The organism is Streptomyces sp. AV19 (assembly GCF_015999245.1).
In the GTDB taxonomy this organism is placed as follows: domain Bacteria; phylum Actinomycetota; class Actinomycetes; order Streptomycetales; family Streptomycetaceae; genus Streptomyces.
This window is the reverse complement of sequence record NZ_JAEAMR010000016.1, coordinates 113589-170074: the sequence shown is the minus strand read 5'-3', so window position 1 is coordinate 170074 and position 56486 is coordinate 113589. Positions and strand designations below refer to the sequence as shown.

The 56486-nt window shown below is 72.8% G+C and carries 50 protein-coding genes (1 of these 50 only partly in view); 35 read left to right on the top strand and 15 right to left on the bottom strand.

Translation table 11 applies throughout. The features are described from left to right. The first annotated feature begins 72 nt into the window (after nucleotides 1-72). Together I5Q34_RS25245 and I5Q34_RS25240 are read left to right on the top strand one after the other, a co-directional pair. The gene (locus tag I5Q34_RS25245; protein WP_199894704.1) at nucleotides 73-528 is read left to right on the top strand and encodes a hypothetical protein; all 456 of its coding nucleotides are present in this window, start codon (nucleotides 73-75) and stop codon (nucleotides 526-528) included. A 2-nt stretch (nucleotides 529-530) separates the two neighbouring features. Next, nucleotides 531-1850, top strand: a complete 1320-nt coding sequence (locus I5Q34_RS25240; protein WP_277965447.1) for a HAMP domain-containing sensor histidine kinase — start codon at nucleotides 531-533, stop codon at nucleotides 1848-1850. Between the two features lie 62 nt (nucleotides 1851-1912). On the opposite strand, the gene I5Q34_RS25235 is transcribed toward I5Q34_RS25240, so the two are convergent. Beyond that, nucleotides 1913-3118 (bottom strand): NAD(P)/FAD-dependent oxidoreductase, encoded by a 1206-nt coding sequence (locus tag I5Q34_RS25235; RefSeq protein WP_199894703.1) that lies wholly within the window; start codon nucleotides 3116-3118, stop codon nucleotides 1913-1915. A gap of 186 nt (nucleotides 3119-3304) precedes the next feature. Here I5Q34_RS25235 and I5Q34_RS25230 point away from each other — a divergent pair, with 186 nt between their 5' ends. The 4 genes from I5Q34_RS25230 to I5Q34_RS25215 all read left to right on the top strand — a co-directional run bounded on the left by I5Q34_RS25230 (nucleotide 3305) and on the right by I5Q34_RS25215 (nucleotide 9642). Continuing rightward, nucleotides 3305-3910 (top strand): TetR/AcrR family transcriptional regulator, encoded by a 606-nt coding sequence (locus I5Q34_RS25230; RefSeq protein ID WP_199894702.1) that lies wholly within the window; start codon nucleotides 3305-3307, stop codon nucleotides 3908-3910. 439 nt (nucleotides 3911-4349) lie between these two features. Beyond that, a complete protein-coding gene (locus tag I5Q34_RS25225) occupies nucleotides 4350-5885 on the top strand; it encodes an alpha/beta hydrolase (RefSeq protein ID WP_199894701.1) in 1536 nt (511 codons plus the stop codon). A 326-nt stretch (nucleotides 5886-6211) separates the two neighbouring features. Next, entirely contained in the window at nucleotides 6212-7843 is a 1632-nt protein-coding gene (locus I5Q34_RS25220; protein WP_199894700.1) for a carboxylesterase/lipase family protein, read from the top strand. Between the two features lie 113 nt (nucleotides 7844-7956). Then, entirely contained in the window at nucleotides 7957-9642 is a 1686-nt protein-coding gene (locus I5Q34_RS25215) for a GAF domain-containing protein (RefSeq protein WP_199894699.1), read from the top strand. Between the two features lie 7 nt (nucleotides 9643-9649). Here the strand turns inward: I5Q34_RS25215 and I5Q34_RS25210 are convergent, their stop codons facing one another. Beyond that, a complete protein-coding gene (locus I5Q34_RS25210) occupies nucleotides 9650-10039 on the bottom strand; it encodes a DUF5955 family protein (protein WP_199894698.1) in 390 nt (129 codons plus the stop codon). Nucleotides 10040-10080: 41 nt separating this feature from the next. Further along, nucleotides 10081-11946: a hypothetical protein gene (locus tag I5Q34_RS25205; protein ID WP_199894697.1), complete on the bottom strand. Its 1866-nt coding sequence runs from the start codon at nucleotides 11944-11946 to the stop codon at nucleotides 10081-10083. Nucleotides 11947-12149: 203 nt separating this feature from the next. On the opposite strand from I5Q34_RS25205, the gene I5Q34_RS25200 reads away from it, so the two are divergent. Then, nucleotides 12150-13073, top strand: a complete 924-nt coding sequence (locus I5Q34_RS25200) for an oxidoreductase (RefSeq protein ID WP_199894696.1) — start codon at nucleotides 12150-12152, stop codon at nucleotides 13071-13073. Here I5Q34_RS25200 and I5Q34_RS25195 read toward each other — a convergent pair. Beyond that, a complete protein-coding gene (locus tag I5Q34_RS25195) occupies nucleotides 13058-14524 on the bottom strand; it encodes a bifunctional phosphatase PAP2/diacylglycerol kinase family protein (RefSeq protein WP_199894695.1) in 1467 nt (488 codons plus the stop codon). The two genes, I5Q34_RS25200 and I5Q34_RS25195, sit on opposite strands and share 16 nt — an antisense overlap. Before the next feature lie 100 nt (nucleotides 14525-14624). On the opposite strand from I5Q34_RS25195, the gene I5Q34_RS25190 reads away from it, so the two are divergent. Further along, nucleotides 14625-16988 (top strand): phosphoketolase, encoded by a 2364-nt coding sequence (locus tag I5Q34_RS25190; protein ID WP_199894694.1) that lies wholly within the window; start codon nucleotides 14625-14627, stop codon nucleotides 16986-16988. A 10-nt stretch (nucleotides 16989-16998) separates the two neighbouring features. Here I5Q34_RS25190 and I5Q34_RS25185 read toward each other — a convergent pair whose 3' ends face one another. Next, a complete protein-coding gene (locus I5Q34_RS25185) occupies nucleotides 16999-17679 on the bottom strand; it encodes a response regulator transcription factor (RefSeq protein ID WP_199894693.1) in 681 nt (226 codons plus the stop codon). Between the two features lie 603 nt (nucleotides 17680-18282). Between I5Q34_RS25185 and I5Q34_RS25180 the strand changes: the two genes are divergently transcribed. Next, nucleotides 18283-18663, top strand: coding sequence for a VOC family protein (locus tag I5Q34_RS25180; RefSeq protein ID WP_199894717.1), 381 nt, complete (start codon nucleotides 18283-18285; stop codon nucleotides 18661-18663). Nucleotides 18664-18890: 227 nt separating this feature from the next. Here I5Q34_RS25180 and I5Q34_RS25175 read toward each other — a convergent pair whose 3' ends face one another. After that, nucleotides 18891-20468 (bottom strand): GMC oxidoreductase, encoded by a 1578-nt coding sequence (locus I5Q34_RS25175; protein WP_199894692.1) that lies wholly within the window; start codon nucleotides 20466-20468, stop codon nucleotides 18891-18893. A gap of 216 nt (nucleotides 20469-20684) precedes the next feature. Here I5Q34_RS25175 and I5Q34_RS25170 point away from each other — a divergent pair, with 216 nt between their 5' ends. After that, nucleotides 20685-21662, top strand: coding sequence for an NAD(P)H-binding protein (locus I5Q34_RS25170; RefSeq protein WP_199894691.1), 978 nt, complete (start codon nucleotides 20685-20687; stop codon nucleotides 21660-21662). Between the two features lie 17 nt (nucleotides 21663-21679). On the opposite strand, the gene I5Q34_RS25165 is transcribed toward I5Q34_RS25170, so the two are convergent. Continuing rightward, nucleotides 21680-22054, bottom strand: a complete 375-nt coding sequence (locus I5Q34_RS25165) for a hypothetical protein (protein ID WP_199894690.1) — start codon at nucleotides 22052-22054, stop codon at nucleotides 21680-21682. Between the two features lie 179 nt (nucleotides 22055-22233). On the opposite strand from I5Q34_RS25165, the gene I5Q34_RS25160 reads away from it, so the two are divergent. Further along, nucleotides 22234-22455 (top strand): hypothetical protein, encoded by a 222-nt coding sequence (locus tag I5Q34_RS25160; RefSeq protein WP_199894689.1) that lies wholly within the window; start codon nucleotides 22234-22236, stop codon nucleotides 22453-22455. A 15-nt stretch (nucleotides 22456-22470) separates the two neighbouring features. On the opposite strand, the gene I5Q34_RS25155 is transcribed toward I5Q34_RS25160, so the two are convergent. Both I5Q34_RS25155 and I5Q34_RS25150 read right to left on the bottom strand, forming a co-directional pair. Further along, entirely contained in the window at nucleotides 22471-23763 is a 1293-nt protein-coding gene (locus I5Q34_RS25155; protein WP_199894688.1) for a phosphoribosyltransferase family protein, read from the bottom strand. Nucleotides 23764-23864: 101 nt separating this feature from the next. Continuing rightward, on the bottom strand, nucleotides 23865-24287 hold the full coding sequence (locus tag I5Q34_RS25150; protein WP_374193056.1) for an HIT family protein: 423 nt from the start codon (nucleotides 24285-24287) through the stop codon (nucleotides 23865-23867). Between the two features lie 45 nt (nucleotides 24288-24332). Here I5Q34_RS25150 and I5Q34_RS25145 point away from each other — a divergent pair, with 45 nt between their 5' ends. Together I5Q34_RS25145 and I5Q34_RS25140 are read left to right on the top strand one after the other, a co-directional pair. After that, the gene (locus tag I5Q34_RS25145; protein ID WP_199894686.1) at nucleotides 24333-25091 is read left to right on the top strand and encodes a DUF72 domain-containing protein; all 759 of its coding nucleotides are present in this window, start codon (nucleotides 24333-24335) and stop codon (nucleotides 25089-25091) included. Between the two features lie 66 nt (nucleotides 25092-25157). Next, entirely contained in the window at nucleotides 25158-25391 is a 234-nt protein-coding gene (locus I5Q34_RS25140; protein ID WP_199894685.1) for a hypothetical protein, read from the top strand. A gap of 5 nt (nucleotides 25392-25396) precedes the next feature. On the opposite strand, the gene I5Q34_RS25135 is transcribed toward I5Q34_RS25140, so the two are convergent. Continuing rightward, nucleotides 25397-25891 carry a hypothetical protein gene (locus tag I5Q34_RS25135; RefSeq protein ID WP_199894684.1) on the bottom strand — a complete coding sequence of 165 codons (495 nt, stop codon included), beginning with the start codon at nucleotides 25889-25891 and terminating at the stop codon, nucleotides 25397-25399. A gap of 17 nt (nucleotides 25892-25908) precedes the next feature. Continuing rightward, nucleotides 25909-26952, bottom strand: a complete 1044-nt coding sequence (locus I5Q34_RS25130; protein ID WP_234429509.1) for a MerR family transcriptional regulator — start codon at nucleotides 26950-26952, stop codon at nucleotides 25909-25911. Nucleotides 26953-27148: 196 nt separating this feature from the next. Here I5Q34_RS25130 and I5Q34_RS25125 point away from each other — a divergent pair, with 196 nt between their 5' ends. From I5Q34_RS25125 to I5Q34_RS25110, 4 genes are all read left to right on the top strand, one after another. Then, nucleotides 27149-28612, top strand: coding sequence for a trans-aconitate 2-methyltransferase (locus I5Q34_RS25125; RefSeq protein WP_234429508.1), 1464 nt, complete (start codon nucleotides 27149-27151; stop codon nucleotides 28610-28612). Further along, nucleotides 28609-30090: a peptide ligase PGM1-related protein gene (locus I5Q34_RS35855; RefSeq protein WP_199894682.1), complete on the top strand. Its 1482-nt coding sequence runs from the start codon at nucleotides 28609-28611 to the stop codon at nucleotides 30088-30090. Before I5Q34_RS25125 ends, I5Q34_RS35855 begins: the two co-directional genes overlap by 4 nt. Before the next feature lie 136 nt (nucleotides 30091-30226). After that, entirely contained in the window at nucleotides 30227-30868 is a 642-nt protein-coding gene (locus I5Q34_RS25115) for a CatB-related O-acetyltransferase (RefSeq protein ID WP_199894681.1), read from the top strand. A 145-nt stretch (nucleotides 30869-31013) separates the two neighbouring features. Continuing rightward, nucleotides 31014-31769, top strand: a complete 756-nt coding sequence (locus I5Q34_RS25110; protein ID WP_199894680.1) for a hypothetical protein — start codon at nucleotides 31014-31016, stop codon at nucleotides 31767-31769. A 54-nt stretch (nucleotides 31770-31823) separates the two neighbouring features. On the opposite strand, the gene I5Q34_RS25105 is transcribed toward I5Q34_RS25110, so the two are convergent. After that, the gene (locus I5Q34_RS25105; protein ID WP_199894679.1) at nucleotides 31824-32207 is read right to left on the bottom strand and encodes a VOC family protein; all 384 of its coding nucleotides are present in this window, start codon (nucleotides 32205-32207) and stop codon (nucleotides 31824-31826) included. Between the two features lie 276 nt (nucleotides 32208-32483). Between I5Q34_RS25105 and I5Q34_RS25100 the strand changes: the two genes are divergently transcribed. The 13 genes from I5Q34_RS25100 to I5Q34_RS25040 all read left to right on the top strand — a co-directional run bounded on the left by I5Q34_RS25100 (nucleotide 32484) and on the right by I5Q34_RS25040 (nucleotide 48217). Next, nucleotides 32484-33059: a hypothetical protein gene (locus I5Q34_RS25100; protein ID WP_199894678.1), complete on the top strand. Its 576-nt coding sequence runs from the start codon at nucleotides 32484-32486 to the stop codon at nucleotides 33057-33059. Between the two features lie 935 nt (nucleotides 33060-33994). Next, nucleotides 33995-35398 (top strand): MFS transporter, encoded by a 1404-nt coding sequence (locus I5Q34_RS25095; RefSeq protein WP_199894677.1) that lies wholly within the window; start codon nucleotides 33995-33997, stop codon nucleotides 35396-35398. 71 nt (nucleotides 35399-35469) lie between these two features. Then, entirely contained in the window at nucleotides 35470-36558 is a 1089-nt protein-coding gene (locus I5Q34_RS25090) for a beta-ketoacyl-ACP synthase III (RefSeq protein ID WP_199894715.1), read from the top strand. Then, nucleotides 36555-36791 (top strand): acyl carrier protein, encoded by a 237-nt coding sequence (locus tag I5Q34_RS25085; RefSeq protein ID WP_199894676.1) that lies wholly within the window; start codon nucleotides 36555-36557, stop codon nucleotides 36789-36791. Before I5Q34_RS25090 ends, I5Q34_RS25085 begins: the two co-directional genes overlap by 4 nt. Before the next feature lie 29 nt (nucleotides 36792-36820). Continuing rightward, entirely contained in the window at nucleotides 36821-37708 is an 888-nt protein-coding gene (locus I5Q34_RS25080; protein ID WP_199894675.1) for a TauD/TfdA family dioxygenase, read from the top strand. Next, the gene (locus tag I5Q34_RS25075; RefSeq protein ID WP_199894674.1) at nucleotides 37705-38232 is read left to right on the top strand and encodes an FcoT family thioesterase; all 528 of its coding nucleotides are present in this window, start codon (nucleotides 37705-37707) and stop codon (nucleotides 38230-38232) included. Before I5Q34_RS25080 ends, I5Q34_RS25075 begins: the two co-directional genes overlap by 4 nt. Before the next feature lie 79 nt (nucleotides 38233-38311). Then, nucleotides 38312-39904, top strand: coding sequence for a long-chain-fatty-acid--CoA ligase (locus I5Q34_RS25070; protein WP_199894673.1), 1593 nt, complete (start codon nucleotides 38312-38314; stop codon nucleotides 39902-39904). A 41-nt stretch (nucleotides 39905-39945) separates the two neighbouring features. Next, the gene (locus I5Q34_RS25065; RefSeq protein WP_199894672.1) at nucleotides 39946-40203 is read left to right on the top strand and encodes a phosphopantetheine-binding protein; all 258 of its coding nucleotides are present in this window, start codon (nucleotides 39946-39948) and stop codon (nucleotides 40201-40203) included. Beyond that, complete coding sequence (locus tag I5Q34_RS25060) at nucleotides 40190-44545, top strand: non-ribosomal peptide synthetase (protein ID WP_199894671.1); 4356 nt, start codon at nucleotides 40190-40192, stop codon at nucleotides 44543-44545. Before I5Q34_RS25065 ends, I5Q34_RS25060 begins: the two co-directional genes overlap by 14 nt. 32 nt (nucleotides 44546-44577) lie before the next feature. Next, on the top strand, nucleotides 44578-45609 hold the full coding sequence (locus I5Q34_RS25055) for an ABC transporter substrate-binding protein (protein WP_199894670.1): 1032 nt from the start codon (nucleotides 44578-44580) through the stop codon (nucleotides 45607-45609). A gap of 47 nt (nucleotides 45610-45656) precedes the next feature. Then, nucleotides 45657-46622 carry an iron ABC transporter permease gene (locus I5Q34_RS25050; protein WP_199894669.1) on the top strand — a complete coding sequence of 322 codons (966 nt, stop codon included), beginning with the start codon at nucleotides 45657-45659 and terminating at the stop codon, nucleotides 46620-46622. Further along, entirely contained in the window at nucleotides 46619-47419 is an 801-nt protein-coding gene (locus I5Q34_RS25045; RefSeq protein WP_199894668.1) for an ABC transporter ATP-binding protein, read from the top strand. The genes I5Q34_RS25050 and I5Q34_RS25045 overlap by 4 nt, the downstream gene beginning before the upstream one ends. Before the next feature lie 36 nt (nucleotides 47420-47455). After that, complete coding sequence (locus I5Q34_RS25040; protein ID WP_199894667.1) at nucleotides 47456-48217, top strand: aspartyl/asparaginyl beta-hydroxylase domain-containing protein; 762 nt, start codon at nucleotides 47456-47458, stop codon at nucleotides 48215-48217. 5 nt (nucleotides 48218-48222) lie between these two features. On the opposite strand, the gene I5Q34_RS25035 is transcribed toward I5Q34_RS25040, so the two are convergent. After that, nucleotides 48223-48969 carry a DJ-1/PfpI family protein gene (locus I5Q34_RS25035; protein WP_199894666.1) on the bottom strand — a complete coding sequence of 249 codons (747 nt, stop codon included), beginning with the start codon at nucleotides 48967-48969 and terminating at the stop codon, nucleotides 48223-48225. A 155-nt stretch (nucleotides 48970-49124) separates the two neighbouring features. Then, nucleotides 49125-50537 carry a hypothetical protein gene (locus tag I5Q34_RS25030; RefSeq protein ID WP_199894665.1) on the bottom strand — a complete coding sequence of 471 codons (1413 nt, stop codon included), beginning with the start codon at nucleotides 50535-50537 and terminating at the stop codon, nucleotides 49125-49127. Between the two features lie 1008 nt (nucleotides 50538-51545). On the opposite strand from I5Q34_RS25030, the gene I5Q34_RS25025 reads away from it, so the two are divergent. The 3 genes from I5Q34_RS25025 to I5Q34_RS25015 are packed head-to-tail and all read left to right on the top strand — an operon-like array spanning nucleotide 51546 to nucleotide 54459. After that, the gene (locus I5Q34_RS25025) at nucleotides 51546-52982 is read left to right on the top strand and encodes a condensation domain-containing protein (protein WP_199894664.1); all 1437 of its coding nucleotides are present in this window, start codon (nucleotides 51546-51548) and stop codon (nucleotides 52980-52982) included. After that, nucleotides 52979-53236 (top strand): acyl carrier protein, encoded by a 258-nt coding sequence (locus I5Q34_RS25020; RefSeq protein WP_199894663.1) that lies wholly within the window; start codon nucleotides 52979-52981, stop codon nucleotides 53234-53236. Before I5Q34_RS25025 ends, I5Q34_RS25020 begins: the two co-directional genes overlap by 4 nt. Next, nucleotides 53233-54459 (top strand): beta-ketoacyl synthase, encoded by a 1227-nt coding sequence (locus I5Q34_RS25015; RefSeq protein WP_199894662.1) that lies wholly within the window; start codon nucleotides 53233-53235, stop codon nucleotides 54457-54459. Before I5Q34_RS25020 ends, I5Q34_RS25015 begins: the two co-directional genes overlap by 4 nt. A 192-nt stretch (nucleotides 54460-54651) precedes the next feature. On the opposite strand, the gene I5Q34_RS25010 is transcribed toward I5Q34_RS25015, so the two are convergent. Then, the gene (locus tag I5Q34_RS25010) at nucleotides 54652-55779 is read right to left on the bottom strand and encodes a serine hydrolase (RefSeq protein WP_199894661.1); all 1128 of its coding nucleotides are present in this window, start codon (nucleotides 55777-55779) and stop codon (nucleotides 54652-54654) included. 298 nt (nucleotides 55780-56077) lie between these two features. Here I5Q34_RS25010 and I5Q34_RS25005 point away from each other — a divergent pair, with 298 nt between their 5' ends. Further along, nucleotides 56078-56224: a hypothetical protein gene (locus tag I5Q34_RS25005; protein ID WP_199894660.1), complete on the top strand. Its 147-nt coding sequence runs from the start codon at nucleotides 56078-56080 to the stop codon at nucleotides 56222-56224. A 4-nt stretch (nucleotides 56225-56228) separates the two neighbouring features. Beyond that, nucleotides 56229-56486, top strand: partial view of a MerR family transcriptional regulator gene (locus I5Q34_RS25000; protein ID WP_199894659.1) — the beginning only. The gene runs 519 nt beyond the window's last position; 258 of the gene's 777 nt are visible here — the first part of the coding sequence; it begins with the start codon at nucleotides 56229-56231; its stop codon lies beyond the right edge, outside the window.

Sequence of the window (56486 nt, the reverse complement as noted above, 5' to 3'; positions counted from 1 at the left end):
TCTGGGGACCTGGAGGCCGCATCTCCGCGGGCCACCTTCCGATGCCGATACGGCCGATACGAAAGGCTCGCGATGCGCAGCACCACAGCCGCTGCCGTCTTCTCGCTTGTGCTGGCGCTGACGGCCGTGGGCGTCACCGGCTGCGGCAGTCCCGACCGGCTGCACGTCGAGGGCCCGGCCCCGAGCCGTACCCGGGAGGTCGCCGGTCCGGTCTACGTCTCCGACGCGATGGGCCGCCCACTGCGGCGCCCCACGTCGTTCGGCGTCACCGAGCACACCTCGCTCTTCCAGCTGCGCTGGCAGTCCTGGGGCGGCGCGAAGGCCACCGCCACGGGCCGGGTGAGCGGTCTGTGGTGCCCCACGGACGCATGCTCGGAGTCCGGCTATCCGGCCACGGTCGAGCTCAGCGGTCTGGAGGACTACGAGAACGTGGCCTACTACACCCGTGCCGGCATCCGGTCCTCCCGGCTTCCACCCGACCAGGCGGCCGAGCTCCGCGAGGTCCGCCTGCCGATCCCGGAGCGCTGACCGTGTCCACCAGCCGGGGCGCACGGCCCCTCGCCTTCCTCTCGCCGGCGCGCATCATGGCCCGCATCGGACTGCGGACCAAGACCGCCCTGGTCGTCGCCGGGACCGCCGCGATCATCGCCACGCTCATCGGATTCCTGGTGCACCAGCGCACCACCGAGGACCAGCAGCGGCAGGCCGCCCGCGCGGCCGACGCCCAGCTCCTCCGGGCTTTGGACGACCATGCCGTCGGCATCGACAGCGACGCGCTCGTCAACCCCCGGGAGCTGCCGGCCGCCCTGCGCAAGGCGGTCACCGACCGCCCGGTACGGGCGACGTACCTCCAGTCCCCCGGCGGCGGCCGGGAACCGGTGATGTGGGCCGCCGCCCGCAGCGGCGACGACATCGTCGCCGTACGCCGCTCCTACGCCCCGCAGGCCGAGACCCAAGCGGATCTGGAACGAGTGCTGATCGGCGCAGGCGCCGGTGCGACGGCGTTCGGCTGCGTGCTGGGCGTCGCGGTCGCGGCATGGGCGGGACGGCGCATCGGCGCCTCCGCGCGCACCGCCCGGCGGATCGCGGACGGCGACCTGACCGCCCGGGTCCGGCCCACGGGCACGGACCAGATCGCCGAGCTGGGCGCTGCCGTCGACACCATGGCCGACGCCCTGAGCTCCCGCCTGGAGGCCGAACGGCGCGTCACCGCCGACGTCGCCCACGAGCTGCGCACCCCGGTGGCCGGACTGGTGACCGCCGCCGGCCTGCTGCCTCCCGGCCGCCCGGCCGACCTGGTCAGGAAGGGAGTTGACCAGCTGCGCCTCCTGGTCGAGGACGTCCTGGAGGTGGCCCGCCTGGACGTCCCGGGCGTCGAGCAGGCGCGCTACGAGGAAGTGCAGCTGAGCTCCCTGGCCCGCCGGGCGGCCGCCGCGGCGCGGGGCACATCGTCGTCCGACGGCACCACACCTCCGGACGATGTGGAGGTCCGGGTCTGCGCCGACGCGATCGTGGAGACAGACCCCCGCCGGGTCGAGCGCATCCTCACCAACCTGGTCAACAACGCCCGGCGGCACGGCGCCCCACCCATCGTCCTGGAAGTGGACGCACCGGCCCTGCGGGTACGCGACCACGGCCCCGGCTTCCCCGACGACCTGCTGGCCGAGGGCCCGCGCCGGTTCCACACCGGGGCCCGCGGGCGAGGCACGGGCCTGGGCCTGACGATCGTCGCCGGACAGGCGCAGGTGCTGGGCGCCCGGGTGACGTACGAGAACCCGCCGGACGGCGGCGCCCGGGCCACGCTGGAGCTGCCCCCGGAGTCCGGACAGCAACGCCCGGAGGAGCGCTGAAGCAGCCGTCGTTCCCCGTCGGTTCACGCCTTCCGGTGAGCCGTCGGTCGACAGCGAAAGTGTTATGTGCCCTCGGGCGGTGTCCTTTGCCGACCGGGCTCAGCCGGTGCGGGCGGGGCGCGGTTAGGGAGGGCGTCGGCCGGCCAGAGGCTGTCGGGGAAGGCCGCGTCGTCCGAGTCGGCGTCAGGTATGAGGCTGGTGAGCATCTGCAGGGCGGTCTTCGCGTTGTCGGTGGCGCGGGGCAGCATGACGCTTTCGTAGGCGTCGAGGGCCGCGTCGACGGTGGAGTGGTCGATGACGGCTCGGGCGAGTTCGACGCCGTCGAGCAGGGCGAGGTTGGCGCCGAGGCCGGCGGGCGGCATCAGGTGGGCGGCGTCACCGAGCAGGGTGATGCCGGGGACGCGCTGCCAGGAGTGGGCAACGGGGAGGACGAACATGGGCCGGTTGATGAAACCGCCCTCGTTGTCGCGCAGGATGTCCAGCAGGCTCTCGTGCCAGCCCCGGTACTGGGCGAGGAGGCGCGCACGTACGGCTTCGGTGTCCGCGAGGTCGAGGCCGGCGTGCCAGTCCTGGGGGCCGCGGAAGGTGATGTAGGCGCGGACGTGTCCGTTGCTGTTGCGCTGCAGCGCCAGGCTGCGGCGGCCCGCCTTGGCCGACATGGTGCCGCGTCCGACCAGGCGGGCAATGCGGGGGTGACGGTGGTCGACATCGTCGAAGTGGGCTTCCACCAACGTGACGCCGGCGTAGGAGGGCTGGGCGTCGGAGAGTGCGGGACGTACCCGGGACCAGGCGCCGTCGGCGCCGATGACCAGGTCGAAGTCCTCGTCGGCGCGGTCGTGGTGGTGCAGGCGGGCGGCGCCGTGGGGCAGTGGGGTGACGGCCCTTGCGGCGTGGCCCCAGCGGACCGTGCCGGGGACGAGGGAGTCCAGCAGGAGCGCGCGCAACTGGCCGCGGTCGATCTCGGACCTGCTCAGATCGCCCTCGCCGGCCCGGTCGTGGCGCATCAGGGTCGCGTGACGGTCGTACAGGCGCCACTCCTGGCCCTCGGGCCGGGACAGGGCGAGGAACCGGTCGAACAGACCGGCTGCGCGCAGAGCGACCTGGCCGGTGCCTTCGTCGATATCGAGAGTGCCGCCCTGCGAGCGGGAGTTGGGGTCGGTCTCACGCTCGAAGACCGTGACCGGCACGCCGTGCTGCTGCAGGACGCGCGCGCAGACGAGGCCGCCGAGACCGGCGCCGACGATCGCGATGCGAGGGGTGGTGGACACGAGGGTCACGCTCCGTTCGATGGTGGAAGGGGGTGCTTGTGCCTTGTGATGTCGCCTGGTTGGGCATGGCTGCCCGTCGGGCGTCCCTCGCTCACAGAAGCACAGTAGTTCCAAAAGTACAACTGCTCCGACTTTTGATCGGATGGTCTTTGTGATCGAGTCCCCTCAAGTGGGTAGGGTGGGGGCATGGCCGAGACAACGACAGGACGCCGTGAACGCAAGAAGGCCCGGACGAGGCAGGCCCTGACGGACGCCGCAGTGCGGCTGTTCACCGAGCGCGGCTTCGACAACGTCGGTGTACGCGAGGTGGCGGAGGCGGCCGACGTCTCGCTGAGCACGCTCTTCAAGCACTTCCCCAGCAAGGAAGCCCTCGTCTTCGACCTGGACGCGGACATCGAGGACGCCCTGGTCGCCGCCGTTCGCGACCGCGCCCCCGGGCAGCCAGCGCTGCACGCCCTGCGGGACCACATGGTGCACACCCGTACCGTCGTGCGGACCGACGACCCCACCTTCGTCCTCGTCGAATCCACCCCCGCACTGCGGGACTACGCCCGGCGCATGTGGTCGCGCCACGAGACGGCACTGGCCGCCGCCCTCGCCGAGGCCACCGGGCTCGCCCCGGACGCTCCTGCCGTCACCGGCCTGGCACGCTTCGCCCTGGAAGCCCCGGGCATCGCCCGCGTGAGCGAAGATCCGGCCCGGACCATGCGCGACTTGTTCGCTTTGCTGGAACACGGCTGGGCTGCCACCCCTCTGGCGCGGCAGGGGGACCGTCCCGGTCGGGACGAGTGACCGCGACCTGATGCCGCGTCAGCTCACGCACCTCGTCACCGGCGGCCTCGGCGGCCTTGGCGGCCTTGGCGCCGAGACCGTATGCCTGCTGGTCGAGCGGGGCGTCTTGGCGGCCGCTGCTGCCCACGGACGCCGCACACGCCATCGTCGGCGACGCCCCTGACTCGAGTTCGACGACGTCGGGGCTGTGGGCAGGGCTGCTCGCTTCTTCGCCATGGCGGTGGGGGAGGAGTGGTGTTCGCCGATCGCTCCCCCCAGCGGCAGCCCGCTGCCCCGCCGGAGCGCGGATGCCTGGCCTCCTCCTCAGTGCTGTCCGCCTCGGGACCCCGGGCGGCGTCCATGGGGAAATCCCCCTCTTCCGCATGCAGTTGGCCGGATGGCCCTCGGCCGCGTTGCTTCTTACGGTCGGACGGTCCGTCACCTCCGCCCTAGGAACCACATGCGCATCACGTCCCTGATCGCGGCCGGACTCGGCATCGGCAGCCTTCTCGCCGGTGCCGTCCCCGCCGCAGCACAGCCCGTCACGCCCTCCGCCGCCCTGACGTGGGGCCCCTGCCCCCAGGCGCAGAAGGAACTCGTCGAAGCCGGTGCGGAGTGCGCCCAGTTGACGGTTCCCCTCGACTACGCCGACCCCGGCGGCCGTACCATCCGCATCGCGGTCTCCCGCGTCAAGGCCAAGGACCGGGCGCACCGGCGGGGCATCCTGCTGTCGAATCCCGGCGGGCCGGGAGGGCCGGGGCTGGCCACCACGGTGGGGCTGCGCGCGACGTTGAAGGAGGTGGCCGATCAGTACGACCTGATCGGATTCGACCCGCGTTTTCTCGGCGGGAGCACCCCGGTCCGATGCGATCCGGCGGGCGCTCCCGAGCGGCCCCGCACGACGACATCCCCCCGCCTGGACTTCGAGGACAGCGTGCGACGCTCCCGGTCGACGGCCCTGCGCTGCGCCCGGCACGGCGACAACGCGGCCCTCCTGCCGCACGCCTCGTCCCGCAACGTCGCCCGCGACATGGACGCCATCCGCGCCGCGCTCGGCGAGCGGAAGCTGTCGTACTACGGGGTCTCCTACGGCGCCGACCTGGGCGCCGTCTACACCCAGATGTTCCCCCGGCGGGCCGGCCGCATCGTCCTCGACTCCTCCACCGACCCCGACGCCACCCAGTACGAGCTGTTCCGGCGGGCGGGCCGGCCGCTGGAGGAAGGGCTGGACGAGTGGGCGGCCTGGACCGCCCGGCATGCCGGCACCTACCGGCTCGGCCGCACCGGCCCCGAGGTGCGTGCCACCGTGCGGAAACTGCTCGACGGCGCCGAGCGCCGGCCCGTCGCCATCGACGGCACCCGGCTCGGCGCACCGCTGCTGCGCCTGTTCCTGCGGCAGTTCGTGCAGCACCAGGAGGACGGCGCGGCCCTCGCCCGTACGGTACGAACCCTGACCGACGCGGCGGCAGGCAAGGAGGCCGAGCCCAATCCGGAACTCGCCGGCATGCTGGACTTCCTCGACTCGCCCGACGTCGCCGACTCGATGACCGGCGGAGCCGTCTTCATGTGCGGGGACGCCGGCTGGCCGGCGGGCGGCTGGCCCCGTAACCCGGAGACGTACTGGCGGAATATGGAGCGCAGCCGAGGTGACCAGCCCGTCTTCGGACCGCTCGTCAACGACATGACCGCTCCCTGCGCGTTCTGGCGGACCACGTCCCGGGAACCCGCCGTCCGGATCGGCAACGACGTGCCCGTGCTCATGCTCCAGGCCCGCAGGGACAACAACGTCCCCTACGACGGGGCACTCGCCCTGCACCGGAAGCTGCGGGGATCCCGCCTGGTGACGGCGGACATCCGCTCGCACGGCGTCTTCGGGCGCGGCGCCGAGGGCCGGACGGCGGTGCCGTGCGCCGACCGGGCGGTGGCCGGGTACCTGGGCGGCGGAGCCCTGCCCGTCACCGACGTCACCTGCCCCGCACCGGGCGGGACGCGATGACGCCCGGCCGACGGGCGGTCGTGACGGCGGCCGCCGGTGCCGCTCTCGTCGGCGGCCTCAACGCCCGTGCGGTGGCCGCGGCTTCGGGTGACGGCCGGCTGCGGCGCGGCGCCGATGCCCTCCGGGACGACGAGGCCGGCCCTGGTCGGGTCCGGCGCGGTCGGCAAGCACCGCCCCCAGGCCAATGGCAAGGTCGACGCTTCAACCGCACCCGGCTCGACGAGGGGGCCTGCCTGCGGCCCGGGAGCACCCGCCGGTGAACGGCCGACCGCATGTGCCCCGTCCGGCCCCCGCGAGCCCCGCCCCCGCACGGGTAGACATCGGTCATGGCCACCTCGCGCAGGCTGCTCGTCCCCCTGCTCCTCGCCCTGCTCGCGCTCCTCGGTGCCGCTCCGGCGCCGGCGGGGGCCCGGGCGCCGCGGGACCCCGCGGTCGTCACCACGGACGCGGGGCCGGTGCGCGGCCTGGTCACCGAGCGGGGGCGGGCCTTCCTCGGGGTGCCGTTCGCCGCGCCGCCGGTGGGGGAGCGGCGGTGGCGGCCGCCGGGGGCGGTGGCGCCCTGGTCCGGCGTCCGGGACGCGACCGGACCCGCGCCGGAGTGCGCCCAGCAGGCCCGCGCCGAGCTGGGTACGCGCGAGAGCACCCATGAGGACTGTCTCTACCTGAACGTCTTCACGCCGCCGGAGGGCGGGAGCGGCAAGCCGGTGCTGGTGTGGTTCCACGGCGGGGCGTTCGTCGCCGGGAGCGCGGCGAACTACGACGCCTCCCGGCTCGCCCGGGCCGGCGACATGGTCGTCGTCACCGCCAACTACCGCCTGGGCGCCTTCGGTTACCTCGCCCACCCCGGACTGGACGCCGAGGATCCGGAGACCGGATCCGGTGACTACGGTCTGCTGGACCAGCAGGCGGCCCTCCGCTGGACCAGGGCGAACGCGGCGGCGTTCGGCGGGAATCCCGCGAACGTCACCGCCGGCGGCCTGTCGTCCGGCGGCCTGAGCGTCTGCGCCCATCTGGTGGCCCCCGGATCACGCGGGCTCTTCGCGCGCGCCCTCGTGCACAGTGGCCCCTGCGGTGTGGCGGCCCGTCCCCTCGCCGAGGCCGAGTCCTCCGGCACGGCGTTCGCGACCGGCGCGGGCTGTGTCGGCTCCGCCGGGACCGTCGTGGCCTGCCTGCGCGGCAAGCCGGCCGCCGGCCTGCTGAAGGTGCCCACGCCCGGCGCCGTCCCCTGGTGGCAGGTCTCGGGCACGCCCGTCCTCCCCAGGCCCCCGGGCGAGGCCATCGCCGCGGGCGAGCACGCCAAGGTGCCGGTGCTGGCCGGTAACACGCTGGACGAGGGGACCATCGGCGCCGCCGCCGTGGAAGCCCGGGGCGTCCCCCTCAACGCGGTCACCTACCCCCTCGTCCTCGCCGGTCTGTTCGGGACGAGCGCGCCGCAGGTCGCCGCGCGCTACCCGGGCCCGGCGTACGGCGGCGACTACCGTCTCGCGTTCGCCGCCGTGTACGGGGACTACCTCGTCGCCTGTCCCACCCGGGAGGCGGTGCGCGGGCTCGCCACCGCGACACCCGGCCAGGTGTTCGCCTACGAGTTCGCCGACCGCAACGCGCCCAACCTCTACGCCCGCACACCCGACTTCCCCCTCGGCGCCTACCACGGGGCCGAAACCCCCTACCTTTTCGACTACCGGGTGACCGGAGAGCTGCACCTGAACGAGGCCCAACTGCGGCTCTCCGACGCCATGATGGGCTTCTGGTCCCGCTTCGCCGCCACCGGCGACCCCGGCGGCGGATGGGCGGCGACGGGCCCCGAGCCGTACCGTCCGCTCTCGCTGGCCCCGGACGCGGTCGCCCCCCGGGACGACTTCGACGCCGGCCACCGGTGCGGCTTCTGGGCCGGGCTCCCGCGCCCGGCGCCGCTGGCGGCGTCGCTGACCGGGAAGGTCCTGCCCAACCAGCGGTAACCCCTGCCCCGGCAGGCCGGACGGCCCCGCCGCACGCGGCCCTGACCGGCGGCGATACGGTGTCGGACGGGCGGAAGGACCGCCCGGGCCGGGCGTGAGGGGCGAGGAACGGCGTGGAGAACACCGGGGCCGGCGCAGTACGGCTGCCGCAACTGAGGCTGGACGAACTGCTGGACGAGGTCCAAGCCCGGCTCGAAGCCGCCCGCGGCACCCGCGACCGCGTCCACAACCTGCTGGAGGCCGTCCTGTCCGTCGGGCGCGGCCTCGAACTGGAGCAGGTGCTGCGCGGCATCATCGAGGCGGCCGTCGTCCTGGTCGACGCCCGCTACGGCGCCCTCGGCGTGATCGGGCCGGACGGGCGGACGCTGTCGCAGTTCCTCACCGTCGGGCTGACGGACGATCAGATCGAGGCGATCGGCCCGTACCCGTCCGGCCACGGCATCCTCGGTGAACTGATCAGCCACCCCGAGCCGTTGCGGCTGCCGAAGATCTGCGAGCACGCCGCCTCGTACGGCTTCCCGCCGAACCACCCGCCGATGAACACCTTCCTCGGGGTGCCGATCCGCGTCCGCGACCACGTCTTCGGCAACCTCTATCTGACCGAGAAGCGCGGGGGAGTGGACTTCGAGGACGAGGACGAGGAGGTCCTGGCCACCCTCGCCGTCGCCGCCGGAGTCGCCATCGACAACGCGCGCCTCTACGAGGAGGCCATGCGCCGCGAGCGCTGGCTGCGGGCGAGCGCGCAGGTGACCACCGCCCTGATGTCCGGCAGCCCCCGCGCCGAAGTGACCGACCGCATCACCCGGCTGGCCCGGGGGATCGCGGGCGCCGAACTCGCCGTCTTCACCCTGCCGGAGGCCGACGGCACGGCCCTGGCCGTCGAGGCGGCCACCGGCGCCGAGCCCCCGCGGGGCGCGATGCTGCCCCTGGAGGGCACCCTGAGCGGACGGGCGTTCACCGAAGGCCGCGCGGCCCGGGCCCGTATCGCCGCCGAGGCGCCCGCCGGCCCCTCCGTGGCCGTGCCCGTCACCTCCGGCGACGCGGTCCACGGCGTGCTCCTGCTCGCCCGGGCCGCCGGCGGGGCGGAGTTCTCCGAGCGCGAGACCGAGCCGCTGCTCGCCTTCGCCGGACAGACCGGCCTGGCGATGGAGCTCGCCGAACGCCGCTCCGACACCGAGCAGTTGGCCCTGCTGGAGGACCGCGACCGCATCGCCCGCGACCTCCACGACCTCGCCATCCAGCGGCTCTTCGCCACCGGCATGACCCTGCAGAGCGCCGACCGCTTCATCGACCACCCCGAGGCCGCCGAACGCGTCCAGCGGGCGGTCGACGACCTCGACGAGACCATAAAGATCATCCGCTCCACCATCTTCGGCCTCCGCTCCCGCGACACCGCCCCCCAGCACGGCCTGCGCACCCGCGTCGTCCGCGCCGTCGCCGAGGCCGGCACCGCCCTCGGCTTCGCCCCCAGCCTGCGCATGGAGGGACTCCTGGACACCCAGGTGCCGCGCGAGGCGGTGGACGACGCGGTGGCCGTCCTCGGCGAGGCGCTGACGAACACGGCCCGGCACGCGCGGGCCGGGGCCGTGGACGTCGCCGTCGTCAACGACGGGCAGGACCTGGTGCTGACCGTCGCCGACGACGGCGTGGGCATGCCCGCCGGCACCGGACGCCGCAGCGGCCTGCGCAACCTCGCCGAGCGGGCGGAGCGGCACGGGGGCGCGCTGTCCGTGGAGACGCGGGGCGGGGGCGGGACGTTGCTCGTCTGGCGGATCCCGCTGGCGGGGCGCCGGATGTAACGGCCGGTCAGGAGGAGAGGAAGCTCTCGAAGGCGCCGTGGACCGCCGATACACCGGAGGCCAGCTCCCGGACGTGCCCGAGCGCGGTGGCGATGCCGGCGACGCGCAGGCGCAGCACGCCCGGGCGGGGCTGTTTCCTGCGGGCCTCCGACTCGGCCTCGTCCAGCGCGATTTCGGCGCCCTGTGCCGTGACGTCGTCCACCCCCCGAGGGCGTTCGGCCAGTTCGGCGCGCAGGGCCGCTATCGCGCGCAGGAGTCCTTCCTGGGCCGGCGGCAGACCGGAGGGCCCGTAGTGGACGACCGTCTGTGCCCCCGGGCCTCCCGTGACGGGGCCGTTCTGCGTACCGCCGTTGATCTGCACTCCTTGGACGTGGGACGTGTTCGGGTCGCGTGTCATGCTTCCTCCTCAATGTGGTTGGCGCGCCTGCTCGTTGGCGGTCAGGTGGTGCGGGACCGGCCCACGCGCGGCCGAGGTGCCGTGACCCGGGTCCGGGCGCCCGGGCCTCCGGTGACGGGGCCGTTCTGCGTACCGCCGTTGATCTGCACACCGTTGGTGATGTTGTTGACGATGTGCTGCGCCTGCTGCTCGAACTCGCTGACGTCGTAGCCGCGTTGCTTGAGCTCCTTGTGCACCGCGGTCTGCGTGCGCACCCACAGCGTGCTCAGGAAGCGGTCCACGTCGAACTCCTGGAAGACGTGTCGGAACTGCGTCTCCGCGCCGAGCTCGCGCACGCTCACGGTCGGGGCGTGGTCGACGTCGTAGCCGCAGCGCACCAGCCGGCGGTAGTGGCAGCGGTTGTGCGCCGCCCGGACGGCGGACCCCAGGGTGTCGAGGACCTGGCCGAGGGCGGCGCCCATGTCCCGGCCCAGCCCCCAGGCCGCCTGCCCCATCACCGTCAGTCCGTCGACCAGCGGGTCGGCGGGTGCGAAGGAGTCCACCGCGCGGTAGGCGAGGGCGGTCGGCGGCAGCAGGTAGGGCTGCCACTCCAGGTGCAGCACGCCGCCCTGGGTGGTGGCCCGCATGAGGACGGTGGTGACGACGTCCTCCTGCCAGCTGCCGACGCGGATCGCCAGGAAGTGCCGCAGCCTCTCGTGCCCGTACAGCTCCAGGGCCCTGGCCCAGCGCTCGTCCAGCGTGACGGAGCCGCCGGGCGTCCGCACCGACATCCCGCCGAGCCAGGCGCCGGCCGGTCCCCGGCGCATGCCGGGACGGAACACCCGGTCGCCGACGGTCAGCCGGTGCAGGGCGTCCCCCGGGTACCCGGGGCCCCGGCCGAGGTCGAGGACCGCGGTGGTGATCGCCCGGTGCAGGACGGCGGCGTCGACCGGGTCGGGCGCCAGGGGCCCGCCGTCCTCGTCCTTGGCGGGGTCCTCGGCGGGGTCCTCGGCGGGATCCTTGGCGGGGACGAGCTCCAGGGCGATCGACCAGCCCTCCAGCGGCAGCCCCAGGCCGATCAGCGGCGCCCGGTCGCGGTACAGCAGCTCGGGGCCGTCCTGCTGGCTGCGCAGCGCGGAGTAGACCCGCCGGAGGGACGGGACGCGGGTGCCGGGGGCCGGGGCGGAACCGGACAGCGGCCCCTTCCGGTCGCCGAGCAGGCCGAGCACCCGGTAGCGCCGGACGACACCGATCAGCCACAGCAGGGTCAGGAGGGTGACGTAGGCGCCCGGTCCGGGCGCGGCGACGACGGAGGCGACGTCGGCCGGGAGGCGCGCGAGCACCTCGCGCTCGAAGACGGTGAGGCCGCCCTCGACGGGCACCCAGACGGACACCAGAACGGAGGTCAGGAGGAAGACCGCGACCATCTGGCCGACGAACTGCACGACGCGTCCCGGAAACGACCGGACGTGCGCGACTTCGTCGGGCAGGGCGACGGCCGTCGCATCGCTGCCGGCCCCCGTGAGCCGCAGCAGCACAACCGTCAGCAGAACCAGCAGCGTTGCGCTCCAGCTTCCCCAGAGGGCGCCGGCCGCCAGCACGGCGAGGATCGCCAGCCCGGCCAGGAAGGGCGCGCGGCGCGCCCGCAGGCACTCGTGGAGCACCCGCACCAGATCCGTGCCGGGCGAGGGAGCGGGAACCCGGTGCGGGTGCTCGACCAGCTCGGTGATGACGGCGTCCCGGAACGCCCGGTCCAGGTGGGCGGCCGCGCACAGATAGCGCGTCGCGGTGCCGCCGGGAGGCCCGGCGTGGTGCTCGATCAGCGGACGCGAGGGTGCCGGAGGTCTGTCCGGCGGGTCGGGAGGGGGAGAGGAGCCGGGTATCGGAGGGCCGGGCGGTTGCCCGGGTGCGGCAGGACACATGACCATGCCCCCGTTCGTGCTCGGCCGTGCTCATGATGTGGCCGGATGACGACGACTGGCTTGATTAGAGCAGGTGATCTGCCGGTCGGTAAGGGGCGCGCTTTCCATTACCAGGGCGCACGCAGGGTGTTGTGCGCCTGGCGGGAAGGGTGTGGCCGGAACAGGACGGGCGGCGGGAGCGGCCGCGGGACGTGGTGGGGATAATGCGCATGACTTCCGGGACGATCACCGCAGCGGCATCCGGCACCTGGAGACTCGGCGACCTGGAGGTCAACCGGGTCGGATACGGTGCGTTGCGCCTGCCGCAGACCGGCACCGCGTTCGCACCCGACGCCGTACCACGCGACCGTGACGAGGCAATCGCCGTACTGCGCCGCGCCGTTGAGCTCGGCGTCAACCACATCGACACGGCCGACTTCTCCTTCTCCTCACTGCGCTCGGCCAACGAACTGATCAACCGGGCCCTGGCCCCCTACCCCGACGGCCTGGTCATCGCCACCAAGGTCGGACCGCGTCGCGACGCCTCGGGGCAGTGGATGACCCGGGCCGCGTCCGGGGAACTGCGCGGTCAGGTCGAGGAGAACCTGCGGCAGCTGGGCCGTGACCACCTCGACCTGGTGAACCTGCGTGTCTTCGATGCCGGGCCGGTCGACGAGCACTTCGGCGTGCTGGCCGAACTCCGCGAGGCCGGACTCGTCCGCCACCTGGGCCTGTCCAACGTCGTCCCGGAGCAACTCGCCCGGGCGCAAGCGATCGCCCCGGTCGTCTGTGTGCAGAACGAGTACGGCCTGGGGCGCCCTGAGCAGGACGAGTTCGTGCGCCTCTGCGGCGAACAGCGCGTCGCCTACGTGCCGTTCTTCGCGCTCGCCGGCACCAGGCGCTCTGCGGGCAGAGCGGGTGTCACCGAGCACGATGAGGTTCTCGCCGTCGCCCGCAAGCACGGCGTGAGCCCGGCACAGGTGCGCTTGGCGTGGACGCTCCACCAAGGCCCGCACGTGCTGGCCATCCCCGGTACCGGCGACCTCGCCCACCTGGCCGCCAACGTGGCCGCCGGCGCCCTGCACCTGTCCGGGGAGGACCTGGCCGTCCTGGGCCGCGTCCATGTCGACGCAGCGGTTCAGCGCGGCCGGTAGACGACCAGCGCCTGCCTCTCCTTCGTCAGCGTCACCGACGCCGGAGCCGGGGCGACTTCCCCGTCGAAGGACAGATGCGTGCCGGGGACGAGGCCGTCGACGCGCAGGCCGCGCACCCGGGAGGCGCGCAGGACGGGGGAGTGCTTGAGGACCCCGGTCAGGGCGGCGGCCAGCAGGCGGGTGCGGGCCAGGCGGCCGGAGAGGATCATGCGGACCTCCAGGACGCCGTCCGCCAGGCTGTGCCGCCGCAAGGGGGTGGGGCCCAGGCCCCGGTAGGCGCAGTTGCCGGCGACCAGGGACCACACGTCCCGGCGGCGGCCGTCGACCCGCAGGCGCACCGGCTCGGCGGTCCGCAGGACGTGCAGCGCGGCGGCCACCCCCGCGGGGAAGGCGCCGACGCGCGGCGCCCAGCGCTCCCGGACGCGCACCAGCTCCGGGTATGAGCCGATGCTGAAAGTGTTGAGGAAGAGCCCGTCGAAGCGCCCGTCGTCGCCGAAGCGGCCCACGTCCACCGCGACCGCCCGGCCCGCCCGCACCGCCCGCGCGGCGTCCGCCACCGACGTGATGCCCAAGTCGCGGGCGAAGTGGTTGTAGGTGCCGCCGGGCAGCACGGCCAGGGGGAGCCGGTGGCGGACGGCCGCGCGGGCCGCCGCGTTGACCGTGCCGTCACCACCGAACGCCCCCAGCGCCCCGCCCAGTTCGGCCGCGCGCACGGCGGCCTTCTCCAGCGCGTCCGGGAGCGAGCCGGCCGGGCCGCAGGGGACCACCTCGGCCAGCGGCAGCTCGGCGCGCACCTCGGCGCCCGGGTCGTCGCGGACCGTCAGCCGCTGCCCGGCGGTGGCGCTGGCCACCACGACCAGGCCCCGGCCGTCCGGCAGCGCGGGGGCGTCGGCGCGCGGCCGGGCCGACGGGACGGACGGCTCCCGGGCGGGCACGAGCGCCCGTACGGCGAGCGCGGCGCCCGCGCCCAGCGCCGCGCCGGCCAGCACGTCGCCCGGGTAGTGCACCCCGGTGTAGACCCGGGAGAAGCAGACCGAGAAGGCGAGCGGGGCCAGCGCCGGCCCCCAGCCCGGTCGCTCCAGCGCCACCCCGGTCGCGAAGGCCGCCGCCGAGGCGGAATGGCCGGAGGGGAAGGAGGTGGTGAACGGCTGCCTGCTCAGCCGCCGTATCACCGGCACGACGTCCAGTATCGGACGCCCGCGCCGCACCGCCCGCTTGCCCAGCGTGTTCACCGTCGCGGACGCCAGTGCCAGCGAGGCCACCCCGCGCACCGCCGCCCGTCCGGCCCCCGGCCCGCCCGCCAGAGCGGCCGCGCCCGCCACCCCGAACCACAGCAGCCCGTGGTCGGCGCTGTGGGACAGCAGCGGCAGCACCCGGTCCCCGCCCGGCCAGTGCCGCGCGGCGACCAGCTCGAACAGCGACCGGTCCCAGGAGATCAGCTTCTCGCGCATGGAGCACGGTTACCCCGTCCGCGATGGCGGATGCGCGGGCTTCGCCCGAACCGCACCCGCCCCGTGGCGGGCACACCCGCCCCGTGGAACCGTGGGATCCATGGCCGACCTCCCCGACGAGGAACTGTCCGCCCTGGACGCCCACTGGCGCGCCGCGAACTACCTGGCCGTCGGGCAGATCTACCTTCTCGGCAACGCCCTGCTGAGAGAGCCCCTCCGGCCGGAGCACGTCAAGCCCCGGCTGCTGGGCCACTGGGGGACCTCACCCGGGCTCAACCTCGTGTACACCCACCTCAACCGGGTGATCCGCGCCCGTGGCCTGGACGCGTTGTGCGTGTGGGGGCCGGGGCACGGCGGGCCGGCCGTGCTGGCCAACGCGTGGCTGGAGGGCAGCTACACCGAGACGTACCCGGACGTGACGCGTGACGCGGACGGCATGGCGCGCTTGTTCCGGCAGTTCTCCTTCCCCGGCGGAGTGCCCAGTCATGTGGCGCCCGAGACGCCCGGGTCGATCCACGAGGGCGGGGAGCTGGGGTACGCGCTGGCCCACGCCTACGGGGCCGCGTTCGACAACCCGGACCTGCTCGTGGCCTGCGTCATCGGGGACGGCGAGGCCGAGACCGGGCCGCTGGCCGCCTCCTGGCACTCGAACAAGTTCCTCGACCCCGTCCACGACGGCGCCGTCCTGCCGATCCTGCACCTCAACGGCTACAAGATCGCCAACCCGACGGTCCTGGCCCGCCTCCCCGAGCACGAGCTCGACCGCCTGCTGCACGGCTACGGCCACCACCCCCTGCACGTCACCGGCGACGACCCGGCCCAGGTGCACCGGGCCCTGGCCGCCGCCCTGGACACGGCCCTCGACCACATCGACGCCATCCGCCGCACGGCCCGCGCCGACGGCATCACCGACCGGCCCTCCTGGCCCGTGATCGTGCTGCGCACCCCCAAGGGCTGGACCGGCCCGCATGAAGTCGACGGCCTGCCCGTCGAAGGCACCTGGCGCGCCCACCAGGTCCCGCTGGCAGGCGTGCGGACCAACCCCGAGCACCTGCGCCAACTGGAGCAGTGGCTGCGCTCGTACCGCCCCGAGGAGCTCTTCGACGCCGGCGGCAGGCCCGTACCCGAGGTCCTGGCCCGCGTCCCCGAAGGACCCCGGCGGCTGGGCGCCACCCCGCACGCCAACGGTGGCCTGCTCCTGCGCGCGCTGCCCCTGCCGCCGCCGGAACGGCACGCGGTCGCCGTCGACAGGCCGGGCGCCGCCCTGCACGAACCCACCCGCGCCCTCGGCGGACTGCTGGCCGACGTCATGGCCGCCACCGAGGACCGCCGCGACTTCCGCCTCGTCGGTCCCGACGAGACCGCCTCCAACCGGCTCGACGCCGTCCTCTCCGTCACCGACAAGGCCTGGCAGGCCGACGTCCTGCCGGTCGACGAACACCTGGGCCGGCACGGCCGCGTGATGGAGGTGCTCTCCGAACACCTCTGCCAGGGCTGGCTGGAGGGCTACCTCCTCACCGGGCGGCACGGACTCTTCTCCAGCTACGAGGCGTTCGTCCACATCGTCGACTCCATGGTCAACCAGCACATCAAGTGGCTCAAGGTCTCCCGCACCCTGCCCTGGCGCCGGCCCGTCGCCTCCCTCAACTACCTCCTCACCTCGCACGTCTGGCGCCAGGACCACAACGGCTTCTCCCACCAGGACCCCGGCTTCGTCGACCACATCCTCAACAAGAGCCCCGAAGTCGTCCGCGTCTACCTCCCCCCGGACGCCAACACCCTGCTCTCCGTCGCCGACCACGCCCTGCGCAGCCGCGACTACGTCAACGTGATCGTCGCCGGCAAGCAGCCCTGCTTCGACTGGCTCGGCATGCAGGAGGCCCGCGCCCACTGCGCCCGGGGCGCCGGCATCTGGGAATGGGCGGGCACGGAGGACGGCACACGCGAGCCTGACGCCGTCCTCGCCTGCGCGGGCGACGTGCCGACCCAAGAAGCCCTGGCCGCCGCCCAGTTGATCCGGCGGCACCTGCCCGGCCTGGCCCTGCGCGTCGTCAACGTCGTCGACATGACACGCCTGATGCCCCGGGAGGAACACCCGCACGGTATGCCGGACCACGAGTTCGACGCACTGTTCACCCGGGACCGGCCGGTCGTCTTCGCCTACCACGGCTACCCCTGGCTGATCCACCGCCTCGCCTACCGGCGGGCCGTCCACGCGCAGTTGCACGTGCGCGGCTACAAGGAATCGGGCACGACGACCACACCGTTCGACATGGTCGTCCGCAACGACCTCGACCGCTACCGGCTCGTCATGGACGTCATCGACCGAGTCCCCGGCCTCGCCGTCCGCGCGGCGCGGGTGCGGCAGGCGATGGCCGACGTCCGCACCCGCCACCACACGTGGATCCGCGAACACGGCACCGACCTGCCGGAGGTCGCCGACTGGACCTGGGACGGCGGCTGATCACCCCGGCTCATCCGCCGGCGCGGGCCGCCTCCGAGGCGATCACGGCCGCCTGGATGCGGCGCTCGACGCCCAGCTTGGCCAGCAGCCGGGAGATATGGTTCTTGACCGTCTTCTCGGAGAGGTAGAGACGGTGCCCGATCTGACGGTTCGTCATGCCCTCGCCGATCAGCGCCAGGATGTCCCGCTCCCGGGGCGACAGCCCGGCGAGGCGCTCGTCCGCCGGCTGCTCGTCCTCCTCCCCGCGCAGGCTGCTCATCAGGCGCGCGGTCGTGGCCGGATCGAGCATGGACTGGCCGGAGGCGACCGTGCGGATGGCCGCGACCAGATCGGAGCCCTTGATCTGCTTGAGCACGTACCCCGCCGCCCCCGCCATGATCGCGTCGAGCAGCGCATCGTCGTCGTCGAAGGAGGTGAGCATCAGACAGGCGAGCTGCGGCATGCGCGAGCGCAGCTCCCGGCAGACGGTGATGCCGTCGCCGTCGGGCAGCCGCACGTCCAGCACGGCCACGTCGGGACGCAGCGCCGGACCCCGGGCGAGGGCCTGCTCGATGGTGCCCGCCTCGCCGACGACCGTGATGTCGTCCTCCGCGTCCAGGAGGTCCTGGATGCCGCGCCGGACCACCTCGTGATCGTCCAGGAGGAACACCCGGACCGGCTCCTCCCGGGAGAAGACCCTCGCCTGTTCCACTGCCCCTCCTGTCACGGTCGGCGCCGCTGCGGCGCTGCCTCGATCATGAGCGATCGTACGAGGCGGTGCCATGGGCCGAATGGCCCCCTCCGTCCTTTTGGCCCCGGAGTCAGAGTCGACTCCTGGCCGGGCCACAGTCCTTCGCCCTTTGCGGGAACCCGCGGCAGCTTCGCCGGCCGGGGCGCCTTGGTGAAGTGGCGGGTGCGGCAGGAGGAGGCGGCAGCGCCACCGCTGCGCACAGCTTCCTGGGCCCAGCCGAAGCAGGCAGAGATCCTTACTCCTGCCCGGCGCCCCGGGCGGCCCGGCTCTGCTGCCACTGCTCCATGGCGCTCTGGAAGGGGTGGGCGTTGTCGGCGACAGCGCTCCTCACAGCCCTCGCGATGCTGCCGCTTGTCGACCCACCGGCGTCCGCCGCCGAGCAGTCGGCTTCTCCACTGCGTGGCCAACGGCCTTGCCCGGCTGCCCGGGCAGGGCCGGCCCTGAAATCATTCGCTCGTGCTCACCTCGTTCGGTACGGTCACGGGGTTGGTTTCACCGCCGGGGAGCCCATGGGGTTCGTGGGCTGCTTTCCCGGCAGTTCCCGGGCTGAGAGCAGGTTTCGTCATGGCATGTCGTATCGGTGAGCTCGTGCTCGGTTGCCGCGACCCCGAGGCGCTGGCGCGGTTCTGGTGCGAGGTCCTGGACTTCGTCGTGCTCGACCGCGAGGACGACGGCTCGATGGAGATCGGGCCGCGCGAAGGGTTCGGCGGTCCGCAGCCGACGATCTTCCTCAGTCGCAGGGACGAGCCGGAAAAGGGGAAATCCCGGCTGCACATCGATGTCAACGCCACCGACCGCGATCAGGACGCCGAGCTCGAACGCCTTCTGAAGCTCGGTGCGCGCCCGGCCGACATCGGCCAGACAGGGGAGGAACAGTGGCATGTCCTGGCCGACCCCGAAGGCAATGAGTTCTGCCTGCTCAAGGCCCGCCTCGCCCCACTCTGATGCTCGTGCTCATCGGTCACGCCTCGGCACCAGGTACCCGGGGGTCTGCCTCGAAGTCCGGTGTGACGGGCGTGTCGTGACCGTGAGGTAAGTGAGGTCTCCGGCAGATGTTCATCGACCAGGAAGAACCTGGACATCGGAGACCTCGTGGCCACCCTGGCGGTGACGAGGCGGCTCGACCTGACCGATGAGCAGTGGCCGCGGCCGGAACCGCTGCCCCTCCCGCCCTAACCGCCCGCGGCAACGATCCCGGCCATGGCCCGCTCCGCGAGAGCCGTGATCATCAGGGAGGGGTTGGCGCCGCCCACGTTGCCGGGGATCAGCGAACCGTCCAGCACGTACAGGCCCGGCATGCCCTCGACCCGGCCCTCGAGGTCGGTGCAGCGGCCGATGACGCAGCCGCCCAGGGGATGGGCGGTGAAGGGGGCGGGGTAGTTCAGCGCGACCGTGACGAGGCCGGGGTTGGCGGACAGCACGTCCGCCTGGTACTGGGCAAGCGTGTGGGCGGAGGGCTGTTGCTTGGCCGGGGTCCAGTCCGCGAGCCGGGCCCGGTCGTCGCCGGGGTGGTGGACGAACCGGCCGCGGTGGTCGTGGTCGACGGTGAGCAGGAGCGTGAACAGCAGGGGGAGTCCGTGCGCTCCCAGCCACTGCCAGTTTTCGACCCGGGCCGGCTGAAGGTAGGCACGGGGGGAGAAGTACGTGGAGGCGCACGGGGCTCCCTGGGACGGTCCGGTGCGGTCCAGGAGCGTGGAACGGACGCCGATCTGGTCGCCGTTGGTACCGAAGCCGGTGCCGACGGCGGCCGGCAGGCCGGGGAGGTCACCGCGGTCCCGGGCCGCCACGAGAAGGCGGTTGGTGTTCAGCGTGCCCGAGCACAGGAAGAGGAGGTCGCAGGTGTACTCGTCGGTGCCGACGACGGTGCCGGACGGGGTGAGCCTGCGTACCTCCAGGGCGTAACCGCCATGGCGCCGCGGGCGGATCGCGCGGACCTCGTGCAGCGGTCTGAGCTGGACGTGACCGGTGCTCAGCGCCCGGGGCAGGTAGGAACGCGTGAGGGACTTCTTGGCTCCGTTCGAGCAGCCGAAGTCCGTTTCGCCCGCGATCGCCGAGGGACGGACCCTGCCGCGCAGTTCCTCCCGCAGCACGTCCCAGTCGAAGGTGGACAGCGCGGGCGCGGGCACGTGCCCCGCGCGTCGCATCTGCCGGTCCCACAGCCGGGAATGGGTGAAGGGCGGCGAGGCGTAGATGTCCGGCGGCATCACGGTCGCGCCCAGTCCGGCCACGGCACGGGGGAACCAGCGGGTCGCGAACTCGTCGTAGGACAGCCGCGGGGGATAGAGCGACGCGAAGGAGGGCCGGGACGGCGCGACGGTGGCCCCGGTGTACATGACGGAGCCGCCGCCGACCGCCGCGGCGCACAGGATGTCGAGATGCGGCTGCTCCGACACCTCGGCCAGCCCCGGTTGCGGCCGGACCGGGACGGGCAGAACGCCCGGCCAGCGGGCGACGGAGCGGAACCAGAACATCGATCCGCGGACGCGTTCCTGGGAGCCGAAGACCGCACGCGTCGGGCTGGTCCGCCATTCCTGACCGCGCTCCAGCACCAGCGTGTCCACCCCGGCCTCGCCCAGCCGCAGTGCCGCCACCGAACCGCCGAAGCCCGAGCCCACGACGATGGCGCGGAAACGGGTCCGGGCAGCGGCAGTTGCCCACGCCCTGTCGCCCCCGCCGCCCAGGGTCAGCGCGGTCAGCGCGCCGAGCGCACCGCCGGAGCACAGGCCGGCGAACCGGCGACGTGAAGGCATCACAACTCCTCACGCTAGGGGGCCGGTGCAGGGGGTGGACCGAGACGGCCCGCACTGCACACCAATGGCGCACTGCACACCAATGGGTGGTGCGGCCGGGGGAAGGCGAACACGGAATCGTCGGCGAATGGCCGGGCGTTGCCTTCGCCGGTACGGCCGTTGATGCGAAGCTGCGTCGCGCTGTCATGGAACATCGCTTCACCGTAAGGAGAAAACATGGCGCTCCGGATCCTTGTCGTCGGCGGTACGGGACTGCTGGGCCACCACGTGGTGACAGAACTGCTCGAACGCGGGCACCGGGTGACCGTTCTGGCCCGCCGGCCGAGCCCCGTCGCGGAGCGCAACGGCCGCGTCGTGGTCCGCACCGACGACATCCGTACCTGCGCCGATCCGGCGGGCCTGCTCCGGGGACACGACGGTGTGGTCTTCGCGGCAGGCGTGGACGACCGCGCCGTCCCGCCCGCGCCCGCGTACCCGTACTTCGAGGCCGGCAACGTCACGCCGGTGGCCCGGCTGGTGACGGGTGCCGTGCGGGCGGGCTGCACCCGGGCCGTCGTGCTCGGCTCCTACTTCACGGCTTTCCACCGGCAGTGGCCCGAACTGGGGCTGGCGGCCGGGCATCCCTACATCCGCAGCAGGGTCGAGCAGGCCCGTGCCGCCTTGCGGACCGCCGACGCCGGGGTGGCGACCGCCGTCCTCGAAATCCCCTTCGTCTTCGGCTGCGCTCCGGGCCGCACCCCGCTGTTGTCACCATTGGTCCCGTGGCTGCGCTCGCCCTGGCCCCTGGCGGCACCACCGGGCGGAACGGCGGTGGTCACCGCCCGTACCGTGGCCCGCGCGGCAGTGGGAGCGCTCGAGCGGAGGGCGACGGGCGTATACCCGGTGGTGGACGAGAACCTCCCCTGGGCAACCCTGTTGGGCCGCCTCGCGCGAGCGGCCGGGCGCCCGCGCCCGGTGCACCGTCTGCCCCCACCACTGCTCCGGGCGGGTCTGCGCGCGACCGGCGTCGTCCACGCCGTCCGCCGCCGGGAGGCCGGTCTGCACCTCGGATCCCTGGAGACGCTGCTGACCCGCGAGCTCTTCCTCGACCCCGCCCCCTGCCGGGTGCTGACGGAAGAGACCGACTCCGTGGAGGAGGCCCTGGTCGCCACCGTGCGGGGCTGCGTCAACTCCCCGGCCGGTCAGGCGCGATAGGCCGGCGCGAGGCGGGGTCAGCGCTCGCGGAAGCCCCCGAGAAAGCGGCGGAAGAGACCGCCCTCCCGAGGCAGCGGGGCGGACGGCGGCGGAGCGGTGGGCCGTTCACGGGCGACCGGCCGGGCGTAGTCGGCCCGGGCGATCGCGTCGACGGTCCGGTCGAGATCGAAGTCCTCGGAGCCCTCGATGGACGGCACGTAGCCGACCAGGATCCCGTCCCGTATGACCTGGGCCTCCAGAGCGGCGGTGCCGTCGGTGTCCCAGACGGCCTCGCGCCCGTCGCCCAGGACGACGCGCACACCGATCCGGTAGACGCCCTCGCGGGCCAGATGGGCGTTCGTCCCGCGCTGCCGCAAAGCGTCCACGACCCGGAGCGCCCTGTTCTCGTCCATGCGGTCACGATAACGCCGCGATCATTTTGGCTCCTCGCCTCTTCGGACGACGGTACGGACGGGACGCGGTCGCCCGCAGCATCCCCCGTCCGGGTGACGCCCGGGCCCGCCCCGCGCACCCCGGCCCCCTCCCTGGAACACCTACCGGTGAACCACCCCACCACCTCCGAAAGGCCCCCATGCCCGCCGACGACGAACTCACCCGCTTCCTCGCCTCGCTCAGCCCCGCAAGCCGGGAGAAGGTGCGGACGCAGCCGCGTGAGCGGCAGGAGCAGCTGGCCGCCGCCTGGGAGGCGGAGCTCAGCGAGGACACCGACCTGGACACGCTCAGCGAGCTGTCGCCCGTCGCGGCGGCGGACGAGGCGGCCGAGAGGGTGGTGCGGGAGTTCTTCGAGAGCTGAGACGCCGGGGACACGTCACGGCAGGTGCTCGGTGAACCATTCGCAGGCCAGCTCCGCCACCGTCTCCAGCGCGCCCGGCTCCTCGAAGAGGTGGGTCGCGCCGTCCACGACGACCAGCCGGTTCTCGCAGTCCAGCCGCGCGGCCGCCTGCCGGTTGAGGTCGAGGACGGTCCGGTCGAGGCCGCCGACGAGCAGGAGCGTGGGCGCCCGCACCCGCGCGAGGCGGTCCGCGGCCAGGTCCGGGCGGCCGCCGCGCGAGACGACGGAGGAGACGCCGCCCTCGCCCGCGTCCGCGGCGGCCCACAGGGCGGCCGCGGCGCCGGTGCTCGCGCCGAAGTAGCACAGCGGGACGGACTCGCGGCGCAGGAAGTCCGTCACCTCGGTGAGCCGGCCGGCGAGGAACTCGACGGCGAAGACCTTCGCCCGGTCCTGCGCCTCCTCGTCCGTGAGCAGGTCGAAGAGCAGGGTGCCCAGCCCCGCGCGGTTGAGCGTGGCGGCCACCGCGCGGTTGCGCGGGCTGTGGCGGCTGCTGCCGCTGCCGTGGGCGAAGATCACGACGGCGGGGGCGCCCGGCGGCATCGTCAGGTCGCCGTCGAGTGTGACCCGGCGCCCGTCCACCGGCAGGCCGACCGGCGTGGCCGCGTGGATGTGGTGGGCGGCGGGGTGCTCCGACGCGGTGGTGTCGCGGTTCAGCAGGGCGACGACCTCGTCGTCCTCGGTCTGGGAGAAGTCCCGGTACCACTCGCCCACGGCGGAGAAGAGCGGTGGCGCGTCGAGGTACACCAGCTCGTCCGCCTCGCTCCGCAGCGCCTCGACCGCGTCCGGTGACGCCACCGGCACCGCCAGGACGACACGGTCCGCGCCCTGGGCCCGGGCCACCTTGCACGCGGCGGAGGCGGTGGAGCCCGTCGCGATGCCGTCGTCCACGACGATCACCGTCCGGCCCTCCAGCGGGATCCGCGACCGGCCGCCGCGGAACTTCTCCGCCTGCCGCTCCAGCTGGACCTGCTCGTCGCGCTGCACCTCCGCGAGATCGTCCTCGTCCACCCGGCTCATCCGCATGATGTCGTCGCGCACCACCCGCACCCCGCCCTCCCCGAGGGCGCCGAAGCCCAGCTCGCGGTGGTAGGGCACGCCGAGCTTCCGGACGATGATCACGTCCAGGGGAGCGCCCAGCGCGTGGGCGACCTGGAAGGCGACGGGCACGCCGCCGCGGGGGAGGCCGAGCACGACGGGGTGCTCGCCGCGCAGGTGCGCCAGCCGCGCCGCCAGGCGGCGGCCGGCGTCCACTCGGTCGTCGAATCGCATGGTCCACCTCCGGCCCCGGACCGGGAGCCCGGAAGACGGCAGAAGCCCCTCCTCTTCCACTATGCCGACCCCGGCCGGACGGCTCCAACCGGTGGAGCCGCTCAGCCGGGCGGGGACTCCAGCGCCTCCCGGATCCGGGCCGCCACCGCGGCCGCCGCCTCGTCCGACGGGTAGCGGGTGCGCGGCCAGAGGAAGCCCCGCAGCCCGTCCTTGCGGTTGCGCGGCACGACGTGGACGTGGAAGTGGGGCACGGACTGGCTGACCCGGTTGTTCGCCGCGACGAGCGAGCCGGCCGCCGCCATCCCGCGCTCCACGGCCCCGGCCACGCGCCGTACGCGGGCGAAGAACGGCCCCACGTCCGCCTCGGGCAGGTCGGTGAGGGTCTCCACGTGCCGGCGCGGCACGACCAGCACATGGCCAGGGAAGAGCGGCCGGGCGTCCAGGAACGCCACGGCCACCGGGTCCTCGAGCACCCGGTGGCCGGGCAGCTCGCCCGCCGCGATCGCACAGAAGACGCAGTTCACGACCCCCATGGTGAGGCAGCCGCCACCACGGGGCACAGATCGTCCATGCCCCTGCTCGTCGGAACCTCGGGTTGGCAGTACGCCGACTGGCGCGGCGGTCTCTACCCGGACGACCTGCCGCAGCGGCTGTGGCTGGAGGAGTACGCCCGCCACTTCGCGACCGTGGAGAACAACAACGCCTTCTACCGGCTGCCCTCCCCGGAGAACTTCGCCGCCTGGCGCGACCGCACCCCCGCCGGCTTCGTGATGGCCGTCAAGGCCTCTCGCTACCTCACCCACATCAAGCGCCTCCACGACCCCGCCGAACCCGTCGAACGGCTGATGCGCCACGCCTCGGGCCTCGGCGACCGGCTCGGCCCCGTCCTGCTCCAGCTGCCGCCCACCCTGCGCGCCGACGCGGCGTCCCTGGACGCCGCGCTCGCCCGCTTCCCGGCCGGCACCCGCGTGGCCGTCGAACCCCGGCACCCGTCCTGGTGGACGGACGAGGTGCGCGCCGTGCTCGAACACCGCGGCGCGGCGCTGTGCTGGGCGGACGCCGAGTCCCGTCCCGTGACGCCGCTGTGGCGCACGGCGGACTGGGGATACCTCCGCTTCCACCACGGCCGCGCCGCGCCCTGGCCCCGCTACGGGCGGCAGGCGCTCGCCACGTGGGCGGGGCGGGTGGCGGACGCCTGGCCCGGCACGGCCACGGTGTACGCGTACTTCAACAACGACCCGGGCGGGGCGGCCGTGACCGACGCGGTCGTCTTCGCCCGGGCTGCGCGGCGCGCGGGCTGGGAGGCGAGCCGTACGCCGGGGGACTGAGGGGGTCCGGCCCAAAGGGGCGCAGCCGGGCTGAAGTTGGTGCCCGGCCGCCGGTACAGTACGAGAGTGCTGCCTGAGATCACCGAGCATGAGTGCACGAACTGCGGCAAGTCGGTGAAAGGGATCTTCGGGCGTTGGGCGTGCACCGCGTGCAACACCAGTTCCCCCTACACCGAGCCGCCCGCCCCCTACGCGGCCGAACTCGTCAACGGGACGGCCCCGCGCAGGGATCCGCTCCGCCACCATCTGTGCGGGGAGGTGCGGTGCATCTGCCCGCGGCTCAACGAGCGGCGCCTGTAGGGGCTTTACGATCCGGGGGCGGAGAGACGCGGTGCGGTGTCCCGCCCGGCTATGGCCTCGGCGACCTCGGCGATGGCGGTGCGGATCAGGTCGCCATAAGAGCCCCGGGGGAGGTCGGGGGCATGCTCCTCGGCCGCCTCGATGTGCTCGGTGGCGGCCTCGAAGGAGCCGAGCCGCCGGTAGTTGTCGGCGAGGTTGAGGTGGAGGGACGGGTAGAAGCCGGCGACGCGGAGGCCGGCGTGGTGCTCCTGGACGCGCTGTTCGGTCAGCGCGTCGGCGGCGTCCAGGGCGCGGACGTCCCAGGCCAGGGCCTGGGCGGGGTCCTCATGGAGGTCCGCCAGGTGGTGCGCGAGGGTGCAGCGGTGCAGCGCGTCGCCGTTGGCGCCGATCGCGGACCAGAGGTCCAGGAGCGTCCGGCGGGCGGAAGCGACGTCCCCGGCGTGGGCCACGGCGATGGCCCGGCCGATGGCTTCCATGGTCGGGTCGGGAGTGGTGGTCATGTCGGTGCTCCTCGTGCTCAGGCGGGCCCGGCCGGCATGGCCAGGGTGGTGAGATCGCCGCGGTCGGCCGAGCGGATGGTGACGGGCCGGCCGGGACCCCGCAGGTCGAGCAGTAGGTCGGGGCCGATGGCGGTGCTGACGGCCGGGTAGAGCGTGGTCAGGTCGAAGGAAATCAGGAGGGGCTGTCCGGTCGTGGTGGCCGGGAGGTGGACATCGGAGTGTTCCTCGTCGGGGGACGGGACGGCCAGACCTCGGTCGGTCACATCCAGCGCTACCCGCTCGCCGGGGTGTTCCTCCAGTGCCGACAGGAGCGCGTCCTTCGTCACGGTCACCCGGGTGGTGACGTCGGGCAGTGACGCGAGCATCGACCGGTGGTCGGGAAACTCCTCGGGCAGCAACCGGCAGTGCTGGTCCCGTCGGCCCGCCGCGCGCAGACGGATCCCGTGCGGCGCCGCTTCGACGCGCACCAGCGCGCCGCGGCGGATCCCGGGCGCCGCGAGCCGGAGTTCGTCGCCCCGGACCGTGGCCGCCCAGGTACTGGCCGGCGGTTCGGCGGGCACCAACGTCCGGGTGGAGAGCCGGTACCGGTCGGTCGCGGTCAGGGTGATCGATTCGGGGGTCGCCTCGACGCGCACTCCGCCGAGTACCGGCATCCCCGGCTCGTGCGCGGTCGCGGTCAGCACCTGCTCGATCGCGTCGGCCAGTACGGGCCCCTTCACGGCGGCGATCGGCAGACCGGGCACCCCGCCCAGCGAGGACTTGAGGGCGGCGGCCCTCCGCCGCACGGCCAGCGCGTCCTCCACGACCCCGGCGACGTGCTCGTCGATCAGCCGGGACGCCTCGTCGGGCCCGGCGGCGAGGACCGCCTCGACGGAGGGGAGGGGCATGGCGAGTTCGCGGAGCCGGCGCAGCGCGGTCGCCCGCGCCACCTGGCCGGCGCCGTAGTAGCGGTAGCCCGAGACCGGGTCGACCTCGGCGGGGCGCAGCAGCCCGGAGTCGGCGTAGAACCGCAGGGCGCTCGGCGTGAGACCGCTGTGTCGGGCGAAGATCCCGATCGGCATCAGTTCATCGGAGTGTGGCACCCCGCCATCATTGGGCTTCGACCGACTCGAAGGTCAACATCGGGCCGCGATATCCCCGCTGGGCGGCCCGTGATGCCGCTTTTCACCCGGAAAGGTACGCTTCCAGAAGGCCGAGATTCCCCACAGCACGTGTTCACCCCTTCACAGGGTGAACACCGGGCCGGAAGGGGCAACCATGGAAACCTCGCGCCCAGTGGCGGTCCTCGGTTCGGCCGAGCGCCTTGAGGATTTCGTCGCCAAAGTCGTCCAGGAATGCCAGAACGGCCTGCCCACCCGCGTCCTGCGGCTGGCGACCCAGGTGCCCTGGCACGAACTGGGCGACCACGTCGAGCAGTACGCGGACCGGATCGGCGCGCCGCACAGCCGGCGGGACACCGGCGTCGACCTGCGCGTGGCCCGCGCGGTCGTCACGGTGGAGCGGGTGCCGGGCTCGGTCCTGATCTGCGGCCATCGCACGGAGCCGCCGGCCTCCCCGGACACCTCGGCTCCGCTCGCGCCTCCCGCGGAGGCGGCGGAGGTGTGGCGCGAGGCGGAACGCCTGAGGGAACTGCTCGGCACCGGGCGGGTACCGGCCGGGAAACCGGCCCTGATCGAGGGGCTGCTGAAACACGACAGCTGGCTCGTCGCCACCCTGGCCTCCGACGTCCTCAACCGCATGGGAGTGCCCGCGGTGCCCCGGTTCGTACAGGACTACGACCCCGGCCCGGGGACGAGCGGCGAGCAGCCGGCCGACGGCACGGCGACCGAGGCGTGGGAGGCGCGGATCAGCGTCGACGAGTACTCCTTCTTCGAGGCCGTCCACCCGGGCTACGCCGTGCAGATGGTGGAACTCGGCCGCATGATCCTGGCCCACGCCCCGCGCCTGCCCGACCGGATCCTGGACGTGGGCAGCGGCCCCGGCCTGCCGACGGTCATGCTCGCCGAACTCTTCCCCGACGCCCTCGTCGACGCGGTCGAACCCAGCCCCGCCGCCTTCCCGTTCCTGGCGCGGAACACGGCGGGCCGCCGCATCACCGCGCATCACAGCGGCATCACGGAGTTCGACGGGCCCGGCGACTACCCCGTCTCCGTGTCCGTGGGAGCCTCGCACCACCTCGACACCCGCATGTTCCTGCGCGGCCTCAAGCAGCACACCGCGCCCGGCGGACTGGTGGTCGTCGCCGACGAGATGATCTCGCCCTTCGGCACCGAGGAGGAACGCGGCCGGATCATCGCCGACCACCACCTCGCCTATATCGAGCAGACGCTGGCCCACGTCCGCGAGGACGGTCTGCCCCCGGCCGAACAGCGCAGGCTGCGCGCCATGCGGGGCGCGGACAGCGGCACGGACGGCGCGCTCCACCGGCTGCTGGACGAGGTGCGGCGCGACCGCTTCCCCCACCCCGGCGACGAAAGCCCTTGGCAGCGGGTGCGGTTCACGGTGCTGGAGCTGGAAGCCCTGGTGGCCGGACTGGACTACGACGTCGAGCGCAAGACGTACCCCGCGAACTTCATGGCGCTCGCCAAGGACGAAGGGCTGGACGTCCTCGCCCACAGCAGGGTGCACGCCACGCTGGGCACATCGGCCCTCGACGCCGGCACCCACGTCTTCGCCCTCGCCGTCCGCCCACCGGCCCCGACAGCCGGGACGGGGACGTGACCCGTCCGGCGGTGGTGTGCGTCGAGAGCCGGGAATGCAGCCCGGAACTCCTGGAACGGCTGACGGGCGCGACGCGCTTCCCCGAACGGCTCGCCGGGCCGGCGATCGTCCACACGGTCTGCCGGTCCGGCGGCCGCCTGCTCTACGTCACCGCGCCGCCGATGGTCGAGGTCGAGGAACAAGTGCGGTACTACCTCGGCCTGTTGGGCGAGGAGGGCGGCGCCCTCGGTCTGTCGGGCGAGGGCGCCGCCGCCGCGCGACGCGAGCGCGTCCGCGTCCTCGGCCTGGAGGACTCCTCCTCGCGCTGGCTGAGCCGGAAGGTCCTCGACCCCGGCAACCCCCACGCGGCCCGGCTGCGCGCCGAGATCCGGGACTTCGTGGCCGCACAGGCCCGCGACGGCTCCGACGTCCGGCTGAGCTACTTCGAACCGTCCGCGCCCCTGGAGGAATTCGCCCGTTCCCTGGGCGTGCCGGGTGATCAGTTCCCCTCCTCCGCCATTCCCCTGGGCACCAAGAGCGCCGGGCGCGAGCTGCTGGCCGGCGCCGGCATCGAGATCCCGGCCGGCAGCGGACTGTGCCGCAGCACCGGCGAACTCGCCCGCGCCGTGGCCGAACTGGCCCGGAAAGGTCACCGCAAGGTCGTCATCAAGCTCGACAGCACCGCCTACGGGGGCGGCCTCGGCAACGCCGTGCTCGACCTGCGCGACGTCGTCCCGGCCGACGGCGACGTGTCCGTCGGCCGGATCCTCGCCGAACTGCCGCACGCGGAACTCGTCGACGCCAAGCTGAACTGGCGGGAGTTCTCGGACATGATCGAGGAGTCGGGGGCCCTCGCCGAGGAGTGGATCGAGGACGAGGCGCTCGCCAGCCCCAGCTTCCAGGGCCGCCTCACCGCCTCGGGGGAGGCGGAGGCCGTCTCCACCCACGACCAGGTCCTGACCGCCGGCGGCCAGAGCTACGCGGGCTGCACCTTCCCCGCCGATGCCGCCTACCGCGCGACCGTCGTCGACCACGGCCTGCGGGTCGGGCGGGCCCTGCTCGAACGGGGGCTGCGGGGCGGCGACTACGGCGTCGACTTCCTGGTGACCGGCCCCGCCGGCGGCCACCGCGTCCTCGGCTGCGAACTCAACCTCCGCGCGACCGGCACCAAACACGCCTTCACCATGGTCACGGGCCTGCTCGGCACCGTGCCCACGGCGGACGGCCGGCTGTTCGCCGCGGACGGCACGGAGCGGGTCTACGAGGCGTCGGACGCCCTGACGGACCCCCGCTGGGCGGGCCTGCTCCCGTCCCGCCTGATCGGGGCGGTCACCGGTTCACCGCTGGGCTACGACGCCGCGCGCGGCACCGGGGTCGTGCTGCACATGCTCAGCGCCCTGGTGGAGCACGGGAAGTTCGGGGCGGTGTGCGTCGGCAGGGACCGGGGCGAGGCGCGGGGGATGATGCGGGGGCTGCGGGAACTCGTCCCCACGGCGTGAGCGTTGCGGGCCGGTGACCGGTGACCGGTCACCGCGCGGCGGGGGCGTGTGCGGGGAAAGCCGTTCGCCGTCCTGACCGATTGATGTGATCATGGATCATGGTCCCGTCCGCCGTCCGAACCAGGAGAGATCACCGATGGCACCGCACGTCCCCGCCGACCCGACCGTCCTGCATCCGATGCCCGGGCAGCCGCGGGTGGTGCTGCTCAAGCCCCTGGTCACCTCGCCGCTGATCGACGTCGGGGAGTTCTCGTACTACGACGACCCCGCCGACCCGACGGCCTTCGAGACCCGCAACGTCCTCTACCACTACGGGCCCGAGCGCCTGGTCATCGGGAAGTACTGCGCCTTGGGCACCGGCGTCCGCTTCATCATGAACGGCGCCAACCACCGCATGGACGGCCCCTCGACGTTCCCCTTCCCCATCATGGGCGGTTCCTGGACCGACCACATGGACCTGATCGCCGGACTGCCGGGGCGGGGCGACACCGTCGTCGGCAACGACGTCTGGCTGGGATACGGGACCACGGTGATGCCCGGGGTCCGGATCGGCCACGGGGCGGTCGTCGCCACCGGCTCCGTCGTCGTGGACGACGTCCCCGACTACGCCATCGTCGGCGGCAACCCCGCCCGCACCATCCGCTACCGCTACCCGGAGGAGGACATCGCCCGCCTGCTGGCCGTCGCCTGGTGGGACTGGCCGGCGGAGCACATCACCCGGCACCTGCGGACGATCATGGCGGGCAGTGTCGACGAGCTGGAGGCGGCGGCGCCGTAACAGATCGGGACATTCGGCGAAGGAGATTGACGCAAAGCCTTTGGTTTGCCGGTATTTGACTTCCTCTTGACCCTTGGTTGTCGGTAGCGTCCGGGGCGTCTCGTATGCCCGAGACCCACTGACCCAGCACGTCACCGGAGGATGCATGCCCTCTCGTACAGTCGCCGCGATCGCCACGTCCGCGCTGAGTCTCGCGGCCCTCGCCTCGGGCGCGGGCGTGGCCACAGCGGCTCCGCCGGCCGCCGGAACCGCCGCGCCGTCACTCCGGCCGGCGATCGACGCGCGCGCCGCGGCCGTCGACCGGTGCAGCTACCAGGTGGTCCGCTCGGACGACTCCCGGTACGTGTACTCCGTGAGCGCGGCCGACGGCGGCGCCCGCGAACTGCCGGTCCAGAAGGAGGACTTCGTGCGGTTCTCCGGCACCTGGAAGGTGGTCGTCCAGGTCGACGCGTGCGCGGGCGGGCAACAGGCCCCCGCCACGCTCCGCGTCACGGGGAAGCTGGACAACCCCGACGGCTACGACCCGTCCGTCCCGCGGACGATCCACAGCGGCCCGGTCAGGCCCGCCTCCTCCTCGGCGATCCCGAAGGCGCCGGAGGTGACGTCCATCGACCGTCTGGACGCCGACACCGTCCGCGTCAACTGGAAGCCCGCGCAGGGCAATCCGGACCAGGTCATGCTGATGGAGCGCAAGCCCTTCTACAGCAGCGAGCTCGGCATCTGGCACCCCTACACGTTCCAGCGGGACGTCCCGAGCGGTGCCACCTCGATGAACCGCAAGCTGGAGCGCGACCCCGGCATCGACCCCGAGGACCGCGCGCACGGCTACTGGATACGCGTGACCAAGGGCGGCTTCGTGAGCGACCTGCGCGCCGAGAAGGCGGTCACGGTCGAGCCGTAGGCGGCTGTCGATGTTGTGCGGTGTTCTGCGCGTGCGCGGAGCACCGCACCGTGGTCACAGGGGATTGAGCCGGGTGCGCAGGAGGCAGAACTCGTTGCCCTCGGGGTCGGCCAGGACGTGCCAGCTCTCGGTGCCGGTCTGCCCGATGTCGACGGGCCTCGCGCCGAGGGCGAGCAGCCGTTCCAGCTCGGCGTCCTGGTCGCGGTCGGTGGCATTGACGTCGATGTGCAGCCGGAGCTTTCCCGTCCGGGGGGCGGTGGTGGGGCTGAGGACGAGGATGGGCTGCGGGCTGTCGGGACCGGCGCCGGGCGGGCCGATCGCGATGCTTCCGTCGCTCTCCCGCTCGAGTTCGACGTAGCCGAGGACGTCGCTCCAGAACGCGGCCAGCAGGCCGGGGTCCGCGGCGTCGATGACCAGTTCGCTGATGCGGCATGCCATGGCCGTCACTTTACGAGATGACGTGGCGGGGCTGGCTGCTGGGAACCGGTGGTGAAGGCCACCCTTGCTCACCAGGACGGCAGACACAGGCGCACACCGCCGCCCGGACCGATCCGCGGTGTCGGCTGCGGCCCGGGGCTGCTCAAGCCGCACGGCCCCACTGGAACGTGGTGGACACCGATGCCGTCACCGTGGTCTCGGCGTCCACGCCGAACCGGCCGGTCCACCGGAATGGGAGCTTGACCCCTACGGCGAGTTCCACCTTTCCTTTTCCTCATGGCGGAATCGACCCCGAGCGTTCTCGACGTGCTGACGTCGTCGATGGGAGCACTCCCCGTGTTCGACATCGCGTACTTCCTGCCGTGCGGGACAGTGAAGGACAGGGTGCTGAAGCACGACCTCCTGCATGTGCTCCTGATCGACAGGGAGTGGCCGGTCACCTTCCGGTTCGAGGACGAATACTGCGCCGCCGTCGTCCAAGCGGTCCTGATGAACGACAGCCGCGTGTCCGCACGGTCCGTGACGCGGAACGGGCCTCCCGCTGCCGCCTCCGTGCCCAGCCTGGACGAGATCTGTGACGTGACCATCCCCAGCGTGGTGGACTTCCTGAGGTATGCGCTGGTCCGGCTCGGCTTGCGTGTCCCGGACGACTTCAGGCTGCCGGACGTGGACTTCGTCAGGGAGTACTACCGGTTGGGTCTGCTCTTCGCGGGCGAGTTCCGCACCGAGTTCGGCGAGGACTATGCGTCGGTACCGGCAGAGGTGCTGAAGGACATCTCCTTCGCGCACGTGGCCCGGAGCTTTCGGCGGGCGGCCGAGGAGCACGGCCGGATGCGGCGGCACCGGGTCTGACGGGATCGCTCGGGCGGGGTCCGGGCGAAACGTCGTGGGGCACGGTTCCGCGCGGCGAGGAGGCCGTCCTGGCCGCCGGTTCCGTCCGCACGCCGTTGTGGGGCGGCCTCGTGCGTCCGCCGGGTGGGCGGTTCGGCCCGCCCCGACCGGGAGGTCCGCTTGCCATCGGATCTCCGGTGCGGTCCCTTCCTCAGAGTGGCGGACTTTGACAACCGGCCAATGACGCACGGGAGTTGTTTCCTTCCGTGCTTCCGGGATCCCGGTCGGCCAGGGGGACGGCAGGGTGAAGCCGAGAGATCGGGGTGCTGCGAAGGGGAGCGGGTCGATGTTGTCAACAGGGCGTCAAGGCTGCTCAGTTGGCACTTGTCGGGAGGCCGGGGCCCTTCCGTTCATGCCGAACCCGCCTGTGGGGAGCCCCTGCGCGTCCTTCCGTGGCCGGTAGTTGCCACCTCTGTCCGGCCGGGCGCTTGAATCGGCCATCCTTCTTCGCGCAACTTTCCATGCATGGCCTGAAGTTGACTGCTGAGGTGATCCCTCCGCTAGAGGGAAGTCGTCCGGCGGCAGCTCCGCGAGCGCCGGTTCCGACTCGGCCCGCAGCAGGAAAACCGCCGCAGCCTGGGCCTGAGTTGCCCCGGACCGTTGGAACCTCACATTCCGTACGCTCGATTCACGCCATGTTGCTGCGCGGGTCCGGCATTTGGCAACGGCTCCCGGGGACAGTCCGAAATCCGGTGCGGAGACTGGTCGAAGATCGCTACGTGAGTCACAATCCAGTTCGAGCCGTCCTTCCTGCGAGTGACTCGTGGGGGCGGGGGCTTGTTCGATGCACGGCGCGGGTGCAGAGGGGCTGCCACCGCGATCACCCGCTCCTGTGGTGCACGTGAAGTGGAGATCCACTACGCGCCGATTCAGTGGATCAGGGGGATTTCCTGAATATGCCTGCATTGAAGTCGTCGAGCGCACCGGCGCGTTCACGACTCGGACTGGTCCTGTTGGTCCTGGCCACCGCGCAGCTGGTCATCTCGCTCGACTTCAACATCGTCTACGTCGCCCTCCCGAGCATCGGCTCGGGGCTGGGCTTCTCCGGCCAGGACCTGCAATGGGTGGTCAGCGCCTACGTGGTGGCCACCGGAGGGTTCCTGCTGCTGGGCGGACGGGCGACCGATCTGCTCGGCCGGCGCCGGGTCTTCGTCGTCGCCTCACTGCTGTACGCCGTCTCGTCCCTGGTCGGCGGGTTCTCCGGATCGGCGGGCGTCCTGGTGGCGGTCCGCGCGGTCCAGGGCATCGGCGGAGCCCTGCTCTTCCCCGCCACCCTCTCCCTGATCAACACCCTCTACGACGAGGGCCCCAGCCGTAACCGGGCCCTGTCGGTCTGGGGCGCCGCCGGCGCGGGCGGGCTGTGCTTCGGCTCGCTCCTGGGCGGCGTCCTGGTGGACGCCTTCGGCTGGCCGTCCGTCTTCGTCGTCAACGTCCCGCTCGCGGGCGGCCTGGCGCTGGCCGGATGGCTCCTCTTCCCACCGGACGGACCCCTGTCCCGGCGCCGCGACTTCGACCTCCTCGGCGCGCTGAGCGCCACCTGCGGCATCACCCTGCTGGTCTTCGTCCTCGTCCACGGCCCCGAGGCCGGCTGGGGGAGCCGCACGATCCTGGTCAGCACCCTCCTGTCCGTCCTCCTGCTGGCGCTCTTCGCCGTCGTCGAGGCGCGCACCCGTGACCCGCTCACGCCGACCCGGCTGTACGCCCACCGCGGGCTGCTCGGCGCGATGGCGATGACCGCGCTGTACAACGCGACGTTCGCCTCGGTCCCGTACTTCCTGACCCTCTACTTCCAGACGGTGCGCGGCTACAGCGCGATCGGCACCGGTCTCGCCTTCCTGGTGCCCGCGGTGGTCGTCGCCGCCGGGACGCAGGCGGGGGAGAGAGCCGTGGCCGCCCTCGGGGTGCGCACCATGCTCGTCGGCGGCCTGGTCTCCGGGGCGCTCGGCGCGCTGCTGATCGCCATGGCCTTCGACGACCACGGGTCCTACGTCCGCCTGCTGCCCGGCATCGTGCTCCTGAGCCTCGGCCAGGGGGCCGCCTGGACCGGCCTGTGGATCACGGCCTCGGCCGGGATCGAGCCGGGCGACCAGGGCGTGGCCTCCGGGATGGCGTCCACCACGCTGCAGGTGGGCGGCGCCGTCGGGCTGGCGGTCCTGATCGCCGTGGGGGACGTGGGCGACCGCGGCCTCTCCGACGGCCGACTGCTGGACGGGGTGCGCGCCGCCGTCTACGTGATCGCGGCGGGCATCGGCCTCGCGGCCGTCGCGGTCCTGGCCTTCCGCGGGCGTCCCGGCCGGTAGAGCGGGCCCCTTCGCCTCCGGCTTCCGTAAACCAGAGCGTGTGACTTCGAGGAGACACCGTCGTGTCCAGCATGCCCCCCGGCCCGTCCGCACCCTGTGACCCCCCGATCCGCACCCCGCAGGACCGGTCCGCCGTGCTGTGCGGGCTGGCCGGATGGGTCCCGCCGCGCGTGGTGACCAACGAGGAACTGTCCCGGCGGCTCGACACCAGCGACGCCTGGATCCGCACCCGTACCGGGATCGGCCGGCGGCACGTCGTCGAGCCCGGCCAGGCCACGTCCGACCTGGCCGTGGAGGCGGGCCGGCGGGCCCTGCGCTCGGCCGGCACGGACGCCGTGGACGCCGTCGTGGTCGCCACCACGACCCCGGACCGGCCGTGCCCGGCCACCGCCCCGGTCGTCGCCTCCCGGCTGGGCCTCACCGGGGCGGCCGCGTTCGACGTCAGCGCGGTGTGCACCGGATTCGTGTACGGGCTGGCCTCGGCCGCCGGGCTGATCGCGGCGGGCGTGGCCGAGCGCGTCCTGCTGATCGGCGCGGACGCCTACTCCGCGATCGTCGACCCGGACGACCGGGCCAACGCGATCATCTTCGGGGACGGCGCCGGCGCCGTGGTGCTGCGCGCCGGCAGACCCGACGAGCCGGGCGCCGTCGGCCACTTCGACCTCGGCAGCGACGGCACCGGCGAGGAAATGATCACGGTGGCCGCGGGCGGTTCCCGGTGGCCCGCCCGCACCGGGGAGGAAGTGAGCCGCGAGGACCGGCACTTCGCCATGCGGGGCAAGGAGGTCTTCCGGCACGCGGTCACGCGGATGGCGGCCTCCGCGCGGGCCACGCTGGCCCTCGCCGACCGGAAGGCCGAGGACGTCGACCACTTCGTCCCCCACCAGGCCAACCTCCGGATCCTGCGCGCGGTCACCGAGGAACTCGGGCTCCCCGAGGACCGCTGCGTGTCCAACGTCGAATCGGTGGGCAACACCGGCGCCGCGTCCATCCCGCTCGCCCTGTCCGACGCGGCCGCCCGGGGCGTCGTCCGGCCCGGCGACCGCGTCCTGCTCACCGCCTTCGGCGGGGGCCTCACCTGGGGCTCCTGCCTGCTGACATGGCCGGCCCTGCACCGGCCGGACCGGCCGTACGACCAAGGAGGGGAACTCGCGCCATGAGCACCACGTACGACCAACTGGTCACCATCGTCGGAACGTTGCACCACTCCCCGGCCGACGTGATCGCCCCGGAGGCCACCTTCGCGCAACTGGACGTCGACTCGCTGACCCTGGTGGAGATCAGCATGCGCATCGAGCGCGAACTCGGCGTCACCATCGAGGACAACGAGCTCCAGGAGGACCTCACCCTCGACGCCACCGCCAAGCTGATCGACTCCAAGCTCGCCCACTGAACCGCCCCTCACGGAACGGAAGCGGAACCATGGAGATCAAAGCGCAGGCCGACACCCCCTTCGGCGCCACGGTCGAGGGCTTCGACCACACCACCGCCACGCCCGAGGACGTCAAGGCGCTCAAGGAGACCGTCTACACCCGCAAGATCGCGATCCTGAAGGGCCAGGACCTGACGCCGGGTCAGTACCTCGGCCTCGGCCGCCTGCTGGGCCGCCCCGAGGTCTACTACGAGCCCATGTACAAGCACCCCGAGTACGAGGAGATATTCGTCTCCTCCAACGTCCCCAAGGACGGCAAACAGATCGGGGTGCCGAAGACGGGCAAGTTCTGGCACGCCGACTACCAGTTCATGCCCGACCCCTTCGGGCTCACGCTGATCTACCCGCAGGTCATCCCGCAGAAGAACCGCGGCACGTACTACATCGACATGGGCAGGGCCTACGAGCGGCTGCCGCAGGACCTCAAGGACGAACTGGTGGGCGTGCGCGGCCGGCACTCGGTCCGCAAGTACTTCAAGATCCGCCCGAGCGACGTCTACCGGCCGATCTCCGAGATCATCGCCGAGGTCGAGGAGCACACCCCGCCGGTCACCCAGCCACTGACCTTCAAGCACCCGATGACGGGGGAGACCGTCCTCTACATCAGCGAGGGCTTCACCATCGGCCTGGAGGACGCGGACGGCAAACCGCTCGAATCCGACCTGCTCCAGCGCCTCTTCGAGGCCACCGGACAGCTCGACGACACCTTCACCCACGAGAACATCCACCTCGTCACCCCCGAACAGGGCGACCTGCTGGTCTGGGACAACCGCAGCCTGATCCACCGCGCCCTGCACACCACCACGCCCGAGCCCGTGGTCTCCTTCCGCGTGACCGTGCACGACGAGCGCAAGCTCTACGACGGCCTCACGGCATGACCGCCGGGCCCGGCGCCGCGCCGGAGTTCGCGAACGACGCCGAACTCCTCGAGCGGGTGCTCAAGCCGTACAAGGCGCACTGCAAGTACCTCACGTCCGCCACGGTCTCCGTCGTGGACGGCCGGGTCACGGCCCGCTGCGCGTTCGGCATCCCGGAATCGTGCTACATCGACGACACCGGGCACCTCAACGCCGTCGAGGTCAACATCAGTTACAACCAGATGATGTACTACGCGGTCGCCAAGTCGGTGAAGGAGAAGCTCCTGGAGGAGTTCGGCTCCTGGACGCTGGAGGACTACTGGCGCCACCAGCTGCCCGACATCCTCATCGCCCGCTTCGCCGGGAACTTCCGGCGTCCCATCAACGCCCGCGCGTTCTCCGGCGAGTTCGCCTTCGCCTCGGTGGAACGCCGGGCGCCCGGCGGCACCCCGATGATCCTGGCCGACACGCGGTACCGGTACTGGGACGACGCGGGCGGGCGGTGCGACGGCGAGGTGAAACTCGCCTTCGTCAACGCCGAGTAGCACCACACCCTGTCCCGCGGTGCGCCGCCGTCTCCCGGCGGCGGCGCACCGACGAACGCCGAGAGCGGAGTGCCCGGGAATGGACGAACCCACCGTGAAACAGACCACCGGCGCCAGGCTGTACCACCCCGGCCTCCGGACCCTCGTGGAGACGGCGCGCTTCCACGCCGGACGGCAGCCCGGGGCCCCCGCGATCCTGTGCGAGGGCCGCCGCACCACCTACGGACGACTGCACGAGGAGAGCAACCGGATCGCCCACGCCATCCGGGCCGCCGGCGCGGCCCCCGGCGCCCGGATCGCCTACCTCGGCAAGGAGTCCGAGCACTACTACGAGATCCTCTTCGGCTGCGCCAAGAGCGGGACCGTGCTGGTGCCCATCAACTGGCGGCTCACCGCCCCCGAGGTCGGCCACATCCTCCAGGACTCCGGCAGCGCGCTGCTCTTCCTGGAGGAGGAGTACGCCCCCGTCCTCGACCGCCTCCCGGCCGGCCCGCCGGCGACCGTGGTCCGGCTCGGCGTCCCCGACGGCTTCACGGCCTGGAAGGCCGGCCACCCCACGACCGACCCGGACGTGGACGCCGGCCCCGACACCCCCGTCGCCCAGCTCTACACCAGCGGCACCACCGGCCTGCCCAAGGGCGTCGTCCTCGCCCACCGCAGCTTCTTCGCCATCCGCGACGCGCTCGCGGGCGCGGGGCTCGACTGGATCGACTGGCGCACCGGCGACATCGCGCTGATCGGCATCCCCGGATTCCACGTCGGCGGACTGTGGTGGGCCACCCAGAACTTCAACGCCGGCGTCACCGTGGTCGCGATGCGCGCCTTCGACGCCCGCGCCGCCATCGGCCTCGTCCGCGACCTGGGCGTGACCACCGCCTGCGTGGTCCCCGCCATGCTCCGGCTCATGCTGGCCGAACCCGACGTCACGCCGAAGGACTTCACCACCCTCCGCAAGATCGTGTACGGCGGCTCGCCGATCTCCGAGGCCCTGCTGGAGGAGAGCCTGACGATGTTCGGCAGCGAGTTCGCCCAGATCTACGGGCTCACCGAGACCGGCAACACCGCCGTCTGCCTGCCGCCCGCCGCCCACGTCCCCGGCAGCCCGCGCATGAAGGCCGCCGGCCACCCCTACCCGGGCGTCCGCAGCAAGGTGATCGACGACCAGGGCCGCGAACTGCCCACCGGATCCGTCGGCGAGGTCTGCCTCGCCACCCCCGCCCGCATGGTCGAGTACTGGGGCCTGCCCGACAGGACCGCCGAAACCCTGGTCGACGGATGGATCCACACCGGCGACGCCGGGTACGCCGACGAGGACGGCTACATCTTCATCAGCGACCGGATCAAGGACGCCATCATCGTCGCCGGCGAGAACGTCTACCCCGCCGAGATCGAGAACGCCCTGGAACACCACCCCGGCGTGGCCGACGCGGTGGTCGTGGGCGCCCCCGACGAACGCTGGGGCGAAACCGTCCGCGCCTTCGTCGTCCCCGCCCCCGGACACCGGCCCACCCCCCGCGACCTCCACCGCTTCCTCGTCGACCGGCTCGCCGCCTTCAAGCTGCCGGCCGCCTACGAGTTCATCGACCAGGTGCCGCGCAACCCCAGCGGCAAGATCCTCCGCCGGGAGCTGCGCGAACGCTTCTGGAGCGGCACGGACCGCAAGGTCAACTGACCGGCCCCCGGCCACCACCCGCGGCTACGAGAGAGAACGACATGGCTGAGCCCCTGACCCTGGCGGTCTTCCGCGCCGACCTGGCGGAGTTCCTCCACCAGCGACCCGACGACGTCGACCTGGACGAAAACCCCCTCCTCGCGGGCCTGGACTCGCTGCGCATCACCACCCTCGCCGAACGGTGGAGGGCCGCCGGCGTACAGGTGAGCTTCCTCGAACTCGCCGAGCGCACCTCCTTCGCCGAGTGGTGGCGGCTGCTGTCCGAGCGCCAGACGGGAGCCTCCCATGGCGGCGCCTGACCGGGAGACCGGACGCAGGCCCCTGCTGGCCGCCCAGGAAGGCATCTGGACCGGCCAGCAACTCGACCTGGACAGCCCGGCCTTCAACACCGCCGAGTACGTCGAGATCCACGGCCCGATCGACACCACGGCGTTCGAACGGGCCCTGCGCGACACCGTCGCCGGGACGGAGGCCCTCAACGTCCGCTTCGTCCTCGACGACGGACGGCCCTGGCAGACCACCGAACCCGCCGGCGACTGGCAGCCGCACACCGCCGACCTCACCGCGCTCGCGGACCCGCGCGCGGCCGCCCTCGACTGGATGGCCCGCGACATCGACCGCCCCGTCGACCTCACCCGCGAACCGGTCTTCGGCCACGCGCTGTTCAAGATCGCCGAGGACCGCTGGCTCTGGTACCACCGCGTCCACCACATCGCCCTCGACGGCTTCGGCCTCGCCCTGGTCGCCCGCCGCGTCGCGGACACCTACACCGCCCTGATCGAGGGCACACCCCTCGCACCGAGCGGCTTCGGCACCCTGGAGTCGGTCCGCGCGGAGGAGCGCGCCTACCGGGAATCGCGCCGCTGCGCCGAGGACCGCGCGTACTGGACCGGGCGGTTCGCCGACCGGCCGGCCGTGGCGAGCCTCACCGACCGCCAGGCCCTGCCCGCGCGGACCTTCCTGCGCCGCGTCACGGACCTCGGCCCCACGGACGTCGAGCCGCTGCGCGCCCTGGCCCGCGAGCTCTCGGTGACCTGGTCCGACCTGATGGTGGCCGCCACCGCCGGCTACATCCACCGGGTGTCGCGGGAGCGGGATATCGTCCTGAGCCTGCCCGTCATGGGCCGCCTCGGCTCGGTGTCGCTGCGGGTGCCGGGCATGGTCCGCAACATCCTGGCCCTGCGCGTCACCGTCGAGGACGGGGACGGCCTGCGCGACCTAGCCCAGCGGGTCTCCGGCGAACTCCGGGCCGCGCTGCCCCACCAGCGCTACCGCTACGAGCAGTTGCGGCGCGACCTCAAGCTCGTCGGCGGCGGACGGCGGCTGTCCGGCCCCGGTGTCAACGTCATGCCCTTCGAGTACGACCTGCGCTTCGCCGGCCACCGCAGCAGCGTCCACAACGTGTCGGCCGGTCCCGTCGACGACCTGTCGGTCAACGTGTACGACCGGGCCGAGGGCAGGGGCCTGCGGATCGCCGTCGACGGCAACCCCGGCCTCTACACCGAGGCCGAACTGGCCACTCACCAGCGCGGGTTGCTGGACCTGCTGCGCGAGGGCGTCGCCGCCCCCGGCCGCCCGCTGCGCGAACTCCGGCCCCTGGCCGTGCTCGACGGCGGCCCGCTTCCCGGCCCCGCCCGGCCGGTCCTGGAACGGATCGCCGAGCACGCCGCCCGGCGCGGCGACGCCACGGCCGTCGAGCACGACGGCCGCAGCGTCACCTACGCCGAGCTGCTCGCCGCCGCGCGGACCGTCGCCCGGCACCTCGCCGCCCGCGGGGCCGGCCCCGGCACGCTCGTCGCCGTGGCACTGCCCCGGGGCATCGAGGCCGTCACCGCGATCCTCGGCGCCCTGCTCTCCGGCGCCGCGTACTGCCCGCTCGACCCGGCCGCCCCGGCGTCCCGCACGGCGGCCCTCCTGGACGACGCCGGACCCGCCGTCGTCCTCACCTCCGAGGCCCACGCGCCCGCCTTCGGGGACCGCGCCGTGCTGATGCCCGGCCTGATGCCCGGCAGGGAGGACGACGCCCCCGCCGCCGTCGCGTCCGGCGACCTCGCGTACGTCATCTACACCTCGGGCTCCACCGGGCGGCCCAAGGGCGTGGAGATCGGCCACGGCGCGCTGGCCCACTTCGTCACCGGCGCGGCCCACCGCTACGGCCTGCGGCGCGAGGACCGCGTCCTGCAGTTCGCCCCGCTGCACTTCGACGCCAGCGTCGAGGAGATCTTCCTGACCCTGTGCACCGGGGCCACCCTCGTCGTGCGCACCGACGAGATGACCGAGTCGGTGCCCGGACTCCTGGACGCCTGCGGCCGGCTGGGCGTCAGCGTCCTCGACCTGCCCACCGCCTACTGGCACGAGCTGGCGTACGCCGTCTCCACCGGGGCCGCAGCCCTGCCCCCGGGGCTGCGGACGGTCGTCATCGGCGGCGAGGCCGCCCTGCCCGAGCGCGTCGACCGGTGGCGCGAGGCCGTCGGCCCGTCCGTACGGCTGTTCAACACCTACGGCCCGACCGAGGCGACCGTGGTCGCCACCGTCGCCGAGCTGCACGACCCCGCCCTGGCCCCCGGCGACGTGCCCATCGGGCGCCCGCTGCCGGGCCTGCGCGCCGCCGTCCTCGACGGCGAGCTGCACCTCGTCGGCGACGCGCTGGCCCTCGGCTACCGCGGCGGCCGGGCCCCGGACGACGCGCGCTTCGCCCCGCTGCCCCAGCTGCCGGGGAGCCCGCGCGCCTACCGCACCGGCGACCTCGTGCGGCTCGGCGACGACGGCCAACTGCGCTTCGCCGGGCGGGCGGACGACGAGTTCAAGATCAGCGGGCACCGGGTGCAGCCCGCCGAGGTCGAGACCGTCCTCCTCGCCCACCCCGGCGTCCGCGAGGCGGCCGTCGTGGGACAGGTCCTGCCGGACGGGACCCGCCGCCTGGTGGCGCACGTCGCGGCGGACGCGGGGGTGGCCGCCGCCGGACTCCGCGAACACCTGCGGGCGGCCCTGCCGGCCGCGATGGTCCCCTCCGCCGTCGAGTTCACCGACCGGCTGCCGCGCACCGGCTCCGGCAAGATCGACCGCAACGCGCTGGGCACGGCCCGGGAACCGGCCGCGACCGCGCCCACGGGCGGCGGATCGGTGGAGCGTGTCATCACCGGCCTGTGGGCCCAGGTCCTCGGCGTGGAGGGCATCGACCCCGGCGACGACGTCTTCGACCTCGGGGCCCAGTCCCTCCAGGCCATCCAGGTCGCCAACCGGCTCGGCGTCGAGCTGGGCCGGGACGTGCGCGTCGCCTGGCTGTTCCAGTACCCGACGGCCGCCCGACTCGCGGGATTCCTGGGCCGGGAGGCGCGGGAGGAGGCGGTCGCCGACGGCCTGCCCGAGGCCGTCCTCGCCGACGCCGCCCTCGACGAGGACATCCGGCCGGGCCGCGGCCCGCGCCCGTCCGGCGCCCCGCGCAGGATCCTGCTCACCGGCGCCACCGGCTTCGTCGGCAGCCACCTGCTCGCCGAACTGCTCGCCACGACGGACGCCGGGATCGTCTGCCCCGTCCGCGCGGCGGACGCGGACCAGGCCCGCGAGCGGCTCCGCCGGGCGTTCGCCGCCCAGCGGCTGGCATGGCCCGCGGACGGCACACGCGTCACCGCCGTCCCGGCCGACCTGGCCCGGCCCCGACTCGGCCTGAGCGCCGGCCTCTTCGCCGAACTGGCCGGAACCTGCGACGCGATCGTGCACAACGCCGCGACGGTCAGCATCATGCGGGACTACTCCAGCCTCCGCGCCGCCAACACCGAGGCAACCCGGCAACTGCTGCGCCTGGCCGCGGAGCGCGTGATTCCGCTGCATCTCGTCTCCACCCTCTCCGTCGCCCCGCCGCGCAGCGCGAGCCCCGAGGTGCCCGAGGCGTTCCTGCCGCCGCACCCCGGGCTCGCCTACGGCTACCAGCAGAGCAAGTGGGCCTCGGAACGGCTGCTGGAACAGGCCGCGCAGCGCGGCCTCCCGGTCACCCTGCACCGCCTGGGACGGGTGACCGGCCCGGCCGCCACCGGCTTCGTCAACGAGCGGGACTTCCTGTGGAGCGTCCTGCGCTCCGGCATCCCGGCCGGCATCCTGCCCGAACTGTTCGAGGCGGAGGTCTGGACGCCGGTCGACTATGTGGCCCGGGCCGTCGTACGCCTGTCCCTGACGGCACCGCCCGGCACGGTGTTCAACCACGCGCCCGTACCCCAGGTGCGCCTGAACGACGTGTACGACTGGGTGCAGGAGTACGGATACGCCGTCAAGCGGCTGCCGCTCGGACGGTGGCGCGAGGAACTGCCCCGCTCCGCCGACGTGGCGGCGACCACCGGCGCCTTCCTCGACTCCTGGACCGATGACTCCCGGACAGGCGGTTCCCGGACAGGCGGCTCCCGGACCGGTGACTCCCGGACCGGCGGGGACGGCGACGGCGACGGGCCCGGCCTCGGACTCGGCGAGGTCAGGGCCGACAACGTGCTGCGCGGCCTGGACGGCACCGGGATCGCCTGCCCGCAGGCCGACCGCGCCCTGATGTTCCGCTATCTCGACCACTGCGTGGAGGCGGGCGTCCTGCCCGCGCCCCCCGGGAAGAAGTCCGGTCCCCGGGGGAACTCCGCCGGGTCCGCCGCCGACTACTGAGAGGAAGTCAACTCCCGTCCCGAGGAGCCAGAATGCCATCCAAACGGTCCGCCTCCGCGGCAGTCCTGGCCGGACTGCTCTGCCTGGCCACCGCGGCCTGCGGGTCCTCGTCCCCGTCGGACGGCAAACTGTCGGCGGGGACGAGCGGCCCGGGCTATCCGGTCACGCTCACCAACTGCGGGCAGACCGTCACGGTCGGCAAGGCGCCCAGCCGGGTGGTCGTGATGAACGGGGCCTCCGTCGCCGAGGTCTCCTCGCTGCTGGCCCTCGGGCTCGGCGACCGCGTCGTCGCCAACACCCAGTCCTACGACAGGTCCGAGGTCAAGGGCCGGGCCGAGGCCATCAAGGCCCTGCCCACCGGGAACGTCAAGCTCAACGACGCCTCCGACATCCCCCGCGAGACCATGCTGGGCCTGCGCCCGGACCTCGTCCTGACCCCCACCTCCTACGGCCTCGACGCCAAGAACGGCGTCGCGACCCGCAAGGACCTCGGCGTCGTGGGCGCCAACGCCTACGTGTCCCCGCAGGGTTGCGACCAGGACACCTCGCGCGCGACGATCGCCGACAGCTACACCCTGCTGCGCGACCTGGGGAAGATCTTCAACGTCGGCGACCGCGCCGAGAAGATCATCGCGGCCTCGCGGAAGGCGATCGACGCCACCTCCGCCAAGGTCCGGGGCAAGAAGGCCCCCAGGGTCATGGTGGGGTTCTCCAACACGGGCGACGACTTCAGCTACATCGCGGCGAACGGGATCTTCAACGACATCCTCGCCAAGGCGGGCGGCGGCAACGCCTTCGCGTCCGCCTCCAAGGGCCCGTTCGCCAACGTCAGCAAGGAGAAGGTCGCCGCCGAACCGGTGGACGCCCTCGTGGTCATCAGCTTCAAGGACCCCGACCCGGCGGCCTACGCCCGTAAACTGTTCAAGGAGTTCCCCCAGTGGCCAGCCGCCCGCAGCAACCGCTTCGTCGTCCTGTCCGACTCGATCTACCAGGGCCCGAGCAACGACGTGGCGGTGGACCGGATCGCCAGGATGCTCCACCCCGACGCCTTCACCAACGGCTGAGCCCCGCACTGGTCCTGGTCGTCCTGCCGGCCCTGCTGCCGGCCGTCATGATGGTGGCGGTCAGCATCGGGGCCGTCGACGTGCCGCTCGCCGACGTCTGGCGGATCGTCTGGCACCACGTCTCCGGCGACGGCGCCTTCGGCGACCCGGCCCTGGACCAGATCGTCTGGACCTTCCGGGTCCCCCGCGTCGTGCTGGCCGCCCTGGTCGGCGCCGGACTCGCGGTCTCCGGGGTCGTGCTGCAGGCGGTCGTCGCCAATCCGCTGGCCGACCCCTACGTCATCGGGGTCTCCTCCGGCGCCTCGCTCGGTGCCGTGCTGGTCATCACCCTCGCCGGCGGCGCCCTCGGCGGACTCGGCGTGTCCTCCGCCGCGTTCCTGGGCGCCGTCGTCGCGGTGATCCTCGTCTTCCTCCTCGGACAGCGCCGCGGACGGCTGGCCCCCACCCGGCTGGTGCTCTCCGGCGTGGCCGTCGGCTACGTCTTCCTCGCCGCCACCAGCTACCTCCAACTGCGCGCCACCCCCACCGAGTTGCGGCAGGTGGTGTTCTGGCTGCTGGGCAGCGTCTCCGGCGCCCAGTGGGACCAGCTCCCCGTCGTCACCGCGGCCGTCGTCACCGTCACCGTGCTCCTGTCGCTCTTCGGGCGACGGCTCAACGCCCTGCTGGCCGGGGACGAATCCGCCACCGCCCTCGGCGTCGACGTCAACCGGCTGCGCGCGGTGCTGCTGCTGCTCGCCGCGCTGCTGACCGGCACCGTCATCGCCGTCGCCGGGGGCATCGGCTTCGTCGGACTGATGATCCCGCACCTCGTACGCCTCGCCACCGGCGCCGACCACCGGCGCCTGCTCCCCAGGGCCGCCCTGGTCGGCGCGATCTACCTCGTGGTCGTCGACCTGCTCTCCCGCACCCTCAACAGCCCCAACGAACTCCCCATCGGCATCCTCACCGCCCTGTTCGGCGCGCCCTTCTTCCTCTGGCTGCTCCGTCGCAACAAAAGCCTGGACGCCTCATGAAACTCACCGTGGAGCAGCTCGACATCGTCCTCGACCACCGGCCGATCCTGCGCGACGTGTCCCTGGAGGTGCGGCCCGGGGACATCGTCGGCCTCGTCGGCCCCAACGGCAGCGGAAAATCCACCCTGTTGCGGGCCGTCTACCGGTCCCTGCGACCGCTGCACGGCGTGGTCCGGGCCGGCGGGGACGACGTGTGGGCCCTGTCGCCCCGCGCCGCCGCGCGCCGCACCGCCGCCGTCCTCCAGGACGCGGGGAGCCCGGCCGGGCTGTCCGTCACCGAGATCGTCGCTCTGGGCCGCACCCCGCACCACGGGCTGTTCGACCGCGACGGGGCCGACGACCGGGCGGCGGTCGAGGAGGCGCTCGACGCGTGCGGCGCCCGCCCGCTGGCCGAGCGGGACTTCACCTCGCTCTCCGGCGGCGAGCGCCAGCGCGTCCTGCTCGCCCGGGCGCTCGCCCAGCGCCCGGAACTCCTCGTCCTCGACGAGATCACCAATCACCTCGACATCCGCGCCCGCTTCGAACTCCTCGCCCTCATCCGCTCCACCGGCATCACGACCCTGGCCGTCCTGCACGACCTGGACCTGGCCGCCCGGCTCTGCGACCACCTCGTCGTCCTCCACGAAGGCGCGGTCGTCGCCGCCGGGCCCGTCCTCGACGTCCTGACCCCCGGCCTCCTGCGGGAGGTCTTCGGCGTGGCGGCGACCGCGGACCGCCACGCCGACGGCGTCGTCCGCATCACCTACGGCGCCAACCCGCTCGGCCTGGACGTGGTTCCCGAGAGCGCGGCCGGCTGACACCCGCCCCATCCGCTCCTCACCCTGGAGATCCCCATGACACCGGAGATAGAACTCGCCTTCGCCGCCGTCCGGGACGAGCACGGCCCCGACTCGCTCGTACGCGTCGAGGAGATGCTGGAACCGCGCAAGCAGCAGCGACACGAGCGGCACCCCCTCCAGAAGGGCGCCAAGTGGGTCCTGCCCGGGATCTCCCGGCAGCCCTGGCACGACCCCCACGGGCACCCGGAACTCACCCCCGTGGTCGACGCGTTCGAGACGGCACACGCCGCGATCAAGGACGAACTGGAGACCGCCTGGGCGGCGCGCCGCAGCGCCTTCTCGGACTACGAGCACTACCTGCGCCGCCAGGAGGACTGGCAGGCCCTGTACCTGTACCGCAAGGGCGGACTCGTCGAGGAATCGGCCGCCACCGTGCCGACCGCGTACAAGGTGCTCAAGGAGTCGGCCGTCGACACGGAGCTGATCTGCCCGCTCCTGGAGTGCCACTTCTCCACCCTGCTGCCCGGCGCGTCCATCGCCCCGCACTGCGACCTGTGGAACTTCAGCATCAACCTGCACCTGGCCGTCGACATCCCCGAAGGCTGCGGCATCACGGTCGCGGGGGAGACCCGGGCCTGGGAGGAGGGGAGGACACTGCTCTTCGACTACTCCTTCGAGCACGAGGCGTGGAACCGCGGCACCCGCCCGCGCACCTGCCTGCTGATCGACCTCTGGCACCCGGAGACCACGGTCCCCGAGCGCCAGGCCCTCGTCGTGCTCATCACCGAGATCCGCAAGCTGATGGGCGAGGGCTGAGCGGACTACACGGGTGCCCCCGGGGCGCGCCAGACCGTGCCGCGCCGCTCGTACTCCAGCATCAGCTCCAGCGAGACGGGCCGGTCGGATTCGCCCAGTTCCCGCTGGACCAGCCACAGGGCGAGGTCGAGCCCCGAGGTGATCCCGCCGGACGTCACCAGGTCGCCGTCGTCCACGACGCGGGCGTCGCGGACGATCCCGCCCCGGTCGCGCAGTTCGTCCTTGACCTTGTGATGGGTGGTGCAGTTGCGGCCCTTGGTCAGCCCGGCGGCGGACAGCAGCATCGCTCCCGTGCAGATGGACGCCATGACCAGCCCCGGGCGCCGGGCGGCGGCCAGCGCCCGCGGCAGGGCGCCGCGGCGTATCTCCTCGGGGACGCCCGGCCCGGCGGTTCCCCAGCCGCCGCCGGGCACCACCAGCAGGTCGGCCGACTGCGGTGACCAGCCCCGGCCGACCACGATCTTCGTTCCGTAGGCGGACTCGACGGTCCGGGGACCGTCGAGCGAGACGTACGCCGTCTCGACGGCCCCGCCGATCTTCCGCGCCGCCGAGAAGACCTCGTAGGGCGCGATGTAGTCCTGCTCCTCGGCCCCGTCGAACATCACGATCTGCACCCGCAGCGGCGTTGAACGGCCATGGGCTGCCGCCTTTTCGCGCTCCGGCCGCTCGTCCGCGGCGGCGATCCCGCCGGCCCCCAGGACCCCCGCCACGGCCGGCGCCGCCGCCGACTTCAAGACACTCCTGCGACGCATCGCGTCCCCCTCCGGCTCATGTGCCGATCCATCGATACCGGGACAGCGTCATTCCTCTGTGAAGCCGGAGACAGTAGGTGCAGCGCCAGGACCGGACAACTTCCGGCCGTATACGGCCACTTACGGCCGGAATCCGTCCTTCCGCGGTCTCGTCCTCAGCCCTTGAACCCACTGAACACGGTGCTGAACTCGTAGTCCTTCTGGTCCGGGATGCTGGAACAGTTCAGTTCGACCTTGCCGCTGGCGCACGGGTGGTCGCGCTGGATCTGCCACATGGCCAGACGGCCGATGTGCTTCTGGTTCGCCCACTGGGTCACCCGGGTGGCGTCGTCGACGGTGAAGGTCTCCTCGGGCTGGTCGTTCTTCCCGAGCATCGGCGTGATGCCGACCTTCTTCCACAACTCGGCGTCGGAGGCCCCCGGATAGACCTGCTTCAGCTGCTCGTGCAGCGCGGTGCCCGCCGAGATCGCCGCGCCGCCCATGTCCGGTACGGGGTGCCCGTAGTCCATCGTCATGACGTTCCAGGTGTCGACCTTGAGGCCCTGGGCCACGGCGTCCCGGACGACGGCCATGCCGTCCGCGGTCAGGCCGTCCTCCATGACGGGGAGGGTGTAGGAGATGTGGAGGGGCTGCCCCTTCGCCTCGTACTCCCGCTGGAGCGCGGCGAGGGCCTGGGACCGGCGGGTGTTGGCCTTGGCGTCGAGGATGGCGGTGCCCTCGACGTCGAAGTCCAGCTTGGTGGCCTTCAGCCGCTGCGCCACGCCGCGGTAGGCGTCGGTGAGCCCGGCGGCGCTGCCGATGGTCAGCGCGAGTTCCTGGTTGCTCGCGCCGCCGAAGGACACCACCACGTCGCCGCCGGCCTTGCGCAGCTTGTTGATCTGCGGCACCAGGAAGTTGCCGGAGACGGGCTGCGAGTGCTGTCCGGACCACACCGGTACCGAACCGTCCTGGGGATCGGCCACGATGAACGCCGTGCTGAACTGCCGGGCGCCGGAGGCCCGGTGGAGCGCCTCCAGATCCGGCGTCGGATACAGGCCGACGTCCGCGTAGGGGGCGAACGGAGCGGCCTCCTCGGGATCGCCGGGAACCGCCTCGATGTACTTGTCGTCGGCCTTCCACTCCAGGACGACGCCGATCCCGGCCGCCGGGAGGTTCCTGCGGTGGCCGTCCCTGGGCGTGATGGTCACGGTGCTGCCGTCCTGCACCACGTTGTCCTGCTCGTACTCCTGGGCGAGGATCTGCCCCTCGGGCAGGGTGAAGCGGAGCTTCCAGCCGACGTCGGGGGTGTCCTTCCCGGACGAAGGAAGGATTCTGTAGTGGTAGTTGCCACCGGTCGACCAGTCCCGGTCCGGGGAGCCGGCCTGGTCGCCCACCCACTTCACGACCGCCTTGTCCGTCCCTTCCAGCAGTACGCCGCGCAACGGGTCGGGGTCGGCGATCCCCGCCCGGACGGCGTGCCCGGCCGCCGTCGCCCTGAGGGAGGCCGGGGACGCGCCCGCCGCCCCGGTGATGGTGGCCAACAAGACGGGGGCGGCGGCCGCAACGGCCAGAACCGGGCGCAATCGCATGGTTCCTCCTCGGTGGGGGGTCAACAGGGCACGGCGTCATCGCGCCGGCCGCGAATTCGGTTCCCCCTTCAACATGCTGATCACCCTTGGGGGAGCCGATTCCCGCCATGAACATGGCATCCGGTGGCCTGAATGCGGCGCGTGCGGTGCGGGCGGCGTCGATGGCACGGGAGTTGTTCCGGAGATTCGCGAACGGGCACTCCCGCGGGGAGGGTTCGGCCGGCCGCACTCCGGCCTGGGCGATGGCATTGGTATAGACCGCAGGTGTGGAGACGTGGCGGGTCTTCGCTTGTGGAACTCTTCCGGGAAGCCGGCGAGAGGTGCGTCCGTCGGCGTACGCACTGCGGATGTCCACGGTCGTGACGGGCAGTCAAATCACGGCAGATCCGCGATAGAGGGGCAACTGAACCGTGCTCGAAACGGGGCGTAGGTTGACCGGAAAAGGGTCACCGATCGGTGCCGTGGGCGCGGCCCTCGGGGTGCGCCGGTCCAGCCGGCCTCGCGAGGGCTCGCCACCGGTTGCTCCTTCCTGCTGCCTGGCCTCCCGTCCCCTGGCGACACCGTGTTGTCGACGTAGCCGTCGACGGCGGCAAAGGGGCCGGCGCCGTCGGCCGCTTCGCCTTCGGCATCCACCAGAAGTGGACCGGAGCCCCCGGTGTCACAGCGGCAGTCGAGGTCGGCGGGCGTTCTCGCCCCGGCCGGACGACCGGGGGAATCCCGGTGCTCGAGCTGCTCTCTTCCGCACGGTCCATGGCACGTTTCCGGTGTACTCCGTTCGGCCTCTTCCTGCGGTGACGGGGCCAAGGGCCCACGCGCCTTCGACCGGGCGGGCCGTGATGCCGCCCGCCGTCATCCCGGCCGGCCCCTGTATCAGCGGCCTTCGTTTCCCTGCCGGGATGAAGGCGGGGCCGCTGTCGGCGGTACCCGCCGAGCTCACCTGTCCGGGTGGAAGACCGGACACCGCCTCATGGGGCGGGCCACACCTGGGCAATGAGAGCAGCGATGTTGATGACGACGCTGTCCGAGTACCGTGTGCGCCCCGGCAGGCTCAGGGAGTGGACGCTGGACGCCGAGCCGTTCCGGGAAGCCGCATGGCCGGACGCGGCCGGCCGGCCGGTGTCGTACAACCAGGAATGGCATCTGAGGTTCTCCGCGCGGCTCGCCGCGCGGGGCGTCCGGACCCCGATGTGGATGGGGTTCGGGTTCGAGCTGCCCGGCCCGTTGGACGCCGAGGCGTTGCGCGAGACGCTGCGCTTGTGGGTCGTACGGCACGAGACGCTGCGCAGCGGCTTCCGGGTGACGGATGCGGGGCTGGAGCACATCTCCATCGCCTCCGAAGCCGTCCGCGTGTCGGACGTGGTGCTGGGGGACTTCGCGGACGACGAGGACCTCCGCGGGTGTCTGGAGCAGCGCCTCGACGAGGGGACGGGCCTGAACCGCTGGCCCGGTCACGTGATGGAGACCGTGGACCGCACGGACTCCACCAGCGTGATCGTCGCGTTGGATCACGCGTATACCGATGGTTTGTCGGCCATGACGGCGATCGGGGAGTGGCAGGAGCTGTACGCGGCCGTTACCGCGGGGCGGGAGGTCACGCACCGGGGCATCGGCAGTTATGTGGACTTCGGGGCGCGGGAGCGAGCCGCCGCCGAGCGGATCGGACGTGACCACCCGGCCGTGGCGCACTGGGAGCGGTTCATCGTGGCCGGGGGTGAGCGACTGCTGGAGTTCCCGCTCGCCCTCGGCGTCGCCAAGGGCGAGCTGTTGCCGCATGTCAAGCTGGACGTCCTGCTGCTGGACGCGCCTGCGGCCGCGGCGGTCGAGGAGGTGTGCCACGACGCGGGCGGCGGGTTCCTCGCCGGGTTGCTCGCGGCCTTCGCGATGGCAACCCAGGAGATCACGGGCGATCCGGTCTACCGGACCGTGATGCCCGTGCACACCCGGTCGAGGCCGGAGTGGCTGCACTCGATGGGGTGGTACGTCGGAGTGGGACCGGTCGAGATCGACCTCGGTACCGGGGCGACGTTCCGGGAAGCGGTGCCGGCCGCGCACGGGGCGGCCCGGGTGGCGCTGAGCGTCGGGCGCGAGCCGATCGCACGGATCGCGGAAGTCCTGGGGATCACCGAGGAGCTGGAGCGCCGGATGCCGGAGGTGTTCCCTTTCGTGTCGTTCATCGACCTACGGGTCATCCCCGGGGCCCGGCGATGGGACGAATGGAACGCCCGGCCCCTGGTCCGGATGAAGTCCCGTGGCAGCAAGGTGAACTTCTGGGTCAACCGTACCGACGAGGGAGTGTGGCTGACCGCGCGTCATCCCGGAACGGAGACGGCCGGTGACGCTGTCGCCCGCTTCGTCGAGCGGGTGCGAGGCGTGCTCCACAGTGTGGCGAAGACCGGTGACTACCGTGCCACCGGCTGTCCGGGGACGAACGGGGAGACCGAATGACCTTTGCGTGTGAGACGGCGGAAGCGATCCTGACGGCCAAGTTCGGCGTGCCTCCGGAGAGGATGGACACCAAAGCGGTCCTGGCTTCCCTGGACCTGGACTCACTGGCCGTGATCGAGTTGCTCCACGTCCTGGGCCGTGAACTGGATATCAGGATCGGCGAGGACGAGGTGACGCCGCGGCACACGGTCGGGCAGCTGGTGGCCGTGGCGGAGCAGAAGCTGGCGCGGCGGGCCACGGGACCCCGGCCGTGAGCCGCCCCGAGGTCGTGGTGACCGGACTCGGCATGGTGACACCGGCCGGCGTCGGCACCAAAGCGACCTGGCAGGGCGTTTCCGAGGGGGTGACGACCGCCGCACCCGACCCGGACCTCGCGGGTCTGCCGGTCGACTTCTCCTGCCGCGTACCGGACTTCGACCCCGGAGCGCATCTCGACAGCCGTGCCCTGTGGCGCACCGACCGTTGCGCCCAGCTCGCCGTGGCGGCGGCGTGGGAAGGAGTCCGCGACGCGGGGCTCGACCCCGGGTCCTGGGACGGCGCCCGGGTGGCCGTGATCATCGGCACGGCCTTCGGCGGACAGCGGGCGGGCGAGGACGAGCACCGCCGTCTGCTCCAGGAGGGCCACGAGGCGGTGGCTCCGACGCTGGTGCCGAAGCTGCTCCCCAACATGCCCGCGGGCGAGGTGTCCATGGCCCTGCGGGCGCACGGGATGAGCCTGGGCCTGTCGGCGGCCTGCGCCTCGGGGGCCAACGCCATCGCACTGGGCCGGGACCTGCTGGCATCCGGCTCCTGCGACGTGGCCATCGCCGGCGGTACGGACGCGGCCGTCACCCCCCTGCTGGCCGCGGGCTTCCACCGGCTGGGCACGCTCTCGGTCCGGCGCACCGAACCGGCAGCGGCCTCCCGCCCGTTCGACGCCGGCCGCGACGGCTTCGTGCTGGGCGAGGCCGCCGCCGTACTGGTCCTGGAGCGGGCCGAGGACGCCCGGCGGCGCGGTGCGGCACCACGCGCGGTCCTGGCCGGCTGCGGGTCCACCAGCGACGCGTACCGGGCGACGGCCCCGCACCCCGAACACCTCGGCGGTGAGGCGGCATTGCGCGCGGCGCTGGCCGACGCCGACGCGACACCCGCAGAGGTCGACCACGTCAACGCGCACGGCACCGCGACCCTGGTCAACGACGCCACCGAGGCCCTGATGCTCGCCCGCGTCCTCCCTCACGCGCCCAGCGTGACCTCGGCCAAGGGAGCGTTGGGGCACTGCATGGGCGCGAGCGGAGCGGTGGAGGCGGGGCTCACCGTGCTGACGCTTCAACGGCAACTTGTCCCGCCGACGGCCAACCTCGACACCGTCGACCCGGACGTCCAGCTGGACCTGGTGACCAAAACCGCCCGGGAGCAACGGGTCGACCTCGCCGTGAGCACCTCGTTCGGCTTCGGTGGACACAACGCGGTCCTGTCCTTCCGGCGCTGCACGTGATCCAGACGCGCAGGGCCGGGGTCGGCCAGTGCTTCTGCGGTACCGGGGCATTCCGGTATCGCCGCAGTGGGTCCATGACGTGATGTGGCGGGCGGCGCAGCGGGCCCTGGACGGGAAGTGGCAGGAGCCGCTGCGCGAGGCATACGGGCCCGAGGTGATCGGCCCGTATGCCGAGTCGGATCGGCCGGCTCGTCAGCCGATCCGGCCTGCCCGGCCGCAGAACACCTCCTTGACGAGCCTCTTTTGCGCCTTCTGGAACGCCTCGGCCGTGGCGGCGAAGTCGAGCTCGGCGTCCCCGGTGGTCAGCGAGGCGGTCAGGGTCGTGCTGCCGTCGGGCGAGCTGAACATCAGCGCCCCCCAGCCGAAGAAGCCGCCGTTGTGGGTGAGGACGGTGCCGCCGCACTCCGTGTCCTGCACGAACAGCCCCAGGCCGTAGCCGGACTTCGGGTACGGCCTGCGCATCTCGGCCAGCAGCGGGGCCGGCAGGAGCTTGCCGGCATTCAGCGCGGAGAAGAACGTGTGGAGATCCTCGGTGGTCGAGATCATGTCACCGGCGGCGGAGACCCAGGAGGGATTCATGCGGGTGACGTCGACCACCTTCCACTGGCCGGCGTCCTCGTACCGGTAGTAGCCGTGGGCGTGCGGCTCGGGGATCTCCGGCGAGGTGCCCGGCACCATGGTGCCCGACAACCCGAGCGGCCCCAGGATCCGCCGCTGCATCTCCTCTGCGAGCGAGCAGCCGGCGACCTCCTCGATCAGCAGCTTGGCCAGCACGTAGTTGGTGTTGGAGTAGCTCCAGTCCGTGCCCGGCGCGAACCGCGCCGGCTTGGACAACGCCAGCCGGACCAGCTCATCGGGCCGGTAGGTGCGGAACAAGTTGTCCACGTACTCCTGGCCCTGCCAGGGAATGCCCGGCACGACCGTCCCGTCCTCGAAGAACTCGCCGGTGAAGTTGAACACCCCGCTGGTGTGCTGCAGCAGCATCCGCACCGTGATCTGTCGGTCGAGGCCGAACTCGGGCAGGTAGTCGTCCGCCGGGCTGTCCAGTCCGATCTTTCCTTCGGCCACCAGTCGCAGCACCAGGGCCGCGGTGAAGGTCTTGGTGTTGCTGCCGATCCGGAAGTGCCCGTTGACCGGCGGCTCGGCGGCCTTGCCCAGCTCGGCCACCCCCGCGCTGCCGACCCACTGGCCCCGCTCGTCGTGCACGCGCAGCTGCACTCCGGCGAAACCGGAATCGACGATCTCCTGGATGGCCTTCTGCAGCTCCGGGCGATCGGGCCCGGCAGCGGAGTTCTTCGTGGTGTGGAGGGACTCGCCCATGGTCATTCCCCATCTCGCGGCAGCAGGTGTCGGCACAGCTCGAAAGCACCACGTGGCCCTGGTGGCCACCGGCCCCTTCGAGGCGGCAATGCGACGAGCGTGCACCTTGACCCAAGGTCAAGGTCAACCTCTGTCGCGACCATGGGCTGACCGGCAGCGATTGCCCCGGCCTGGGCCGGGCGTCGGCCGAGGTCCGCGTCGGCCGGTACGCCGAGATCGCCATCGAGTACCACGCGGTCCGCGTCGCCCTCGGCGGCCGGGTGACGAGGTGGAACAGACGCGCGCTACCCTCGCCCCTGTGATCGCCCGCAACCCGTACCTCAAGGTGAGCGCGAAGGTCGCCGGCTACCACGGCTCGATCCTGTGCAAGGACTTCCGTGCTGTCACCGGCGCGGTTCGCGAGAACGCAGCCGCACCGGCCGTCCACGATCCGGAGGTGTGCTGAGCCGATGGCAGACGGGCTCACGATCGGTCAGGCGGCGGCGTTCGTCGGCGTCACGATCAAGACGGTGCGGCACTATCACCGGCTCGGCCTGGTCGCCGAGCCGGAACGTGACGGTTCCGGCTACCGGCGCTACGGCTCGGCCGACCTGCTCCGGCTGATCCAGGTCCGGACCCTGGCCGGGGCCGGCGTGCCGCTGGCCGAGATCGGTGACCTGCTCGACGCCGATCCCCAGCGGTTCGCCGCCGCCCTGGACGACGTCCGT

Bases quoted from the DNA above. Each gene is read 5' to 3' on its own strand.
- I5Q34_RS25245 (WP_199894704.1), top strand. From the start codon at position 73: ATGCGCAGCACCACAGCCGCTGCCGTCTTCTCGCTTGTGCTGGCGCTG.
- I5Q34_RS25230 (WP_199894702.1), top strand. From the start codon at position 3,305: ATGGCCGAGACAACGACAGGACGCCGTGAACGCAAGAAGGCCCGGACG.
- I5Q34_RS25225 (WP_199894701.1), top strand. From the start codon at position 4,350: ATGCGCATCACGTCCCTGATCGCGGCCGGACTCGGCATCGGCAGCCTT.
- I5Q34_RS25220 (WP_199894700.1), top strand. From the start codon at position 6,212: ATGGCCACCTCGCGCAGGCTGCTCGTCCCCCTGCTCCTCGCCCTGCTC.
- I5Q34_RS25210 (WP_199894698.1), bottom strand. From the start codon at position 10,039: ATGACACGCGACCCGAACACGTCCCACGTCCAAGGAGTGCAGATCAAC.
- I5Q34_RS25205 (WP_199894697.1), bottom strand. From the start codon at position 11,946: ATGGTCATGTGTCCTGCCGCACCCGGGCAACCGCCCGGCCCTCCGATA.
- I5Q34_RS25200 (WP_199894696.1), top strand. From the start codon at position 12,150: ATGACTTCCGGGACGATCACCGCAGCGGCATCCGGCACCTGGAGACTC.
- I5Q34_RS25195 (WP_199894695.1), bottom strand. From the start codon at position 14,524: ATGCGCGAGAAGCTGATCTCCTGGGACCGGTCGCTGTTCGAGCTGGTC.
- I5Q34_RS25190 (WP_199894694.1), top strand. From the start codon at position 14,625: ATGGCCGACCTCCCCGACGAGGAACTGTCCGCCCTGGACGCCCACTGG.
- I5Q34_RS25180 (WP_199894717.1), top strand. From the start codon at position 18,283: ATGGCATGTCGTATCGGTGAGCTCGTGCTCGGTTGCCGCGACCCCGAG.
- I5Q34_RS25175 (WP_199894692.1), bottom strand. From the start codon at position 20,468: ATGCCTTCACGTCGCCGGTTCGCCGGCCTGTGCTCCGGCGGTGCGCTC.
- I5Q34_RS25170 (WP_199894691.1), top strand. From the start codon at position 20,685: ATGGCGCTCCGGATCCTTGTCGTCGGCGGTACGGGACTGCTGGGCCAC.
- I5Q34_RS25165 (WP_199894690.1), bottom strand. From the start codon at position 22,054: ATGGACGAGAACAGGGCGCTCCGGGTCGTGGACGCTTTGCGGCAGCGC.
- I5Q34_RS25160 (WP_199894689.1), top strand. From the start codon at position 22,234: ATGCCCGCCGACGACGAACTCACCCGCTTCCTCGCCTCGCTCAGCCCC.
- I5Q34_RS25155 (WP_199894688.1), bottom strand. From the start codon at position 23,763: ATGCGATTCGACGACCGAGTGGACGCCGGCCGCCGCCTGGCGGCGCGG.
- I5Q34_RS25145 (WP_199894686.1), top strand. From the start codon at position 24,333: ATGCCCCTGCTCGTCGGAACCTCGGGTTGGCAGTACGCCGACTGGCGC.
- I5Q34_RS25135 (WP_199894684.1), bottom strand. From the start codon at position 25,891: ATGACCACCACTCCCGACCCGACCATGGAAGCCATCGGCCGGGCCATC.
- I5Q34_RS25130 (WP_234429509.1), bottom strand. From the start codon at position 26,952: ATGCCGATCGGGATCTTCGCCCGACACAGCGGTCTCACGCCGAGCGCC.
- I5Q34_RS25125 (WP_234429508.1), top strand. From the start codon at position 27,149: ATGGAAACCTCGCGCCCAGTGGCGGTCCTCGGTTCGGCCGAGCGCCTT.
- I5Q34_RS25115 (WP_199894681.1), top strand. From the start codon at position 30,227: ATGGCACCGCACGTCCCCGCCGACCCGACCGTCCTGCATCCGATGCCC.
- I5Q34_RS25110 (WP_199894680.1), top strand. From the start codon at position 31,014: ATGCCCTCTCGTACAGTCGCCGCGATCGCCACGTCCGCGCTGAGTCTC.
- I5Q34_RS25105 (WP_199894679.1), bottom strand. From the start codon at position 32,207: ATGGCATGCCGCATCAGCGAACTGGTCATCGACGCCGCGGACCCCGGC.
- I5Q34_RS25100 (WP_199894678.1), top strand. From the start codon at position 32,484: ATGGCGGAATCGACCCCGAGCGTTCTCGACGTGCTGACGTCGTCGATG.
- I5Q34_RS25095 (WP_199894677.1), top strand. From the start codon at position 33,995: ATGCCTGCATTGAAGTCGTCGAGCGCACCGGCGCGTTCACGACTCGGA.
- I5Q34_RS25090 (WP_199894715.1), top strand. From the start codon at position 35,470: ATGCCCCCCGGCCCGTCCGCACCCTGTGACCCCCCGATCCGCACCCCG.
- I5Q34_RS25085 (WP_199894676.1), top strand. From the start codon at position 36,555: ATGAGCACCACGTACGACCAACTGGTCACCATCGTCGGAACGTTGCAC.
- I5Q34_RS25080 (WP_199894675.1), top strand. From the start codon at position 36,821: ATGGAGATCAAAGCGCAGGCCGACACCCCCTTCGGCGCCACGGTCGAG.
- I5Q34_RS25075 (WP_199894674.1), top strand. From the start codon at position 37,705: ATGACCGCCGGGCCCGGCGCCGCGCCGGAGTTCGCGAACGACGCCGAA.
- I5Q34_RS25070 (WP_199894673.1), top strand. From the start codon at position 38,312: ATGGACGAACCCACCGTGAAACAGACCACCGGCGCCAGGCTGTACCAC.
- I5Q34_RS25065 (WP_199894672.1), top strand. From the start codon at position 39,946: ATGGCTGAGCCCCTGACCCTGGCGGTCTTCCGCGCCGACCTGGCGGAG.
- I5Q34_RS25060 (WP_199894671.1), top strand. From the start codon at position 40,190: ATGGCGGCGCCTGACCGGGAGACCGGACGCAGGCCCCTGCTGGCCGCC.
- I5Q34_RS25055 (WP_199894670.1), top strand. From the start codon at position 44,578: ATGCCATCCAAACGGTCCGCCTCCGCGGCAGTCCTGGCCGGACTGCTC.
- I5Q34_RS25050 (WP_199894669.1), top strand. From the start codon at position 45,657: ATGATGGTGGCGGTCAGCATCGGGGCCGTCGACGTGCCGCTCGCCGAC.
- I5Q34_RS25045 (WP_199894668.1), top strand. From the start codon at position 46,619: ATGAAACTCACCGTGGAGCAGCTCGACATCGTCCTCGACCACCGGCCG.
- I5Q34_RS25040 (WP_199894667.1), top strand. From the start codon at position 47,456: ATGACACCGGAGATAGAACTCGCCTTCGCCGCCGTCCGGGACGAGCAC.
- I5Q34_RS25035 (WP_199894666.1), bottom strand. From the start codon at position 48,969: ATGCGTCGCAGGAGTGTCTTGAAGTCGGCGGCGGCGCCGGCCGTGGCG.
- I5Q34_RS25030 (WP_199894665.1), bottom strand. From the start codon at position 50,537: ATGCGATTGCGCCCGGTTCTGGCCGTTGCGGCCGCCGCCCCCGTCTTG.
- I5Q34_RS25025 (WP_199894664.1), top strand. From the start codon at position 51,546: ATGACGACGCTGTCCGAGTACCGTGTGCGCCCCGGCAGGCTCAGGGAG.
- I5Q34_RS25020 (WP_199894663.1), top strand. From the start codon at position 52,979: ATGACCTTTGCGTGTGAGACGGCGGAAGCGATCCTGACGGCCAAGTTC.
- I5Q34_RS25010 (WP_199894661.1), bottom strand. From the start codon at position 55,779: ATGGGCGAGTCCCTCCACACCACGAAGAACTCCGCTGCCGGGCCCGAT.